The organism is Burkholderia sp. 9775_39, assembly GCF_015712225.1.
In the GTDB taxonomy this organism is placed as follows: Bacteria; Pseudomonadota; Gammaproteobacteria; order Burkholderiales; family Burkholderiaceae; genus Burkholderia; species Burkholderia cenocepacia.
On record NZ_JACCQC010000012.1, the window covers coordinates 1 to 55,890 of the forward strand.

General features: G+C 67.3%; 54 protein-coding genes (1 of these 54 only partly in view). 30 read left to right on the forward strand and 24 right to left on the reverse strand.

Going from position 1 to position 55,890, the window contains the following annotated elements; translation table 11 throughout:
* Nucleotides 1–220: 220 nt before the first annotated feature.
* Nucleotides 221–997: an enoyl-CoA hydratase gene (locus H0X90_RS17495; protein ID WP_006491102.1), complete on the reverse strand. Its 777-nt coding sequence runs from the start codon at nt 995–997 to the stop codon at nt 221–223.
* A gap of 129 nt (nt 998–1,126) precedes the next feature.
* Here H0X90_RS17495 and paaN point away from each other — a divergent pair, with 129 nt between their 5' ends.
* The 5 genes from paaN (at nt 1,127) to paaK (ending at nt 6,751) form a co-directional block, all read left to right on the forward strand.
* On the forward strand, nt 1,127–2,833 hold the full coding sequence (paaN, locus tag H0X90_RS17500) for a phenylacetic acid degradation protein PaaN (protein WP_077188959.1): 1,707 nt from the start codon (nt 1,127–1,129) through the stop codon (nt 2,831–2,833).
* A gap of 87 nt (nt 2,834–2,920) precedes the next feature.
* Entirely contained in the window at nt 2,921–4,123 is a 1,203-nt protein-coding gene (gene pcaF / locus H0X90_RS17505) for a 3-oxoadipyl-CoA thiolase (RefSeq protein ID WP_077188958.1), read from the forward strand.
* 45 nt (nt 4,124–4,168) lie between these two features.
* Complete coding sequence (gene paaG / locus H0X90_RS17510; RefSeq protein WP_077188957.1) at nt 4,169–4,960, forward strand: 2-(1,2-epoxy-1,2-dihydrophenyl)acetyl-CoA isomerase PaaG; 792 nt, start codon at nt 4,169–4,171, stop codon at nt 4,958–4,960.
* Between the two features lies 1 nt (nt 4,961).
* A complete protein-coding gene (paaI, locus tag H0X90_RS17515; RefSeq protein WP_034201056.1) occupies nt 4,962–5,414 on the forward strand; it encodes a hydroxyphenylacetyl-CoA thioesterase PaaI in 453 nt (150 codons plus the stop codon).
* Between the two features lie 38 nt (nt 5,415–5,452).
* Complete coding sequence (paaK, locus tag H0X90_RS17520) at nt 5,453–6,751, forward strand: phenylacetate--CoA ligase PaaK (protein WP_006491104.1); 1,299 nt, start codon at nt 5,453–5,455, stop codon at nt 6,749–6,751.
* 254 nt (nt 6,752–7,005) lie between these two features.
* On the opposite strand, the gene H0X90_RS17525 is transcribed toward paaK, so the two are convergent.
* Complete coding sequence (locus tag H0X90_RS17525) at nt 7,006–8,130, reverse strand: murein transglycosylase A (protein ID WP_049126219.1); 1,125 nt, start codon at nt 8,128–8,130, stop codon at nt 7,006–7,008.
* Nucleotides 8,131–8,158: 28 nt separating this feature from the next.
* On the opposite strand from H0X90_RS17525, the gene H0X90_RS35765 reads away from it, so the two are divergent.
* Nucleotides 8,159–8,302, forward strand: a complete 144-nt coding sequence (locus tag H0X90_RS35765) for a hypothetical protein (RefSeq protein ID WP_006482075.1) — start codon at nt 8,159–8,161, stop codon at nt 8,300–8,302.
* Nucleotides 8,303–8,323: 21 nt separating this feature from the next.
* On the opposite strand, the gene apaG is transcribed toward H0X90_RS35765, so the two are convergent.
* Entirely contained in the window at nt 8,324–8,698 is a 375-nt protein-coding gene (gene apaG / locus H0X90_RS17530; RefSeq protein ID WP_006477037.1) for a Co2+/Mg2+ efflux protein ApaG, read from the reverse strand.
* A gap of 178 nt (nt 8,699–8,876) precedes the next feature.
* Here apaG and rpe point away from each other — a divergent pair, with 178 nt between their 5' ends.
* The 8 genes from rpe to H0X90_RS17570 all read left to right on the forward strand — a co-directional run bounded on the left by rpe (nt 8,877) and on the right by H0X90_RS17570 (nt 16,212).
* Complete coding sequence (gene rpe, locus H0X90_RS17535; protein ID WP_006482066.1) at nt 8,877–9,563, forward strand: ribulose-phosphate 3-epimerase; 687 nt, start codon at nt 8,877–8,879, stop codon at nt 9,561–9,563.
* A gap of 4 nt (nt 9,564–9,567) precedes the next feature.
* Nucleotides 9,568–10,332, forward strand: coding sequence for a phosphoglycolate phosphatase (locus tag H0X90_RS17540; RefSeq protein WP_006482056.1), 765 nt, complete (start codon nt 9,568–9,570; stop codon nt 10,330–10,332).
* Nucleotides 10,333–10,689: 357 nt separating this feature from the next.
* On the forward strand, nt 10,690–12,183 hold the full coding sequence (gene trpE / locus H0X90_RS17545; protein ID WP_006482077.1) for an anthranilate synthase component I: 1,494 nt from the start codon (nt 10,690–10,692) through the stop codon (nt 12,181–12,183).
* Nucleotides 12,184–12,196: 13 nt separating this feature from the next.
* Entirely contained in the window at nt 12,197–12,796 is a 600-nt protein-coding gene (locus H0X90_RS17550) for an aminodeoxychorismate/anthranilate synthase component II (RefSeq protein ID WP_006482053.1), read from the forward strand.
* Nucleotides 12,797–12,809: 13 nt separating this feature from the next.
* Entirely contained in the window at nt 12,810–13,841 is a 1,032-nt protein-coding gene (gene trpD, locus H0X90_RS17555; protein WP_006482067.1) for an anthranilate phosphoribosyltransferase, read from the forward strand.
* Nucleotides 13,842–13,869: 28 nt separating this feature from the next.
* Entirely contained in the window at nt 13,870–14,655 is a 786-nt protein-coding gene (trpC, locus tag H0X90_RS17560; RefSeq protein WP_196438157.1) for an indole-3-glycerol phosphate synthase TrpC, read from the forward strand.
* Nucleotides 14,655–15,281, forward strand: coding sequence for a CYTH domain-containing protein (locus tag H0X90_RS17565; RefSeq protein WP_006482076.1), 627 nt, complete (start codon nt 14,655–14,657; stop codon nt 15,279–15,281). The genes trpC and H0X90_RS17565 overlap by 1 nt, the downstream gene beginning before the upstream one ends.
* 13 nt (nt 15,282–15,294) lie before the next feature.
* The gene (locus tag H0X90_RS17570) at nt 15,295–16,212 is read left to right on the forward strand and encodes a uracil-DNA glycosylase (RefSeq protein WP_006494393.1); all 918 of its coding nucleotides are present in this window, start codon (nt 15,295–15,297) and stop codon (nt 16,210–16,212) included.
* Between the two features lie 124 nt (nt 16,213–16,336).
* Here H0X90_RS17570 and H0X90_RS17575 read toward each other — a convergent pair whose 3' ends face one another.
* The 4 genes from H0X90_RS17575 to H0X90_RS17590 all read right to left on the reverse strand — a co-directional run bounded on the left by H0X90_RS17575 (nt 16,337) and on the right by H0X90_RS17590 (nt 20,983).
* Complete coding sequence (locus tag H0X90_RS17575) at nt 16,337–16,933, reverse strand: FMN-dependent NADH-azoreductase (RefSeq protein ID WP_006482079.1); 597 nt, start codon at nt 16,931–16,933, stop codon at nt 16,337–16,339.
* A 147-nt stretch (nt 16,934–17,080) separates the two neighbouring features.
* Nucleotides 17,081–18,880 carry a M61 family metallopeptidase gene (locus H0X90_RS17580; protein ID WP_060214734.1) on the reverse strand — a complete coding sequence of 600 codons (1,800 nt, stop codon included), beginning with the start codon at nt 18,878–18,880 and terminating at the stop codon, nt 17,081–17,083.
* Nucleotides 18,881–18,985: 105 nt separating this feature from the next.
* Entirely contained in the window at nt 18,986–19,714 is a 729-nt protein-coding gene (locus H0X90_RS17585) for a DsbC family protein (RefSeq protein ID WP_006482072.1), read from the reverse strand.
* A 90-nt stretch (nt 19,715–19,804) separates the two neighbouring features.
* Nucleotides 19,805–20,983, reverse strand: coding sequence for a UbiH/UbiF family hydroxylase (locus H0X90_RS17590; protein WP_069353438.1), 1,179 nt, complete (start codon nt 20,981–20,983; stop codon nt 19,805–19,807).
* 246 nt (nt 20,984–21,229) lie between these two features.
* On the opposite strand from H0X90_RS17590, the gene ychF reads away from it, so the two are divergent.
* Nucleotides 21,230–22,324 carry a redox-regulated ATPase YchF gene (gene ychF / locus H0X90_RS17595; protein ID WP_006482062.1) on the forward strand — a complete coding sequence of 365 codons (1,095 nt, stop codon included), beginning with the start codon at nt 21,230–21,232 and terminating at the stop codon, nt 22,322–22,324.
* Nucleotides 22,325–22,397: 73 nt separating this feature from the next.
* Here ychF and H0X90_RS17600 read toward each other — a convergent pair whose 3' ends face one another.
* The 4 genes from H0X90_RS17600 to H0X90_RS17615 all read right to left on the reverse strand — a co-directional run bounded on the left by H0X90_RS17600 (nt 22,398) and on the right by H0X90_RS17615 (nt 27,328).
* A complete protein-coding gene (locus tag H0X90_RS17600; protein WP_077188955.1) occupies nt 22,398–23,609 on the reverse strand; it encodes an MBL fold metallo-hydrolase in 1,212 nt (403 codons plus the stop codon).
* A 253-nt stretch (nt 23,610–23,862) separates the two neighbouring features.
* A complete protein-coding gene (gabP, locus tag H0X90_RS17605; protein ID WP_006482059.1) occupies nt 23,863–25,254 on the reverse strand; it encodes a GABA permease in 1,392 nt (463 codons plus the stop codon).
* A gap of 376 nt (nt 25,255–25,630) precedes the next feature.
* A complete protein-coding gene (locus H0X90_RS17610; protein WP_006482050.1) occupies nt 25,631–25,978 on the reverse strand; it encodes an MmcQ/YjbR family DNA-binding protein in 348 nt (115 codons plus the stop codon).
* 81 nt (nt 25,979–26,059) lie between these two features.
* Complete coding sequence (locus H0X90_RS17615) at nt 26,060–27,328, reverse strand: MFS transporter (RefSeq protein ID WP_077188954.1); 1,269 nt, start codon at nt 27,326–27,328, stop codon at nt 26,060–26,062.
* A 193-nt stretch (nt 27,329–27,521) separates the two neighbouring features.
* Here H0X90_RS17615 and gcvA point away from each other — a divergent pair, with 193 nt between their 5' ends.
* From gcvA to ettA, 3 genes are all read left to right on the forward strand, one after another.
* Complete coding sequence (gene gcvA, locus H0X90_RS17620; protein WP_006482065.1) at nt 27,522–28,439, forward strand: transcriptional regulator GcvA; 918 nt, start codon at nt 27,522–27,524, stop codon at nt 28,437–28,439.
* An 89-nt stretch (nt 28,440–28,528) separates the two neighbouring features.
* On the forward strand, nt 28,529–28,837 hold the full coding sequence (locus tag H0X90_RS17625; protein ID WP_006482070.1) for a DUF3761 domain-containing protein: 309 nt from the start codon (nt 28,529–28,531) through the stop codon (nt 28,835–28,837).
* 168 nt (nt 28,838–29,005) lie between these two features.
* Nucleotides 29,006–30,673 carry an energy-dependent translational throttle protein EttA gene (gene ettA / locus H0X90_RS17630; RefSeq protein WP_006494122.1) on the forward strand — a complete coding sequence of 556 codons (1,668 nt, stop codon included), beginning with the start codon at nt 29,006–29,008 and terminating at the stop codon, nt 30,671–30,673.
* A 140-nt stretch (nt 30,674–30,813) separates the two neighbouring features.
* Here the strand turns inward: ettA and H0X90_RS17635 are convergent, their stop codons facing one another.
* The 4 genes from H0X90_RS17635 to H0X90_RS17650 all read right to left on the reverse strand — a co-directional run bounded on the left by H0X90_RS17635 (nt 30,814) and on the right by H0X90_RS17650 (nt 34,158).
* The gene (locus H0X90_RS17635) at nt 30,814–31,437 is read right to left on the reverse strand and encodes an HAD family hydrolase (RefSeq protein ID WP_006494401.1); all 624 of its coding nucleotides are present in this window, start codon (nt 31,435–31,437) and stop codon (nt 30,814–30,816) included.
* Nucleotides 31,434–31,985, reverse strand: a complete 552-nt coding sequence (locus tag H0X90_RS17640) for a cysteine hydrolase family protein (RefSeq protein ID WP_006482082.1) — start codon at nt 31,983–31,985, stop codon at nt 31,434–31,436. Before H0X90_RS17640 ends, H0X90_RS17635 begins: the two co-directional genes overlap by 4 nt.
* An 85-nt stretch (nt 31,986–32,070) precedes the next feature.
* The gene (locus H0X90_RS17645) at nt 32,071–33,885 is read right to left on the reverse strand and encodes an aminopeptidase P family protein (RefSeq protein ID WP_034201063.1); all 1,815 of its coding nucleotides are present in this window, start codon (nt 33,883–33,885) and stop codon (nt 32,071–32,073) included.
* An 18-nt stretch (nt 33,886–33,903) separates the two neighbouring features.
* Nucleotides 33,904–34,158, reverse strand: coding sequence for a hypothetical protein (locus H0X90_RS17650; RefSeq protein WP_006477062.1), 255 nt, complete (start codon nt 34,156–34,158; stop codon nt 33,904–33,906).
* Between the two features lie 171 nt (nt 34,159–34,329).
* On the opposite strand from H0X90_RS17650, the gene H0X90_RS17655 reads away from it, so the two are divergent.
* From H0X90_RS17655 to H0X90_RS17685, 7 genes are all read left to right on the forward strand, one after another.
* On the forward strand, nt 34,330–35,094 hold the full coding sequence (locus tag H0X90_RS17655) for a response regulator transcription factor (protein ID WP_006494404.1): 765 nt from the start codon (nt 34,330–34,332) through the stop codon (nt 35,092–35,094).
* A gap of 26 nt (nt 35,095–35,120) precedes the next feature.
* Complete coding sequence (gene hemA, locus H0X90_RS17660) at nt 35,121–36,419, forward strand: glutamyl-tRNA reductase (RefSeq protein ID WP_006482047.1); 1,299 nt, start codon at nt 35,121–35,123, stop codon at nt 36,417–36,419.
* Nucleotides 36,420–36,511: 92 nt separating this feature from the next.
* Entirely contained in the window at nt 36,512–37,594 is a 1,083-nt protein-coding gene (gene prfA, locus H0X90_RS17665) for a peptide chain release factor 1 (protein ID WP_006494405.1), read from the forward strand.
* 7 nt (nt 37,595–37,601) lie between these two features.
* A complete protein-coding gene (gene prmC, locus H0X90_RS17670) occupies nt 37,602–38,444 on the forward strand; it encodes a peptide chain release factor N(5)-glutamine methyltransferase (protein WP_077188953.1) in 843 nt (280 codons plus the stop codon).
* A 67-nt stretch (nt 38,445–38,511) separates the two neighbouring features.
* Entirely contained in the window at nt 38,512–38,823 is a 312-nt protein-coding gene (gene grxD, locus H0X90_RS17675; RefSeq protein WP_006477066.1) for a Grx4 family monothiol glutaredoxin, read from the forward strand.
* Nucleotides 38,824–38,847: 24 nt separating this feature from the next.
* Nucleotides 38,848–39,444, forward strand: a complete 597-nt coding sequence (locus tag H0X90_RS17680; protein ID WP_006482052.1) for a UbiX family flavin prenyltransferase — start codon at nt 38,848–38,850, stop codon at nt 39,442–39,444.
* A 202-nt stretch (nt 39,445–39,646) separates the two neighbouring features.
* Nucleotides 39,647–40,438: a class III extradiol ring-cleavage dioxygenase gene (locus H0X90_RS17685; RefSeq protein ID WP_006494408.1), complete on the forward strand. Its 792-nt coding sequence runs from the start codon at nt 39,647–39,649 to the stop codon at nt 40,436–40,438.
* Nucleotides 40,439–40,549: 111 nt separating this feature from the next.
* Here H0X90_RS17685 and H0X90_RS17690 read toward each other — a convergent pair whose 3' ends face one another.
* Nucleotides 40,550–42,148 carry an APC family permease gene (locus H0X90_RS17690; RefSeq protein ID WP_006482046.1) on the reverse strand — a complete coding sequence of 533 codons (1,599 nt, stop codon included), beginning with the start codon at nt 42,146–42,148 and terminating at the stop codon, nt 40,550–40,552.
* 420 nt (nt 42,149–42,568) lie between these two features.
* Between H0X90_RS17690 and H0X90_RS17695 the strand changes: the two genes are divergently transcribed.
* Nucleotides 42,569–42,772 carry a cold-shock protein gene (locus H0X90_RS17695; RefSeq protein WP_006477070.1) on the forward strand — a complete coding sequence of 68 codons (204 nt, stop codon included), beginning with the start codon at nt 42,569–42,571 and terminating at the stop codon, nt 42,770–42,772.
* Between the two features lie 101 nt (nt 42,773–42,873).
* Here the strand turns inward: H0X90_RS17695 and H0X90_RS17700 are convergent, their stop codons facing one another.
* The 3 genes from H0X90_RS17700 to H0X90_RS17710 all read right to left on the reverse strand — a co-directional run bounded on the left by H0X90_RS17700 (nt 42,874) and on the right by H0X90_RS17710 (nt 46,357).
* Nucleotides 42,874–44,124, reverse strand: a complete 1,251-nt coding sequence (locus H0X90_RS17700) for an Hsp70 family protein (protein ID WP_060214744.1) — start codon at nt 44,122–44,124, stop codon at nt 42,874–42,876.
* Nucleotides 44,125–44,312: 188 nt separating this feature from the next.
* A complete protein-coding gene (locus tag H0X90_RS17705; RefSeq protein WP_006482064.1) occupies nt 44,313–44,918 on the reverse strand; it encodes a nitroreductase family protein in 606 nt (201 codons plus the stop codon).
* 155 nt (nt 44,919–45,073) lie between these two features.
* Nucleotides 45,074–46,357 (reverse strand): MFS transporter, encoded by a 1,284-nt coding sequence (locus H0X90_RS17710; RefSeq protein ID WP_012492315.1) that lies wholly within the window; start codon nt 46,355–46,357, stop codon nt 45,074–45,076.
* A 219-nt stretch (nt 46,358–46,576) separates the two neighbouring features.
* Here H0X90_RS17710 and H0X90_RS17715 point away from each other — a divergent pair, with 219 nt between their 5' ends.
* Nucleotides 46,577–47,197 (forward strand): TetR/AcrR family transcriptional regulator, encoded by a 621-nt coding sequence (locus tag H0X90_RS17715; protein ID WP_077188952.1) that lies wholly within the window; start codon nt 46,577–46,579, stop codon nt 47,195–47,197.
* A 76-nt stretch (nt 47,198–47,273) separates the two neighbouring features.
* Complete coding sequence (locus tag H0X90_RS17720; protein WP_006477075.1) at nt 47,274–47,846, forward strand: DUF1415 domain-containing protein; 573 nt, start codon at nt 47,274–47,276, stop codon at nt 47,844–47,846.
* Nucleotides 47,847–47,906: 60 nt separating this feature from the next.
* Here H0X90_RS17720 and H0X90_RS17725 read toward each other — a convergent pair whose 3' ends face one another.
* The 4 genes from H0X90_RS17725 to H0X90_RS17740 form a co-directional block, all read right to left on the reverse strand.
* The gene (locus H0X90_RS17725; protein WP_077188962.1) at nt 47,907–48,797 is read right to left on the reverse strand and encodes an SAM-dependent methyltransferase; all 891 of its coding nucleotides are present in this window, start codon (nt 48,795–48,797) and stop codon (nt 47,907–47,909) included.
* Nucleotides 48,798–48,886: 89 nt separating this feature from the next.
* On the reverse strand, nt 48,887–50,020 hold the full coding sequence (locus H0X90_RS17730) for a class I SAM-dependent methyltransferase (RefSeq protein ID WP_077188951.1): 1,134 nt from the start codon (nt 50,018–50,020) through the stop codon (nt 48,887–48,889).
* Between the two features lie 137 nt (nt 50,021–50,157).
* Complete coding sequence (locus H0X90_RS17735) at nt 50,158–50,490, reverse strand: YegP family protein (RefSeq protein ID WP_006481923.1); 333 nt, start codon at nt 50,488–50,490, stop codon at nt 50,158–50,160.
* A 154-nt stretch (nt 50,491–50,644) separates the two neighbouring features.
* Complete coding sequence (locus tag H0X90_RS17740; RefSeq protein ID WP_077188950.1) at nt 50,645–51,139, reverse strand: LEA type 2 family protein; 495 nt, start codon at nt 51,137–51,139, stop codon at nt 50,645–50,647.
* Between the two features lie 642 nt (nt 51,140–51,781).
* Here H0X90_RS17740 and H0X90_RS17745 point away from each other — a divergent pair.
* The gene (locus tag H0X90_RS17745; protein ID WP_006481916.1) at nt 51,782–53,950 is read left to right on the forward strand and encodes a M1 family metallopeptidase; all 2,169 of its coding nucleotides are present in this window, start codon (nt 51,782–51,784) and stop codon (nt 53,948–53,950) included.
* Between the two features lie 122 nt (nt 53,951–54,072).
* On the opposite strand, the gene H0X90_RS17750 is transcribed toward H0X90_RS17745, so the two are convergent.
* The gene (locus H0X90_RS17750; RefSeq protein ID WP_077188949.1) at nt 54,073–54,993 is read right to left on the reverse strand and encodes a LysR family transcriptional regulator; all 921 of its coding nucleotides are present in this window, start codon (nt 54,991–54,993) and stop codon (nt 54,073–54,075) included.
* 161 nt (nt 54,994–55,154) lie between these two features.
* On the opposite strand from H0X90_RS17750, the gene H0X90_RS17755 reads away from it, so the two are divergent.
* Nucleotides 55,155–55,890: the 5' portion of a zinc-binding alcohol dehydrogenase family protein gene (locus tag H0X90_RS17755; RefSeq protein WP_034201070.1), read on the forward strand. Its footprint extends 242 nt past the window's final position; the window shows 736 of its 978 coding nt (coding positions 1–736); the start codon lies at nt 55,155–55,157; the stop codon falls past the right edge of the window.

Below are 55,890 nucleotides of genomic sequence, written 5' to 3' on the forward strand. Positions count from 1 at the left end.
CCAACGGCACTGCTTCCCTTCCTCCCGCGCCGCGTTTCCGTTAGCGCGAAAGAGGCGTGATTCTAAGCACCTGCCCCCATCCATGCAAGCGCTTTGTGAAGAAAGTTTGAAAAAGCCTCCGTGCGCTACCGCGCACGGAGGCTTTTGATGAACGGGGCAAGGCGATCACGCCGATAACCGGTGCAGGCCAGCCACCGGACACCCGACCGACGCCAGTCGATCAGCGGTGCTTGAAGACCGGCTTCCGCTTCTCGACGAATGCCGCCATCCCTTCCTTCTGATCTTCGGTTGCGAACAGCGAATGGAACAGCCGGCGCTCGAAGTGAACGCCTTCAGCCAGCGTCGTCTCGTACGCGCGGTTCACCGACTCCTTGACCATCATGACTGCCGGCAACGAAAACTCGGCGATCGTGGTGGCGGCGGCAATCGCCTCGTCGAGCAGCTTGTCGGCGGGCAGCACGCGTGACACGAGCCCGGCACGCTCCGCTTCGACAGCGTCCATGAAGCGCGCGGTCAGGCACATGTCCATCGCCTTCGCCTTCGATACCGCGCGCGGCAAACGCTGCGTGCCGCCCGCCCCCGGCATGACGCCCAGCTTGATTTCCGGCTGACCGAACTTGGCCGTGTCCGCCGCGAAAATGATGTCGCACATCATTGCCAGCTCGCAGCCACCGCCCAGCGCAAAGCCCGAAACCGCGGCAATGATCGGCTTGCGGATCTCGCGGACCGTCTCCCAGTTGCGCGTGATGTAGTCGCCCCGATAGACATCCATATAGGAGTAGGTCGCCATCATGCCGATGTCCGCACCGGCCGCGAACGCCTTTTCGCTCCCGGTCACGACGATCGCGCCGATGTCGTCGTCCGCATCGAACGCCTTCAGCGCGGCGCCCAGCTCATCCATCAGCGCATCGTTCAGCGCATTCAGCGCCTTCGGACGGTTCAGCGTCACCAGACCGACACGCCCCCGGGTCTCCACCAGGATGTTCTCGTAAGCCATCTATTTCTCCTCGATCAATGAAATGAGAAACGCCTCGCACATGCGAATAGTTTGATGCTACCATTCTCCGACCAACCGGTCGGTTAATTAATCGATCCAATCCCTCTCAACGTTCATCAGGCCGCCGCCATGACCCATGCCCTGTTCACGAAGCACGAAGACACGCTGAAACACGCACTCGCCGCCATCGAGAGCCGCGGGTACTGGAGCCCGTTCGCCGAAACGCCGAGCCCCAAAGTGTACGGGGAAAGCGCAAGCGCGGACGGTGAGGCCGCGTTCAAGTCGCACCTCGACACGACCTTCGTACTCGACCAGCCGGCGACCGGTGAAACGGTCGGCGCCGAGCGCTCGCCGTACGGCATCGCGCTGGGCGTCCGGTACCCGAAATCGACGCCCGACGCACTGATCGCTGCTGCCGCCGCCGCGCAACGCACGTGGCGCGAAGCTGGCCCGAGCGCGTGGGTCGGCGTCAGCCTCGAAATCCTGGCGCGCCTGAACCGCGCAAGCTTCGAAATTGCCTACAGCGTGATGCACACCACCGGGCAAGCCTTCATGATGGCGTTCCAGGCCGGCGGCCCACACGCGCAGGACCGCGCCCTCGAAGCGGTCGCCTATGCGTGGGACGAGCTGCGCCGCATCCCGGCCGATGCGCACTGGGAAAAGCCGCAAGGCAAGAACCCGCCGCTCGCGATGCACAAGCGCTATACGATCGTGCCGCGCGGCACGGGCCTCGTGCTCGGCTGCTGCACGTTCCCGACCTGGAACGGCTACCCCGGCCTGTTCGCCGACCTGGCAACCGGTAATACCGTGATCGTCAAACCGCACCCGGGCGCGATCCTGCCGCTCGCCATCACGGTGCGGATCGCCCGCGACGTGCTGCGCGAAGCCGGGTTCGATCCGAACGTCGTCACGCTGCTGGCGACCGAGCCCAACGACGGCGCGCTGGTCCAGGAGCTCGCGCTGCGCCCCGAGATCAAGCTGATCGACTTCACCGGCAGCACGCAGAACGGCACGTGGCTCGAACGCCATGCCCATCAGGCACAGGTCTACACCGAAAAAGCCGGCGTCAACCAGATCGTGATCGATTCGACCGACGATCTGAAGGCCGCCGCCAAGAACATCGCGTTCTCGCTGGCGCTGTACTCCGGCCAGATGTGCACCGCACCGCAGAACATCTACGTGCCGCGCGACGGCATCCGGACGGCCGATGGCCACGCGAGCTTCGACGAAGTCGCGCAAGCCATCGCGGTTGCCGTGCAGAAACTCACCGGCGACCCGGCACGCTCGGTCGAACTGATCGGCGCGATCCAGAACGACGGCGTGACCGCGCGCATCGACGACGCACGCAAGCTCGGCCGCGTGCTCGCCGACAGCCAGACCCTCCAGCACCCCGCGTTCCCCGATGCGCGCGTGCGCACACCGCTCGTGCTGCAACTCGACGTGGCCGACCGCGAGAAATTCACGCAGGAGTGGTTCGGCCCGATCTCGTTCGTGATCTCGACCGACTCGACTGCCCAGTCGCTCGACCTGGCCGGTGAAATCGCCGCCGAGCATGGCGCACTGACCCTCTCCGTCTACAGCACCGACGACGCGATCGTCGATGCCGCGCACGACGCGGCGGTGCGTGGCGGCGTCGCGCTGTCGATCAACCTCACGGGCGGCGTATTCGTCAACCAGTCAGCCGCGTTCTCCGACTTCCACGGCACGGGCGCGAACCCGGCGGCCAACGCCGCGCTGGCCGATCCGGCATTCGTCGCCAACCGGTTCCGCGTGGTGCAAAGCCGCGTCCATGTTGCCCCGAAGGCGGTACCTGCGGAAGCCGGCCAGACGGCATAACCCGATTGGCCGACGTGCAAACGCCGCCATGTTCTCTACCATGAACGAATCCGCCACCCGGCGGGTTCGTCACTCATCGATACGCCCATGACAGACGCCTACATCTGCGATGCGATTCGCACCCCCATCGGCCGCTACGGCGGCGCCCTGAAAGATGTCCGTGCCGACGACCTCGGCGCGGTGCCGCTCAAGGCGCTGATCGAGCGCAACCGCGACGTTGACTGGGCGGCGATCGACGACGTGGTCTACGGTTGTGCGAACCAGGCCGGCGAGGACAACCGCAACGTGGCACGCATGTCGGCGCTGCTGGCGGGCCTGCCCACTGCCGTGCCCGGCACGACGCTGAACCGGCTGTGCGGCTCCGGGATGGACGCGGTCGGCACGGCCGCGCGCGCGATCAAGGCAGGTGAAGCACGTCTGATGATTGCTGGCGGCGTCGAGAGCATGACGCGCGCACCGTTCGTGATGGGCAAGGCCGCGAGCGCGTTCGCGCGCCAGGCCGACATCTTCGACACGACGATCGGCTGGCGCTTCGTCAATCCGCTGATGAAGCAGCTGTATGGCGTCGATTCGATGCCGGAGACGGCCGAGAACGTCGCGCTCGACTACGACATCAGCCGCGCGGATCAGGACCTGTTCGCACTGCGCAGCCAGCAGAAAGCCGCGCGGGCGCAGCAGGACGGCACGCTCACCGAAGAAATCGTCGCGGTCACGATTCCGCAGAAGAAAGGCGATGCCATCGTCGTGTCGCGTGACGAGCATCCGCGCGAAACGTCGCTCGAGGCGCTTGCGAAGCTGAAGGGCGTCGTGCGCCCGGACGGCTCGGTGACGGCCGGCAACGCGTCGGGCGTGAACGACGGCGCCTGCGCGCTGCTGCTCGCCAATGCGCAGGCGGCCGACCAGTATGGCCTGCGCCGCCGCGCGCGCGTCGTCGGCATGGCGACCGCCGGCGTCGAGCCGCGCGTGATGGGCATCGGTCCCGCGCCGGCCACGCAGAAACTCCTGCACCAGCTCGGGATGCGCATCGACCAGTTCGACGTGATCGAACTGAACGAGGCGTTCGCGTCGCAAGGTCTCGCCGTGCTGCGCATGCTCGGCGTCGCCGACGACGATCCGCGCGTGAACCCGAACGGCGGTGCGATCGCGCTCGGCCACCCGCTCGGCGCATCGGGCGCCCGGCTCGTCACCACGGCGCTCCATCAACTCGAGCGCACCGGCGGCCGGTTCGCGCTCTGTACGATGTGCATCGGCGTCGGCCAGGGCATCGCGATCGCGATCGAACGCGTGTAACCCACGCACCGTCCGCCTATAACGAAGTCATGAAGGAGACACTGCATGTCCTATCAGGCGATCCAGCTGGATATCGATCAGGCCGCGGGCGTGGCCACGATCACGCTCAACCGGCCCGACAAGCTGAACAGCTTCACGCGGGCGATGCATCGCGAACTGCAGTCGGCGCTCAATGAAGTCGAGGCGGCCGACGCGCGTGCGCTGATTCTGACGGGTGCGGGCCGCGGCTTTTGCGCGGGCCAGGATCTGGCCGACCTCGACTTCACGCCGGGCGCGTCCACCGATCTCGGCACGCTGATCGACGAGCATTTCAATCCGCTGATCCGCCGCCTGCAGCGTCTGCCGATTCCGGTGATCGCGGCCGTCAACGGCACGGCCGCCGGCGCCGGCGCGAATCTCGCACTTGCGTGCGATCTGGTGTTTGCCGCCCGTTCGAGCAGTTTCATCCAGGCCTTCGTCAAGATCGGGCTCGTGCCCGATTCGGGCGGCACGTGGTTCCTGCCGCAACGCGTCGGCATGGCACGCGCGCTGGGGCTCGCGCTGACCGGCGACAAGCTCGGCGCCGAACAGGCCGAACAGTGGGGCCTGATCTGGCGTGCGGTCGACGACGAAGCGCTCGTCGCGACAACCCGCCAGCTCGCCACCCAGCTCGCGCAGCAGCCGACGCTCGCCATCGCATCGATCAAGCAGTCGATGCGGGACAGCGTCACGAACACGCTCGATCAGCAGCTCGACCTGGAACGCGACCTGCAGCGCAAGCTCGGCCAGTCGCACGACTATGCGGAAGGCGTGCAGGCCTTCATCGGGAAGCGCACACCGCGCTTCGAGGGACGTTGACATGACGAACGCCACCGCCACGCTCGCCCCCGATGCGCTCGCCCGCGCAACCGCGCAGGCCATGTACGACGCCGACGCCTGCAGCCGCGCGTTCGGCATGGAGATCGCCGAAGTACGCGCGGGCTACGCCCGCCTGCAGATGCGCGTGCGACCCGAATTCCTGAATGGGCACCAGACCTGCCACGGCGGGATCATCTTCACGCTCGCCGATTCGACGTTCGCGTTCGCGTGCAACTCGTACAACCTGAATGCGGTCGCGGCCGGCTGCTCGATCGAATTCCTGCGCCCCGTGCACGGCGGCGACGTGCTGACGGCCGAGGCGATCGAGCAGGCGCGCGCCGGCCGCCACGGCATCTACGACATCCGCGTCACGAACCAGACAGGCGACACGGTCGCGATGTTTCGCGGCAAATCCGCCCAGATCAAGGGCACGGTCATCCCGGAAGACCGCTGACGTCGACGGCTCGCCCATAACAAACACTGGAGACATGCATGACTACCCCGCTACCGCTCGAGCCGATCGAGACCGCCTCACGCGACGAGCTGACCGCGCTGCAGCTCGAGCGCCTCAAGTGGTCGCTCCGGCATGCGTATGATCACTCGCCCGTCTATCGCCGCAAGTTCGACGAAGCCGGCGTGCATCCGGACGACCTGAAGACGCTCGCCGACCTGTCGCGCTTCCCGTTCACGACCAAGGGCGACCTGCGCGACAGCTATCCGTTCGGGATGTTCGCGGTGCCGCAGGACCGGATCTCGCGCATCCACGCGTCGTCGGGCACGACCGGCAAGCCGACGGTCGTCGGCTATACGGCTGCCGACATCGATACGTGGGCGAATCTCGTCGCCCGCTCGATCCGCGCCGCCGGCGCACGCCGCGGCGACAAGGTGCACGTCAGCTACGGCTACGGGCTGTTCACGGGCGGGCTCGGCGCGCACTACGGCGCAGAACGCGCGGGCCTCACCGTGATCCCGTTCGGCGGCGGCCAGACCGAAAAGCAGGTACAGCTGATCCAGGATTTCCGGCCCGACATCATCATGGTCACGCCGAGCTACATGCTGTCGATCGCCGACGAGATCGAGCGCCAGGGCCTCGATCCCGTGCAAAGCTCGCTGCGCATCGGCATCTTCGGCGCGGAGCCGTGGACCAACGACATGCGCGTCGCCATCGAACAGCGGATGGGCATCGACGCAGTCGACATCTACGGACTGTCCGAAGTGATGGGCCCCGGCGTGGCGTCCGAATGCGTCGAGACCAAGGACGGCCCGACCATCTGGGAAGATCACTTCTATCCGGAAATCATCGATCCGGAAACCGGCGAAGTGCTCCCGGACGGCGAACTCGGCGAGCTCGTGTTCACGTCGCTGACGAAGGAAGCGCTGCCGATCATCCGCTATCGCACGCGCGACCTCACGCGCCTGCTGCCGGGCACCGCCCGGACGATGCGCCGGATGGAGAAGATCACCGGCCGGTCGGACGACATGATGATCGTGCGCGGCGTCAACGTGTTCCCGACGCAAATCGAGGAACAGTTGCTCAAGCAGCGCGCGCTCGCGCCGCACTATCAGATCGTGCTGACGAAGGAAGGCCCGCTCGACGTGCTGACGCTCAACGTCGAACCCTGCCCGGAAACCGCGCCCGACACCGCGGCGATCCAGGTGGCAAAACAGGCGCTCGCGTACGACATCAAGTCGCTGATCGGCGTGACGGCCGTGATCAACGTGCTGCCCGTGAACGGCATCGAGCGGTCGGTCGGCAAGGCGCGCCGGGTCGTCGACAAGCGCAAGGGCTGAGGTCGCTCGCCACCTGTACGTCGCCCAACGGCGAATCCGTGCCGGCAAATGAAACAGCCCGATCGGCCAACACCGATCGGGCTGTTTCAATTCCAAAGCGTCGTTCGACGCGACATCGCTGCATCACGCGAACCTAAATCACAGGGCCACACCCGCGATCAGACCGTCGGCATGCGCCACGCACCCGAGACACGCCACGAACCCCGCGGCTCATGCACAGACCGCCTCCTCCGTGCAGCCCGCGTCATCCCGAATCACGAATTCGGGAACAGCAGCCACATCCGGCCGACCTGCTTCATCCGGCCAGCCTGATCACCCGCATCGTCGCCGAGCCCCCAGAAATAGTCGGCCCGCACGCCCCCCTTGATCGCCGAGCCCGTATCCTGCGCGAACACGAGCCGGTTCATCGGCGTATTCGTCAGCGGACGCGTGGTCTGCAGAAACACCGGCGTGCCGAGCGGGATCGACGACGGATCGACCGCGATCGAGCGCTCCGGCGTCAGCGGCACGCCGAGCGCGCCGATCGGACCGTCCGCGCCGCCATGCGGCGCATCTTCCTTGGTCGGCATGTCGCGGAAGAACACGAAGCGCGGATTCGTGTCGAGCAGCGCGTCGACGCGCGTCGGGTTCGCCTTCGCCCACGCCTTGATGCCCTGCATCGTTGCCTGCGCGGGCGTCAGCTCGCCGCGATCGAGCAGCCACTTGCCGATCGAACGGTACGGCTGGTTGTTGGTGCCGCCGAAGCCGACCCGCATCACCGAACCGTCGTCGAGCAGCACGCGACCCGAGCCCTGCACCTGCAGGAAGAACGCCTCGATCGGATCGTCGACCCACACGAGTTCGTTGCCGTTCAGGATGCCGGCGCGCTCGAGCTGCGCGCGTGCCGGCAGCGGGGCGCCCGCGCGATAGCCGGCCGGCCAGCGATAGAGCGCGTACTGATACGGGCCGCGGCGCACGCGCGAACCGTGCAGCAGCGGCTCGTAATAGCCGGTCACGAGCCCGTCGAGCGTACCGTCGGTATTCGCGAGCTGGAACGGCGTGAAATACGTTTCGAAGAAAGTGCGGGCGCTGCTGACGTCGAGTTCGTCGAGCCGGTCGGCGGCCGCGCAAGCGCGCGCCCAGGCCGGCTGGCGCGCGAGCCGCGCGCAGTTCTGCCGCAGCGCGGCCGTCGCGCCGATCAACGAATCGTCCTGCCAGCCCGGCACCTGCTGCCACGCGACCGGCGTGAGCCGCTTCGCGGCGACCTGCCCCGGCACGATCGCCGCGCCGGTCGGCGGCTTCAGCGCGGAGGTCCGCGTCGGCGCACCACCGCACGCCGCGAGCAGCGCCGCCGCCGCGGCGGCGGCCATCCACCCGGCCAGCCGGGGCCCAAACCACATACAATGTCCGTTCTTGATGGAAACCGCCATGTCAGATTTTCTCGACCAATATCCGATGCTCATCTTCGCGCTCGAAGCCTTCGTAGCGCTTGCCCTGCTGATCTTCATCGTCGTGTGGACGTCGTCGGGCAGAAAGAAGCAGGCCCGCCACAACGACCGCCAGCCGCGCTGACGCCCGTCGCACACTGCACGCTCAATGCAGCGTGCGCGGCATGTGCAGGGCGAACTCGTCGACCGGCGCCTCGAAACGCTCGCCGTCTTCCGCCACGCAGAAGTACGCACCGCGCATCGTGCCGACCGGCGTCGCGATCACGGCCCAGCTCGTGTATTCGAAATGCTCGCCCGGCTGCAGCAGCGGCTGGTGCCCGACGACGCCGAGCCCCTTCACTTCCTGCACGTGGCTCTCGCTGTCCGTGATGATCCAGTGACGGGCGATCAGTTGCGCCGCGACCTGTCCGGTATTGCGGATCGTCAGCGTGTACGCGAATGCGTATTGACGGTGATCGGGGTCGGATTGTTCCGGCAAGTAGCTGGTTTTCACCGAAACGGTGAACTGATACTGACTCATGGTGTGTCCGCTCTAGGTAACCGCGCGCGCCGACTCGAGCGGCCGGGCCGCGGGCGCGCCGCATTGGTTCGGCATTCTATGCGCAATCGGGCCGCAACCGCACGGCCTGCCGCCGCGCGCCGGGTCGCCGGACGGTAGAATGACGGTTTTGCGCCGCAACGTCCCCCGCTCCCCTGTCATGACTCAATTCCGCATCGCTCCCAGCATCCTGTCGGCCGACTTTGCACGGCTCGGCGAAGAAGTCCGCAACGTGGTCGCCGCCGGCGCCGACTGGATTCACTTCGACGTGATGGACAACCATTATGTGCCGAACCTGACGATCGGCCCGCTCGTCTGCGAGGCGATCCGCCCGCACGTGCAGGTGCCGATCGACGTGCACCTGATGGTGCGCCCGGTCGACCGGATCGTGCCCGATTTCGCGAAGGCCGGCGCGAATCTGATCAGCTTCCACCCGGAAGGCTCCGATCACATCGACCGCACGCTGTCGCTGATCCGCGACCACGGCTGCAAGGCCGGTCTCGTGTTCAATCCGGCCACGCCGCTGAACTACCTCGACCACGTGATGGACCGCCTCGACTTCGTGCTGCTGATGTCGGTGAACCCCGGCTTCGGCGGCCAGTCGTTCATTCCGGAAACGCTGAACAAGCTGCGCGAGGCGCGTGCGCGCATCGACGCGTACACCGAGCGCACGGGCCGCGAGATCCTGCTCGAGGTCGACGGCGGCGTGAAGGCCGACAACATCGCGGAAATCGCGGCGGCCGGCGCGGACACGTTCGTCGCGGGTTCGGCGATCTTCGGCAAGCCCGACTACCGCAAGGTGATCGACGAGATGCGCGCGGCGCTCGCGACCGTCGAACGGAGCTGACGCCGTGGCCGACTCGTCGTTCGCCGGCCGCGCGCCGGCCGAGGCCGCCACGGACGCGGCCCCGATCCGCTTTGCCGCGCCGCGCATCGACGCCGCGCTGATCGACCTCGACGGCACGATGGTCGATACCGCCGACGATTTCACGGCCGGCCTGAACGGGATGCTCGCGCAGCTCGGCGCGCCGGCCACGTCGCGCGACGAAGTGATCGGCTACGTCGGCAAGGGCTCCGAACACCTGATCCAGAGCGTGCTGAAGCCGCGCTTCCCGGCCGACGAAGCGCATGCGCGCTTCGACGACGCACTGGCGATCTATCAGAGCGAATACGCGAAGATCAACGGCCGCCACACGCGCCTCTATCCTGACGTGGCAGCCGGCCTCGATGCACTGCGCGCGGCCGGCATCCGGCTCGCGTGCGTGACGAACAAGCCGCACCGCTTCGCGGTCGAGCTGCTCGAACAATACGGGCTGGCCGGCTGCTTCGGCATCGTGCTGGGCGGCGACAGCGTCGCGCGCAAGAAGCCCGACCCGCTGCCGATGCTGACGGCCTGCGACGCGCTCGGCGTCGCGCCGGACGCCGCGGTCGCGATCGGCGACTCGGAAAACGATGCGCTGGCGGGCCGCGCGGCCGGGATGGCGACGCTGACGGTGCCGTACGGCTACAACCACGGCAAAGCTATACAAACGATAAATTCGGATGGTATAGTCGATTCGTTGCTGGTCGCGGCTCGCGCAATTTCCGCGCACAACGCCGGCCGGCCAACCATCTGATTATTTCTTCCATCCGCATGTTTCTGAATAAAAAACGGAGTCTGAGCAGCATCGACCGGGGAGCCTGGCCCTGGCGTCGCTGGTCGCGCTAACCTCTTCGATGAGGTACGCTGAAGCACGTCTTCAGCGCCGTTTTTTATCTCGCTGCGCATCCGCGCGCCGACCGTCGCACCACCTCGAGTTCCACCGCGTCCGAACGCTCGCGTTCAGGACCGGCCGCAGGCTCGCGACGTTCACGCCCGGAGTGCCGGCCGGCAACAGGCACTTCTCGATCGACCGCCCTTTCGCCGACGGCCACCCGCGCAGCGTCAAGTGATCCCTGGCGCACGCGCCGCTCGTCCCGAACAGGACCGGAACATGACCGAACTCGAATTCCAATCGCTCGCGAACGAAGGCTACAACCGCATCCCGCTGATCGCGGAAGCCCTCGCCGATCTCGAAACGCCGCTGTCCCTCTACCTGAAGCTGGCCCAGCCCGAACGCGCGGGCGCCAACTCGTTCCTGCTCGAATCGGTGGTCGGCGGCGAACGCTTCGGCCGCTATTCGTTCATCGGCCTGCCCGCCCGCACGCTCGTGCGCACCCGCAACGGTGTGTCGGAAGTCGTGCGCGACGGCCAGGTCGTCGAGACGCACGACGGCGACCCGTTCCAGTTCATCGAATCGTTCCAGGCGCGCTTCAAGGTCGCGCAGCGCCCGGGCCTGCCGCGCTTCTGCGGCGGCCTCGCCGGCTACTTCGGCTACGACGCGGTGCGCTACATCGAGAAGAAGCTCGCGAACACCGCGCCGCGCGACGATCTCGGCCTGCCCGACATCCAGTTGCTGCTGACCGAGGAAGTCGCGGTGATCGACAACCTCGCCGGCAAGCTCTACCTGATCATCTACGCGGACCCGGGCCAGCCCGAAGCGTATGCGAAGGCGAAACAGCGCCTGCGCGAACTGAAGCAGCGCCTGCGCACGACCGTGCAGCCGCCCGTCACGTCGGCGAGCGTGCGCACCGAGACGTTCCGTGAATTCAAGAAGGACGACTATCTGGCCGCCGTGCGCCAGGCCAAGGAATACATCGCCGCCGGCGAGCTGATGCAGATCCAGGTCGGCCAGCGGCTGACGAAGCCGTACCGCGACAATCCGCTGTCGCTGTACCGCGCGCTGCGTTCGCTGAATCCGTCGCCGTACATGTATTACTACAACTTCGGCGATTTCCACGTGGTCGGCGCATCGCCGGAAATCCTGGTGCGCCAGGAAAAGCGCGGCGAAGACCAGATCGTCACGATCCGCCCGCTCGCCGGCACGCGCCCGCGCGGCAACACGCCCGAGCGCGACGCGGAACTCGCGACCGAGCTGCTCAACGACCCGAAGGAGATCGCCGAGCACGTGATGCTGATCGACCTCGCGCGCAACGACGTCGGCCGCATCGCGGAAATCGGCTCGGTGCAGGTGACCGACCAGATGGTCATCGAGAAGTACTCGCACGTGCAGCACATCGTCAGCTCGGTCGAAGGCAAGCTGAAGCCCGGCATGACGAACTACGACGTGCTGCGCGCGACCTTCCCGGCCGGCACGCTGTCCGGCGCGCCGAAGGTGCGCGCGATGGAACTGATCGACGAGCTCGAGCCGGTCAAGCGCGGGCTGTACGGCGGTGCGGTCGGCTATCTGTCGTTCTCGGGCGAGATGGATCTCGCGATCGCGATCCGCACGGGCCTGATCCACAACGGCAACCTGTACGTGCAAGCGGCGGCCGGCGTCGTCGCGGATTCGGTGCCCGAATCCGAATGGCAAGAGACCGAGAACAAGGCGCGCGCGGTGCTGCGTGCGGCCGAACAGGTCCAGGACGGCCTCGATAGCGACTTCTGACCGGAGACTGACCATGCTGCTCATGATCGACAACTACGACTCGTTTACCTACAACCTGGTCCAGTACTTCGGCGAACTCGGCGAGGACGTGCGTACCTACCGCAACGACGAAATCACGCTCGACGACATCGCGCGCCTGAACCCCGACGCGATCTGCCTGTCGCCCGGCCCGAGCAATCCGCAGCACGCGGGCATCACGCTCGACGTGCTGCGCGAATTCGCGGGCAAGAAGCCGATCCTCGGCGTCTGCCTCGGCCACCAGGCGATCGGCGAGGCATTCGGCGGCCGCGTGGTGCGCGCGAAGACCATCATGCACGGCAAGGTAAGCCGGATCGAAACCGACTGCCGCGGCGTGTTCGCCGACCTGCCGAAGCATTTCGACGTGACGCGCTACCACTCGCTCGCGATCGAGCGCGAATCGCTGCCCGACTGCCTCGAGGTGTCCGCGTGGACCGACGACGGCGAAATCATGGGCGTACGCCACAAGACGCTGCCGGTCGAAGGCGTGCAGTTCCACCCGGAATCGATCCTGTCCGAGCACGGCCATGCGCTGCTCGAGAATTTCTTGAAGCAGACGCGCGGAGCGGCCCGCGCGGCCGCGCCCACCGCCTGACGGGAGCCTCACGATGACGATTACCCCGCAGGAAGCGCTGCAACGCACGATCGAGCACCGCGAGATCTTCCACGACGAAATGCTGCACCTGATGCGGCTGATCATGCGCGGCGACCTGTCGCCCGTGATGGCGGCCGCGATCATCACCGGGCTGCGCGTGAAGAAGGAGACGATCGGCGAGATCGCCGCCGCCGCGACCGTGATGCGCGAATTCGCGAACCACGTCGAGGTGCAGGACAACTCGAACTTCGTCGACATCGTCGGCACCGGCGGCGACGGCTCGCACACGTTCAACATCTCGACCGCGTCGATGTTCGTCACGGCCGCCGCGGGCGCGAAGGTCGCGAAGCACGGCAACCGCGGCGTATCGAGCAAGTCCGGCAGCGCCGACGTGCTCGAGGCGCTCGGCGTGAACATCGACCTGCAGTCGGACCAGGTCGCCGCGTCGATCGCCGAAACCGGCATGGGCTTCATGTTCGCGCCGAACCATCACCCGGCGATGAAGAACATCGCGGCCGTGCGCCGCGAGCTCGGCGTGCGCACGATCTTCAACATCCTCGGCCCGCTGACCAATCCGGCCGGCGCGCCGAACCAGCTGATGGGCGTGTTCCACGCCGACCTCGTCGGCATCCAGGTGCGCGTGATGCAGCGCCTCGGCGCGCAGCACGTGCTCGTCGTGTACGGCAAGGACGGGATGGACGAGGTATCGCTCGGCGCCGCGACGCTCGTCGGCGAATTGCGCGACGGCAAGGTGCACGAATACGAGATCCATCCGGAGGACTTCGGCCTGCAGATGGTGTCGAACCGCACGCTGAAGGTGGAAAATGCCGACGAATCCCGCACGATGCTGCTCGGCGCGCTGGACAACCAGCCGGGCGTCGCGCGCGAGATCGTCACGCTGAACGCGGGCACCGCGCTCTATGCGGCGAACGTCGCCGAATCGATCGCGGACGGCATCCAGCTCGCCCGCGAAGCGATCGCGAGCGGCAAGGCCCGCGCGAAAGTCGACGAACTCGTGCGCTTCACGCAGCAGTTCAAGCGCTGACCCTCTTACGAATCCAGCAGGAACCCACATGAGCGACATTCTCGACCGAATCATCGCCGTCAAGCGCGAAGAAGTCGCGGCGGCCATGCGCAGCACGCCGCTCGAGGCACTGAAACTCGACGCATCGGCGCGCGACCTGCGCGACTTCGTCGGCGCGCTGCGGGCGAAGCATGCGGCCGGCAACACCGCCGTGATCGCCGAAATCAAGAAGGCGAGCCCGTCGAAAGGCGTGCTGCGCGAGCATTTCGTGCCGGCCGACATCGCGCGTTCGTATGCGGCGCACGGCGCCGCGTGCCTGTCGGTGCTGACCGACGAGCAGTTCTTCCAGGGCGGCGTGCGCTATCTCGAGGAAGCGCGCGCGGCCTGCTCGCTGCCGGTGCTGCGCAAGGACTTCATCGTCGACGCATACCAGATCGTCGAAGCCCGCGCGATGGGCGCCGACGCGATCCTGCTGATCACCGCCGCGCTCGACACGCCGCTGATGCAGGATCTCGAAGCGTATGCGCATTCGCTCGGGCTCGCGGTGCTGGTCGAAGTACACGACCGCCACGAGATGGAACAGGCGCTGACGCTGAAGACGCCGCTGCTCGGCATCAACAACCGCAACCTGCGCACGTTCGAGACGTCGATCCAGACCACGCTCGACATGCTCGACATGATTCCGGCGGACCGCATCGTCGTGACCGAATCCGGCATCCTGTCGCGCACCGACGTCGACACGATGCGCGCGGCGAACGTGAACACGTTCCTCGTCGGCGAAGCGTTCATGCGCGCCGACCAGCCGGGCGAGGAACTCGCACGGATGTTCTTCTGATGGCGATCGAAAAGGAAATCAAGCTCGCGCTGCCGGCCGGCCAGGCCGACGCCGCGCGCCGCTTCTTCGAGACGCTGACCGGCGAACCCGGCCACGCGATCACGCTCGCGAACGTCTATTACGACACGCCCGATCTCGCGCTGGCGCGCTCGAAGAGCGCCGTGCGCGTGCGGCGCACGCCGGACGGCTGGCTGCAGACGTTCAAGACCGTCGGCAGTGCGGAAGGCGGCCTGCACCGCCGCCACGAATGGGAACTGCCGGTCGCCGGCGACGCGCTCGAAATCGACGCGCTCGTCGCGGCTTGCGACGTGCCGGAAGCCGCCGCCGCGCTGAATGACGCGGCCGGCGCCCTGTACGCGCTGTTCCGCACGGATTTTTCGCGTACGCTGTGGCGCATCGCAATCGGCGGCGCAACGGTCGAAGCCGCGGTGGACCTCGGCGAGATCGTCGTCCAGGCGGAGCGCGACACGCGCCGCGAACCGATCAGCGAAATCGAACTCGAACTGATCGACGGCCCGGAAACGGCGCTCGCGACGCTCGCCGCCGAACTGCAGCAGGCGCTGCCGGGCCTCGTTCCCGAAAATATCAGCAAGGCGCAGCGCGGCTACCGGCTGCGCGCGCAATAAACACGCATCACGCATGGCAACCCGCAAGACTTCCCGCGCGCCGCAACAGGCGTCGCTGTTCGACGATCCCGTGCCGGAAACGGCACCGGCCGATCTTCCGTCCCTGGCTTCCGAGCCGCCCGCGGCCGCGCGCAAAGCCGCGAAGAAAACCGCCGCACCGGCGTCCGCGCCGACCCCGGCCGCCGCGGCACCGCAGTCCGTTGCCGCCGACGTACCGCATCTCGCCGCGCAATTCGACGCGCTGCCGGCCGTCTGGCGCGACGTGCTGAAGCCGTTCATCGACAGCGACGCGTACGCGCCGCTGTGCCGCTTCGTCGACGACGAGCGCGCGGCCGGCAAGACGGTCTACCCGACCGACGTGTTTCGCGCGCTGCGCCTGACGCATCCCGACGACGTGAAGGTCGTGATCCTCGGCCAGGACCCGTACCACGGCGACGATCGCGGCACGCCGCAGGCGCACGGCCTCGCGTTCTCGGTGCCGCCGGCCGTGCGCACGCCGCCGTCGCTGCGCAACATCTTCAAGGAAATCGCCGCGAACTTCGGTCACGACACGCCGCGCCACGGCTGCCTCGATACGTGGGCGCGGCAGGGCGTGCTGCTGCTCAACACCGTGCTGACGGTCGAGCGCGGCGCGGCCGCGAGCCACGCGAAGCGCGGCTGGGAACAATGCACGGACACGCTGATCCGCGAACTCGCCAACCGCCATCGCGGGCTCGTGTTCATGCTGTGGGGCGCACATGCGCAGGCCAAGCGCGCGCTGTTCGATCCGAGCGAACACTGCGTGCTGGAGGCGCCGCACCCGTCGCCGCTGTCCGCGCACCGCGGCTTCCTCGGCTGCCGCCATTTCGCGCTCGCGAACGACTATCTGGTCGGCGCGGGCCGCGCACCGATCGACTGGCGCCTGCCGGACGTGGCCGAAACGTTCGCGTAACGGCCTCGGCAGCCGGTTCGCCAGCTACCCCACCGCATGCAAAAACGCCGCGTCCCTTTCGGGGCGCGGCGTTTTTTTATCGGGCGACGCAGCGGGTGCGTCGCACCCGCGTCGAGCTTGCGCGTTACGCGGCGGCGATCGCTTCGCGTGCGCTGGCCAGTGCGGCGCTTTGCGCATCCGGACCGAGGTTCAGGCCTTCCGCATGGATGAAATTCACGTCGGTCAGGCCGATGAAGCCGAGGAACGAACGCAGGTACGGCGTGTGGCTGTCGTTCGGCGTACCGAGGTACTTGCCGCCGCGGGCCGTCACGACGTGAACCTTCTTGCCCTTGATCAGGCCTTCCGGACCGTTCTCGGTGTAACGGAACGTGACGCCTGCGCGGGCGATCCAGTCGAAATACGTCTTCAGTTGCGACGAGACGCCGAAGTTGTACATCGGCGCGCCGATCACGATGATGTCGGCAGCCTGCAGTTCGGCGATCAGTGCATCGCTCTTCGCGACGATCGCATTCTGCTCCGCGGTGCGCTTGTCGGCCGGCGTGAAGAACGCGCCGAGCACCGATTCGTCGAGGTGCGGCAGCGCATCGGCCAGCAGGTCACGAACCACGACGTTCGCGCCGGGATTCGATTGTTGCAGCTTTGCCGTCAGTTCGTTGGCCAGCAGCGTGGATTGCGCACCTTGCGAACGCGCGGCGGAATTGATTTGCAGAATGGTCGTCATGTCAGGCTCCAGTGGGGTTGCGCTTCAGTAGCGCGAGTGACGCCATTGTGCGTGGCCATATGACCGCGAAAAAGCGGGTTCAGGGCGACGGATTGTTGCAACAACGGAACAATCCTTGATCGCGCCCCGATACCCGCGTGCGTCCGCTTACCCCTTCAGCCAGGCTTCGCGGGCCTTCGTGGCCGCAGCCGGCTTCGCGGCCGCCGTCAGCCGGTAGCGGGTGACTTCCGGACCGTCGAGCTTCAGCTTCGCGGTACGCAGCTCGTCGCGGCGGAACGCGTGAACCTCGACCTTGTCGCCCGGCCGGTAGCGGGCCAGCAGCGCATCGAGGTTCGTACCCGTCACGCGCAGGCCGTCGACCGCGATCAGCGTGTCGCCGGCCGACAACCCCGCGCGATGCGCGGCGCCGCCTTCGTAGACCGCCGCCAACGTGCAGTCTGCGCCGCCGCGCGGGCGCGCGCCGATCGTCGGTTTCGCGGCCGCGCCGGTCGCGACGTCGGGGGTCAGCGTCACGCCGAACGGCGCGAGCAGTTCGGCGAGCGGCAGGTCGCGCGTGCCGTGCACGGCGTCGGCGAACAGGCGGCCGAGCGCGACGCCCGTCGCCTCTTCGATCAGCGTCTCGACTTCGTTTTCCTCGACGCCCGCCTGCTTGCCGCGATAGAAGTCGCGGCCGTAGCGTTGCCACAGCAGGCGCATCACGTCGTCGAGCGACTTGCGGTTGCGCGTCTGCGCGCGGATCGCGAGATCGAACGCCAGCGCGACGAGCGAGCCCTTCGTGTAATAGCTGACGATCGCGTTGGTCGCGTTCTCGTCCTGACGGTAGTACTTGATCCACGCGTCGAACGAGCTTTCCGCGACGCTCTGCTTGAGCCGGCCCGTGCCGCGCAGCACGCCGCCCACGGTGCGGCCGAGCGCCGCGAAATAGTCGTCCTGCGACATCAGCCCGCTGCGGACCAGCATCAGGTCGTCGTAATACGACGTGAAGCCCTCGAACAGCCACAGCAGCGACGTGTAGTTCTCGCGGGTGAGGTCGTACGGCACGAACGCCGCCGGCTTGATGCGCTTCACGTTCCACGTGTGGAAATACTCGTGGCTGCAGAGGCCGAGATACGTGCGATAGCCTTCCGTCGTTTCCGGTCGCCCCTTCACCGGCAGGTCGGTACGGTTGCAGATCAACGCGGTCGACGCGCGATGCTCGAGGCCGCCGTAGCCGTCGCTGACCGCGAGCGTCATGAACACGTAGCGCTCCATCGGCGCCTTCTTCGACTTCGGCTCGAACAACGCGATCTGCGCCTCGCACACCCGCTTCAGGTCGTTGCGCAGCCGCTCCAGGTCGAGCTGCGTCACGCGCCCCGCGATCACGATGTCGTGCGGCACACCGTGCGCGTCGAACGTCGCGAGCGCGAATTCGCCGATCGTCACCGGATGGTCGGACAGCTCGTCGTAGTTGGCCGCGCGATATGCGCCGAAACCGTAGCGCCGGGTGCCGCCCGCTTCGGGCAGTGCGGTGCCGACGCGCCAGGTGCGGAACGCCGCGCCGGCCGGTTTCGCGATATCGACTTCGCACGGCGCGTCCTCGCGACCGGCGACGCTCAGGAACACGGCCGTCGCGTTGAAGAAGCCGCCCGATTCGTCGAGATACGCGGAGCGCACCGACAGGTCCCATGCATACACGTCGTAACGCAGCGTCAACGCGCCGGTCACGGGCGCGGCCTGCCACGTGTGCTTGTCGGTCTTCGCGATGCGCACCTTGCGTCCCGCGTCGTTGAACGCACGCAGCGTCACGATGTTGCGCGCGAACTCGCGCACGAGATAGCTGCCCGGAATCCATACCGGCAGCGAGAAACGCTGGCCTTCGGGATCGGGATCGGCAACCGTCACCGTCACTTCGAACAGGTGCGCGGCAAGATCTTTCGGGACAATCGAATAGCGGATCGGCTGGGTCATCGTGGCAATCGGTCGGTCGAATACGGCGGCGAAAACGAAGAGAGGCGCCGGCAGATCATGCGGGCGCCCCTCGCTGGCCGGGCCATGCGCCCGGCGTGCAGTCGGTTACTTGCTCGAGGCGAGCGCCTGGTTGAGCTGGTCGGCCGATACCGCGCCCGGCAGGCGGCGGCCGTCCGGCAGGAAGATCGTCGGCGTACCTGTGACGTTCATCCCGCGGCCGAGCGCGAGGTTCTTGTCCAGCGCGCTGGTATCGCAGGTACCGGCGCCGGACGGCGCGCGGTGGTCGAGCATCCAGCTTTCCCACGTCTTCGCGCGGTCGGTCGCACACCAGATCGCCTTCGACTTCGCGGTCGAATCCGGCGACAGCACCGGATACAGGAACGTGTAGACGGTCACGTTGTCGACCGACTGCAGCGTCGTCTCGAGCTTCTTGCAGTACGGACAGTTCGGATCGGAGAACACCGCGATCTTGCGGGCGCCGTTGCCCTTGACGACCTTGATCGCATTCGCGAACGGCAGGCTCGCGAAGTCGATCTTGTTGATTTCGGACAGGCGGGCGTCGGTCAGGTTCTTGTGCGTCTTCGCGTCGACGAGATCGCCGAGCAGCACGTAGTCGCCCGCCGCGTCGCTATAGATGATCTGCGAGCCGAGGTTCACTTCGTAAAGGCCTGCAACCGGCGATTTCGACACGCTCTTGATCGGCGCGTCGTTGCCCAGCCGGGCCTGCAGCGTAGCCTTCAGCTTGTCGGTGGTCTGGTCGGCCTGCGCGGTGCAGCCAAGCGTCGCCATCGTGACGGCCAGCGCCAGCGATGCGATGCGGATCGTTTTTTTCATTGAAATCTTCCTTCAGCTCAATCGGAGTGCACGGCACAGTGTACGCCGTAACGGAACCGTCTCCGACCGGCGCGATGGCGGAAGGTTCGCTCAGCCGAGCGCGGCCGACACGAGCCAGCGCTTCACGAGCGACTGCGCGCCGACGAACGCCATGCCCGCATTGCGCACCGCCTTCGCGAGCGAGCCCGGCACCGCGAACAGCCGCTGCAGGCCGTCGGTCGCGACCATCAGCGCGCGGATGTCCTCCCGACGCGAACGCTCGTAGCGGCGCAGCAGCACCGTATCGCCGAGGTTGCGGAAGCTTTCCTTGCCCGCGATCGCATCGGCGAGCGCGGCGACGTCGCGCAATCCCAGGTTCATCCCCTGCCCCGCGAGCGGGTGGATCAGGTGCGCGGCATCGCCGACCAGCGCGACGCGCGGCGCGATCAGCTTGTCGACCGTCTGCAGCGCCAGCGGGAAGCCGGCGGCCGGCGTCACGCATTCGAGCGCGCCGACCTGGCCGTGCGACACGCGCTCCACCTCGGCCGCGAGCTGCGCCGGATCGAGTGCGAGCAGTGCGTCCGCGTGCGCGGTGTGCGCGGACCACACGAGCGACACGTGGCCGTCCGGCAGCGGCAGCAGCGCGACGATCTCGCCTTCGTGAAACCACTGGTACGCGGTCTCGCGGTGCGGCAAAGATGCCTTGAAATTCGCGACGACGCCCGTTTGCCGGTAGTCGCGCCGCTCTACCCTGGCCCCCATTTGGGAGCGCACCCACGAATGCGCGCCGTCGGCGCCGACGACGAGATCGGCTTCGAGCACCTGTCCCGACGACAGTGTGAGCACGGCCGCGTCGTCGCGCACGTCGAAGCCCTGCGCACGCGCGTCGAACCACGTCAGGTTCGGCTGGAACCGCAGCGCGGCGTCGAGCGACGCCTCGACCAGCGACGATTCGGCAATCCATGCGAGCTGCGGCACGGACGCCTGATACGCGGAGAAATGCAGTTCGGCATGCGCATCGCCATACACGCGCATGTCGTAGACGGGCGCGAGCCGGCTGTGGTCGAGCGCCTGCCAGACCCGCAGCCGCTCGAGCAACGCCTGCGAGCTGGACGACAGCGCGTAGACGCGCGTGTCGAACGCGAGATCCGCGGGGCGCGGCGTGGCCGGCTGGGCGAGCAACGCGGTCTTGTAGCCGGACTGGGTCAGCGCGAGCGCGGCCGTCTTGCCGACGAGCCCGCCGCCGACCACGGCGACGTCGAAGGAGTGGTGGGCAGTCATGGCGGGCATTATAGCCGCGGGGCCAAACCCTTACGCGGCCGGACTTTGCGGGAAATCAGCAGAATCGCAGCCCGGTGCGCCGGCGCGGCGGCCCGCCGCATCGGCCGTTCGGCGCCAGCCCGGAATCCGGGCCGCCGGCACGGTACAATAGCGTCTTTGACCGTCGGCCCGCCGCGCTCCACGCGCCGGCCGCCCTTTTTTCCCGCGCCGCCGTGCCTTGTCCGGCCGCGCCGCCTCACCCGTCCGAAGGATTCCATGAGTCTCAAATGCGGCATCGTCGGCTTGCCCAACGTCGGCAAGTCCACCCTGTTCAATGCGCTGACCAAGGCCGGCATCGCCGCCGAGAACTACCCGTTCTGCACGATCGAGCCGAACGTCGGCATCGTCGAAGTGCCGGATACGCGCCTGAAAGCGCTCTCCGAGATCGTCAAGCCGGAGCGTGTCGTGCCGGCCGTCGTCGAGTTCGTCGACATCGCGGGCCTCGTCGCAGGCGCGAGCAAGGGTGAAGGCCTCGGCAACCAGTTCCTCGCGAACATCCGCGAAACCGACGCGATCACGCACGTCGTGCGCTGCTTCGAGGACGAGAACGTCATTCACGTCGCCGGCAAGGTCAGCCCGATCGACGACATCGAAGTGATCAACACCGAACTCGCGCTCGCCGACCTCGGCACCATCGAGAAGGCGCTCACGCGCTATTCGAAGGCGGCGAAGTCGGGCAACGACAAGGAAGCGGCGAAGCTCGTCGCGGTGCTCGAAAAGGTGCGCGCGCAGCTCGACCAGGGCAAGGCCGTGCGCGGCCTCGCGCTGTCGGACGACGAACAGGCGCTGATCAAGCCGTTCTGCCTGATCACCGCGAAGCCGGCGATGTACGTCGCCAACGTGAAGGACGACGGCTTCGAGAACAACCCGCACCTCGAGGCGGTGCGCAAGTACGCGGAAAGCGAAAACGCGCCGGTGGTCGCCGTATGCGCGGCGATCGAGGCGGAAATCGCCGATCTCGACGACGCGGACAAGGAAGCCTTCCTTGCCGACATGGGCATGGAAGAGCCGGGCCTCGACCGCGTGATCCGCGCAGGCTTCAAGCTGCTCGGCCTGCAGACCTACTTCACCGCGGGCGTGAAGGAAGTGCGCGCGTGGACGATCCACATCGGCGATACCGCGCCGCAAGCGGCGGGCGTGATCCACACCGACTTCGAGCGCGGCTTCATCCGCGCGCAGACGATCGCGTTCGACGACTTCGTCACGTACAAGGGTGAGCAAGGCGCGAAGGAAGCCGGCAAGATGCGTGCGGAAGGGAAGGAATATGTCGTGCACGACGGCGACGTGATGAACTTCCTGTTCAACGTCTGAGCGTTGCTGTCGCATCGAGCGTAAAAAAGCCCGCTGAATGCGGGCTTTTTCTTTTCGATGGCGGAAAACCGACTCATTCCCGACCGACGACCTTCAGCGTCCCGGACATATGCAGGAACTGTCCGTCCTTCATCGCGATGTTCGTATCCACCGCGCCGCGTTCGAAATCCTCGACGTGCACGACGTTCGAGCCGGTGGACGGCTCATGCCAGTACACCATGTACACCTGCGGACGGACCTCGCGCGCCGTGTACTGCACCGTATCCGTCACGCCCTTGAATTGGCCGGCCGTGCCCACGAACGACATCGTCCTGTCGTCCTTGAAGTCCAGGTCGAACGCGGTAGCGCCGAACTGCACGCGCACCGTCTTGCCGGCCGCGGGGAACGGCGCCGGCGCGGGCCACTGCATCTCGCCCTTGGCAACCTTCGCGCTCAGCTCGAGCGACGGCTTCTCGCCGAGATCCGGGTAGCGCGCCTCCATCGCCGCGATCAGCGTCGTCGAATCCTTCGCGCGCGCCGCTTCCTGGTCGAACGCCTTCACGTAATTCCGCGTGAACACGACGCCCGTGGTGAACGGCTGGCTGCCGTCGCGGTTCGGCAGGAAGTGGCCGGGCACGACGCGCGCCGGCTTCAGCGCATCGATCCGGTCGAGCGTCGCCAGCCAGTTCGCGTGCGACAGCGGCGTCTGCGTGTCGGCCATCCAGACATGAATGTTCGCGGCGACCGGGATGCCACCGACCACGGTCCGCGCGGAAGGAATCCACACGAACGTGCGATCGGGCGTCGGGCCGTCGAGCCCGACGATGCGCAGCGGCTCGCCGTCGACGCGCAGCGTATTGCCGTCGAGCGGCTGCGGCACGATCACCGAAGCCGGCGCGTTGTCCTTCAGGATCGGGCCCCAGTAGGCGAGCTTGCCGTCCTTGCTGGCCTCGATCGCGGCGACGGTCTGCGGCGTCGCGACGATCTTCGCATCCGGGAACGCCGCGTGAATGGTTTCCAGCCCGAAGTAATAGTCGGGGTCGCTGTGGCTCACGTAGACGGCCTTGAGCGTCTTGCCGCTCGCCTTGATCCGGCTCACCAGCGCCTGAGCGTCGTTGCGCTGGAACTGGGCGTCGATCAGGATCGCCTCGGTCTTGCCCGAAACGATTTCGGACGAAACCGGGAAGATCGCATGCGCGCCCGGATTGTAGACATCGACGGTCAGCGGGGCAGCGATGCTTGCGGATGCGGCGCCGAGCAGCGCAGTCGCCGCGAGTGCGGAAGAAAACAGATGACGGATCGACATGGTCGGACTCTTGATTGGTGGTGAGCCCGTAGAATAAATGAAACCGTCTCGGTAACAAATATCCCGCTTGTCGATGATTTATCTCCCAGCAGGAATGAATCGACCGCGACGCGGCCGTCTGAGCGGACGCCGGCCGGGCCGTTACCCGGTAATCCTTGATGAACAAAAAAAGCCCGGCCGGCACACGCCGGTCGGGCCACGATACTTCCGGGCCGTATCACTCAGGTGCTATCGGATCCGGCCGCTCGCGCGCTCACGTCGCCGACACCCGCCGCCCGGCGTTCGCCTGCGCATCGCGCCCACGCTTGTTCAGCCACGACGCGAACAGCACGATCAACGCGAGCACGGCCGTCGCGCCGACTTCCATCCGGTGCTCCTCGCTGACGAACATCACGGTCAGCGTGCCGCAGATGAACAGGATCACGGCCCACGTGAGCCACGGGAACAGCCACATCCGCAGCGTCAGGTCGGCGCCGCCCGCTTCGAGCGTCTTGCGCATCCGCAGTTGCGAGATCGCGATCACGAGATACACGAGCAACGCGATCGCGCCCGACGTCGCGAGCAGGAAGCCGAACACCTGCTCCGGCATCAGGTAGTTCGCGATCACGGTCAGGAAACCGAACGCGGTCGACGCGAGCACGGCCGCGCGCGGCGTGCCGGTCGAATCGGTGCGATGCAGGAAGGCCGGCGCGTCCTTGCGCCGGGACAGCGAGAACAGCATCCGCGACGCGGTGTACAGCGCCGAATTCAGGCAGCTCGCGACCGACACGAGCACGATCACGTCGATGATCGCCTTCGCGTTCGGGATGCCGATCAGCTCCATCGCGCGCTGATACGAGCCATGCTTGGGCAGCAGCGGGTCGTTCCACGGCACGATGGCCGCGACGACGAGGATCGAGCCGAGATAGAACAGCGTGATACGCCAGATGACCGAGTTCGTCGCGCGCACGATCTGGCGTTGCGGGTTGTCCGATTCGGCGGCCGCGATCGTCACGATCTCGGTGCCGAGGAACGAGAACATCGTCGTGAGCATCGCCGCGAGCACCGCGCTCGCGCCGTGCGGCATGAAGCCGTCGTGCACGAACAGGTTCGACACGCCCGACACGGACGGCGCAGGAATGATGCCGACGATCGCCGCGCCGCCGATGCAGAGGAACACGACGATCGCGACGACCTTGATCAGCGCGAACCAGAATTCGAATTCGCCGTAGTTCTTGACGGAAAAGAGGTTGGTGATGGTGAGCAGCAGCGTGATGCCGAGCGCGAAGATCCACGTCGCGATGCCCGGGAACCACGCATTGAGAATGGTCGCGGCGGCGGTCGCCTCGATCGGGATCACCAGCACCCAGAACCACCAGTACAGCCAGCCGATCGTGAAGCCGGCCCAGTGGCCGATCGCGCGATCGGCATAGGTCGAGAACGACCCGCTGTCCGGATGCGCGACGGCCATTTCGCCGAGCATGCGCATCACCAGCACGACCAGCACGCCCGCGATCGCATACGCGAGTATCGATGCCGGCCCGGCTTCCGCGATCGCGTGGCCGGAGCCGACGAACAAGCCCGCGCCGATGACGCCGGCAATCGACATCATCGTCACGTGACGCTGCTTCAGGCCGGTGCCGAGGCCTGTGTTGCTTCCACTCATCTGTCTCTCTCCAAAAAACGGTTCCGATACGACCGGGTGTCGCGTGAAGGCGGCGCGGGGAGTTGTCGTTCTTGAATCCGGCTGCGACCGCGCGTGCGTCGCACGCGGGCATGGGCCGGATGGGGCCGTTCCGGCCGGGTCGTCCGCGCAGTCTGCGAAGCTGCGGGTGCGATGCGGCGCACCGGGCGCCGGCGCATCGCGTACGCCCGTTCCGTCGGCTGTCGTCAGCCGCCTTCGAAGCGAAGGAGTGTAAGCATCAAACGGTTCTTCACTAAGAACCAATTGAAGCATTTCGATGGAACCACTCGTTGCATCGATGCGAACCGATGCAACGCTTGCTCCGGTTCGGCCGCGCCTCGCGCGCCGGGCGCGCCGTTCAATTCGCGTCGCGGGCGGCGGCTTCGTTCCGCCACTGCGCCGGCACGATTGCGTGCCATTCTCGCAGAAGCAGGTTTTTCACGGCGTCCGGATGCGCAGCCGACAGGCGCACCAGCACGATCGGCCAGCCGACATAGTGATCGGTCACGTAATACACGTCGGGCGCCGATTCGATCAGCCACGCGCGCTCGTCGGGGCCGACGCCCTTCACGACGAGCGTGTCGCCGTCCTCGCGCAGCCGCGCGAGCAGCTTGCCCTTCACCTTGAGAGCGGGCGTGCCGTACGACGTACCTTCCTCGACGCCGCGCCACGCCAGTGCGATCTGCCGGACTTCGTCGAATGTCACGATGCCTCCCCGACCATGCGTCGATGGTTGACGATCCGGCCACCCTACCGGAAATCGCGCGACGCACCCAGCCTCGCGGCGCTATCCGCCGGCCGCGCGGGCGGCGGCCGGCGCACGCCCGGTGGTCGCGACGATCGCGAACGCGATCGCATTCGCGGCGGCGCTCGCGAGGATCGGCACGAGATAGCCGCCGCCCGCATCGTAGATGAAGCCGGCGGCGGCCGGCCCGACCAGCGTGCCGAACGCGACGCTCGTGTACAGGATGCCGATGATCGCGCTCACGTTGCGCCCGCCGAAATAGTCCATCACGACCGCCGGCAGCACGGCGACCCAGCCGCCGTAGAACACGCCGAACACGAGCGCGAACGCAGCGAGCGTCGCGACGGTGCCGGCGCCCGCCCACGCGACCAGCGCGACGGCCATGCCCGCGAACATCGCGAGCAGCGACGCGCGGCGGCCGAAGCGGTCGGCGAGGCCGCCGAGGAAGAAGCGGCCGGCCGTGCTGCCGACGCCGATCGCGCCGAGCAGCAGCACGGCCGTCGATGGCGCGACGCCATGATCGAGCGCGTACGGCACGAGGTGAACGAACGGGACGAACACGCCGAACGAGCAGACGAGGCAGGCCGCGTAGAGGCTCGCGAACGGCCGCGACGTGACGGCTTCGCGCACCGTCGCGCCGGCTGGCGCGTTCGCGGCGGCCGGGGAAGCACCGGCATGCCGGCCGCCGCCGTCACGGGCGACCTCGCCGTCCGGCAGCAATCCGCGCCCGCGCGGGTCGTTCTCGATCAGCAGCGACATGCCGGCCCCCAGCACGAGCGCGATCGCGGCCAGCGTGAAATACGCGCCGCGCCAGCCAACCTGCGCGATCAGCGCGGAAGCGAGCGGCGGCATCACCAGCGTGCCGACGCCGATCCCCGCGACCGCGAGCCCCGACGCGAACCCGCGCCGACGCACGAACCAGCGCTGCACCGCGCCGACGGCCGGCACGTACGCGCAGCCGACGCCGAACCCGACCCCGAGCCCGTACGCGACGTAGACCTGCAGCAGCGTGCGCGCCGCGCCGGCGGCCGCGAGCCCCGCGCCGGTCAGCAACATCCCGACCACGGCGAGGCGCCGCGAGCCGAAACGATCGGCCAGCGGCCCGCTGACGATGCCGAAGCCGAAGTACAGGAAGCCGGCGAGCGAGAACACGAGCGAGATCTGGCCACGCGACGCGGCGAAATCCCGCTGCAGCGACTCGACGAACGCGCTGAACGTGTACGCGCTGCCGAATCCGACGAACGTGACGGCGAACGCAGCCGCCACCACGTACCAGCCATAGAAAAGGCGCGATGCGCCCGGGCGGTTCATGACGATGCTCCTTTCGGGTTCCACCGGCTGCCGGGCGGCGTCCGGATTGCCTCGTGGATATAGTTGAACTATGTTGATCGCATCGGCCGCCGGCGGGCAGCCGTGAAACGGGCGATCCGATGCGTCAACGGTACTCGCGCGTACGCGTCGTCTCAAACGATATTTCGTCGACCTTTCGCTTTAGAAAAACTGAATGAACCGTTCGCGCCTGCCGCCGCTCAATGCGTTGCGCGCCTTCGAAGCCGCCGCCCGCCACCTGTCGGTGAAGTCGGCGGCCGAGGAGCTGTCGGTCACGCCCGGTGCGGTGAGCCAGATGATCCGCACGCTCGAGACGCATCTCGGCGTGCAGCTGTTCGAGCGCGTGAACCGCGGCATCCTGCTGACGGCCGCCGGCCGCGACTACCTGCCGCCCGTGCGCAACGCGTTCCGGCAGATCGCCGACGCGTCGCAGCGCGTGTCGGGCGCCGCCGACAGCGGCGTGCTGACCGTGAGCGTGACGCCGTTCTTCGCATCCGCGTGGCTCGTCCCGCGGCTCGCGCAGTTCCGGCAGGCTTGCCCGGACGTCGACCTGCAGGTCGTCACGAGCCACGCGCTCGCGGATTTCGCGCGCGACGGCGTCGACGTCGCGATCCGTCACGGCCTCGGGCGCTACATCGGGCTCTGCAGCGAACGGCTGCTGACGGTGGAAATCGTCGCGCTCGCGTCGCCCGACCTCGTCGCGCGGCTCGGCATGCCGGCGACGCCGGCCGAGCTCGTCGGCTGGCCGCAACTGCACGACGCCGAACGCAAGGGCTGGCACATCTGGTTCGGCGCGCAGCGAATCGACGATTTCGGCCCGCCGCGCGGCCCCGCGTTCGACGACTCTGGCCTGCTGCTGCAGGCGATCGTCGCCGGCCAGGGCGCCGGGCTGCTGCCGGCGGCGATGGTGCGCGGCGAACTGGCGAGCGGCCGGCTCGTGCAGCTTGCCGACGTCGCATGGCTCGACGATTTCGCGTACTACCTCGTCTATCCGCCGCATCACGCGGAACGGCCGAAGGTTGCCGCGTTCCGCCGCTGGATTCTCGATGCCGCGCAGGCCGACGGCGCGGCGTCGATGGCCGGCGCGGCGTAGCGTCGCGCGGCGCCCCGGCGCCGATCCGCTAACATGCGGCGCGGGCCGTCGGCCCGACATCGATAACAACGAACAGAACGAGAGAGACCATGCGTGCCCTGCTTCGCCGCGCGACCCACGTCGCGACCCTGTCCGCCGCGCTTTTCGTCGCGTGCACCGCGTTGCCGCCTGCCGCGCACGCCTATCGCGCGTCGCCCGGCTACGGCGACGAAGCCGATCTCGACCGTCACGACACCTATCGCAACCGCGACGGCGAAACCGTGCATGCGCCCGCGCATTCGAAATCGGGCCGCGTGCCGGACGGCGCGAGCGCGCGCTGCCGAGACGGCACGTACAGCTTCAGCCGCCACCGGCGCGGCACCTGCTCCGGGCATGGCGGCGTCGCCGCGTGGCTGTGAGCGCGGGTCGGCCGAATGGCCTGCGCGGTGCCAGCGGCAGCCGGCGGCGAAGTACAATACGCGCTCGCACCGCCGCGCCCCGCGCGGCACGCTCCGTACCGAATCACCCGACGCCGCCAGCCCGCGCGCTGCGCGGCCGTCTCAACCACTTCTGACTTTCACACCGAAATGGCCCAATACGTTTTCACGATGAACCGGGTCGGCAAGATCGTGCCGCCCAAGCGCCAGATCCTGAAGGACATCTCGCTGTCGTTCTTTCCCGGCGCGAAGATCGGCGTGCTCGGCCTGAACGGCTCGGGCAAGTCGACGCTGATCCGCATCATGGCGGGCGTCGACAAGGACATCGAGGGCGAAGCCACGCCGATGCCGAACCTGAACATCGGCTACCTGCCGCAGGAGCCGCAGCTCGACCCGACGAAGACCGTGCGCGAAGCCGTCGAGGAAGGCCTCGGCGACCTGTTCCAGGCGAACAAGAAGCTGGAAGAAATCTACGCGGCCTACGCCGAACCGGACGCCGACTTCGACGCGCTCGCGGCCGAACAGGCGAAATACGAAGCGATCCTCGCGTCGAGCGACGGCGGCAGCCCCGAGCAGCAGCTCGAAGTGGCCGCCGACGCGCTGCGCCTGCCGCCGTGGGACGCAAAGATCGAGCACCTGTCGGGCGGTGAGAAGCGCCGCGTCGCGCTGTGCAAGCTGCTGCTCGAGAAGCCCGACATGCTGCTGCTCGACGAACCGACCAACCACCTCGACGCCGAATCGGTCGACTGGCTCGAGCAGTTCCTGGTGCGGTTCCCGGGCACCGTGGTCGCCGTCACGCACGATCGCTACTTCCTCGACAACGCGGCCGAGTGGATTCTCGAACTCGACCGCGGCCACGGCATTCCGTGGAAGGGCAACTACAGCAGCTGGCTCGACCAGAAGGAAGAGCGCCTGAAGCAGGAAGAAGCGTCGGAATCGGCACGCCAGAAGGCGATCAAGAAGGAACTGGAGTGGGTGCGCCAGAACCCGAAGGGGCGCCAGGCGAAGTCGAAGGCGCGTATCGCGCGCTTCGAGGAGCTGAGCAGCCAGGAATACCAGAAGCGCAACGAAACGCAGGAAATCTTCATTCCGGCCGGCGAACGCCTCGGTAACGAAGTGATCGAGTTCAAGAATGTCAGCAAGTCGTTCGGCGATCGCCTGCTGATCGACAACCTGAGCTTCAAGATCCCGGCCGGCGCGATCGTCGGCATCATCGGCCCGAACGGCGCCGGCAAGTCGACGCTGTTCAAGATGCTGACCGGCAAGGAACAGCCGGATTCGGGCGAAGTCGTGATGGGCCCGACGGTGAAGCTCGCGTACGTCGACCAGAGCCGCGACGCGCTCGACGGTTCGAAGACGGTGTTCGAGGAAATCTCGGGCGGCGCCGACGTGCTGACGGTCGGCAAGTACGAAACGCCGTCGCGTGCATACATCGGCCGCTTCAACTTCAAGGGCGGCGACCAGCAGAAGATCGTCGGCAACCTGTCCGGCGGCGAACGCGGCCGCCTGCACCTCGCGAAGACGCTGATCTCGGGCGGCAACGTGCTGCTGCTGGACGAACCGTCGAACGACCTCGACGTCGAAACGCTGCGCGCGCTGGAAGACGCGCTGCTCGAATTCGCGGGCTCGGTGATGGTGATCTCGCACGATCGCTGGTTCCTCGACCGGATCGCGACGCACATCCTCGCGTTCGAAGGCGATTCGCAGGTCACGTTCTTCGACGGCAACTACCAGGAGTACGAAGCCGACAAGCGCGCGCGCCTCGGCGAGGAAGCCGCGAAGCCGAAGCGACTGCGCTACAAGCCGATCAGCCGCTGACCGGCGCGGCCCGGGCATCCGGCCTCGCGCTCACGCGGGGCTGGACGCCGAAGGTGATCGAAGGAGGCCGCATCCGGAACGGCACAACGAAAAAGCGGGCCCATGGCCCGCTTTTTTTCGCCTGGCGCTCGTCCCGCCGCTTACACCAGCGCGCCCAGCTCGCGCAGCCGCGCCTCGGTCGCCGCCGCGCTCGTGTGATGAATGCCGTGCCAGCCGAGCGCCGTGGCGGCCGCCGCGTTCTTCGCGTTGTCATCGATGAACACGAGTTCGTGCGACGCGATGCCGGGCAGGTGCGGCTCGATCCGCGCGTGCATCTCGCGGTAGATCGCCGGGTCGGGTTTCACGAGCTTCACGCGGCCCGACACGACGATGTCCTTGAACCGGCGCAGCACCGGGAAGTTGTCCCATGCATACGGAAACGTCTGCGCGGACCAGTTCGTCAGCCCGAACAGCGGCATTCCCTGCGCGTCCAGCCGGTCGACGAGGGCCGCGCCTTCTTCGAGCACGCCGCCGATCATCTCGTGCCAGCGCGCATAGAACGCGCGGATCAGCGCTTCGTGCTCGGGAAACTTCGCGACGAGTTCGGCCGTGCCTTCCTCGATCGTCTGCCCGCCGTCCTGACGGACCACCCAGTCCATCGCGCACACGTGCGTGAGGAACCAGCGGCGCTCGGCGTCGTCGGGAATCAGTTCACGGTAAAGGTACTCGGGGCTCCAGTCGATCAGCACGCCGCCGAAATCGAACACCACTGCCTTGATCGTCATGCGAACTCCGTAGCGAGCACGTCCGCGAGCGGACGCGGCGTCACCGCGTTGCCCGACAGCGAATTGTTGTTCCAGATGAAGTGATGGTGCGCGACGATCTGCGCCGCCGACAGGTGGACGCGCTCGTTCGTCGTGTGCAGGTCGGACACGACGGTCGTCCGGTAGCCGAGCAACGCAGCGCGGCGTGCTGCCGAATCGACGCAGAACTCGGTCGCATAGCCGCAGATCAGCACCGAGCGGATGCCGTGGCGATCGAGCTGCGCCGCGAGCGGCGTGTCGTGAAACGCGTCGCTCGCCTGCTTGCGCACGCGCCAGTCGTCGCGACCGACGACCAGCCCCGCATGCAGTTCCCAGCCCGGCGTGCCGGGCACGACGTCGTCGTCCGCGTCGCCGTCGTGCTGCACGAAGCACACCGGCGCGTTCGCCGCGCGCGCCGCCGCCGTCAACCGGTTGATGCCCGACACCACGTCGTCGAGCCGGTACGCGGGCCGCGCCCGCTCCACCAGCCCGCGCTGCATGTCGACCACGATCACTGCAGTGTCCGCCATTGCCTGCCCTCGCTGTTATTGTCCGGCCGTCGTTCGATCGCTGTCCGATCGATCCAGCCGCTATCCGGCCCTGCCGCGCGTTGCGTCAGATCGGCTGCGTGCGCGCGTCGAGCCACGCCTTCGCGTCGCCACTCACATGCCGGCCGACGCGCTCGCGCACCGTCGCGTGATACGTGTTCAGCCACGCGCGCTCTTCGTCGTGCAGCATCTCGATCAGCACGCAGCGCGTGTCGATCGGGCACAGCGTCAGTGTCTCGAACGCGAGGAAATCGCCGAATTCCGTCTGCCCGGCCGCGCGGTTCACGACCAGGTTCTCGATCCGGATGCCCCACTGGCCCGGACGGTACACACCCGGCTCGATCGACGTGATCATCCCCTCTTCCATCGCCGTGTACGGCTCGGCCGGCGCGTAGTGCGAGATCACCTGCGGGCCTTCGTGCACGTTCAGGAAGTAACCGACGCCATGCCCAGTGCCGTGGCCGTAGTCGAGCCCGGCCGCCCACATCGGCGCACGCGCGATCGCGTCGAGCATCGGCGAGCGGATGCCGCGCGGGAAGCGGGCGCGCGACAACGCCATCATCGACTTCAGCACGATCGTGAAATCGCGCCGCTGCAGGTCGCTGACGGTGCCGACCGGCACGACGCGCGTGATGTCGGTCGTGCCCGTCACGTACTGGCCGCCCGAATCGATCAGCAGCAGGCCGTCGCCGGCGATCGTCGCGTGCGACTCGCGCGTCGCGTGGTAGTGCGGCATCGCGCCGTTCGCGTTGAAGCCGGCGATCGTCGCGAAGCTCGCCGACACATAGCCGGGGCGCCGCGCGCGCGCGGCCGTGAGCTTCTCCTCGATCGTCAGCTCGGTGATCGTTTCGCGATTGACGGCCTGTTCAAACCACGCGAAGAATTCGGCGAGCGCGGCGCCGTCATGCTCCATCGTCACGCGCACGTGCTCGATCTCGGCGGTCGTCTTGCGCGACTTCGCGAACGTCGACGGATTCACGGCCTCGACGAGCTTCACGCCGGCCGGCACGGCCTCGAGCGTGCCGAACGTCACGCGGCGCGGGTCGATCAGCAGCGTCGCGCCGTCCGGCAGCGCCGCGAGCGACGCACGCGCGGCGTCGTAGGCGCGGACGTCGACGCCATCCTGCGCGAGCGACGCGGCCAGCGCCGGCGGTACCTTGCCGTCGGCGACGAACAGCGTCGCGCGATCGGTGCCGATCATTGCGTGCGCAACGAATACCGGATTGAAATTGACGTCGGCGCCGCGCAGGTTGAACAGCCACGCGAGATCGTCGAGCGTCGACACGAAATGCCACTGCGCGCCTTGCGCGTGCATCGCGCGGCGGACGTCGGCCAGCTTGCTCGCGCGCGTCGTGTCGGCCTGCGGCGCCACGTGCTCGAACACCGCATCGCCGGGCAGCCCCGGCCGCTCGGGCCAGATCGCATCGAGCAGGTCGACGTCGGTACGCAGCGCGATGCCGCGCGCACTCAACGCGGCCGTCAGCCCGCGCGCGGCCGCGACGCCGAGCACGGCGCCGTCGACCCCGACCGTCGCGCCCGCCGCCACGTTCTGCGCGAGCCAGTCGACGTGCGGCGCGCTCTGCTGCCCGCCCGTCATCTTCATCAGTTGCACGCCCGTGCCCGCCAGTTCGGCGTCGGCCTGCACCCAGTAGCGGCTGTCGACCCACAACCCCGCGAAGTCCGCGGTGACGACCAGCGTGCCGACCGAGCCCGTGAAGCCGGACAGCCAGCGGCGCGCCTGCCAGCGTTCGGGCAGGTATTCGGACAGGTGGGGATCGGCGGACGGCACGAGATAGGCGGCCAGGTTCTCGCGGACCATGGCGTCGCGCAATAGCGCGAGACGGGCCGGCACCGGCGAGACTTCGGGGAGACGGGCATTCATGATTTCACCTGAGAGCATTCAGCGACGGGCCGACAGCGCGACCGTCACGGCTACGGCGAGGAACGCGACGCCGGTGCAGACCGGCCATTCGAGCGTCTCGCCATCGTAAAACAGTCCCGAGAGATTGCCGACCATGCGGGCGGCGGCCGCGCCCACGATGCCGACGAGCACCGCGATCCACCACGCCGGCCGGCCCGTGCGCCGCATCGGATGCAGCCAGCGGCCGAACAACCCGACGGCCGCTCCCAGGACAAGGATTCCAAACCAGTTCATTCGACGCCTTCTATAAATTCAGATTCGTCCCATAGGCGTGAACGTTGCCAGCGGCTAGCATCGATTCATCCATCGAACCCGAGACCAGCCGGGCGCCGCGAACATTCGAGTGTAGGGGCCGACTCGACGTTATGGCAAGCGCACACCGGCTGCCGTATTGAAGAAATTCTCATGCGAATCGCGCTGATCGATCCGGAGTCGCGTCACACCGCACTCCTGAACCGCCTGCTCTTTGCCGGCGGTCACGTGTGCCATGCTTTTCCATCCAGCGCCGCTTTCTTCGAGTGGCTCGCCGCCGACAACACCTGCGACATGCTGGTCACCGGCCACTGGGCCGGCGATCAGCCGGCGCAGGAAGTCATTCCGCGCGCGCAGGCGGTCCTGCCGGGATTGCCGGCCATCGCCGTGATGCAGTCGGCACGCGAAAGCGAAATCGTCTCGTGCCTGCACGCGGGCGCCGACGATTGCCTCGTGCGCCCCGTGAGCGGGCCCGAGCTGCTCGCGCGCGTCAACGCGCTGAGCCGGCGCGCCGGCGTTCGCCGGCCGCCCACCCGCTCGCGCGAAATGTACGGCGAATACGCGTTCGACGCCACACACTGCCTCGTGCGTTTCGGCGACGCAATCGTTTCACTTACGCCGAAGGAGTTCCGTTTCGCGCAGTTGCTGTTCACGAACCTGTCGCGGCCCGTGTCGCGCGCCCATATCCTCGAAACGGTATGGGCGCGCCGCCGCGACATGAAGTCGCGCACGCTCGATACCCACGCGTCGCGGCTGCGCAGCAAATTGCAGCTGCTTCCGGAGCGCGGCTACCGACTGCTGCCGCTCTACGGCTTCGGCTACCAGCTTGACCGCGTACCGATCGAGCCCCCAAATTCGCGCCCCCGCCACGCTGATGCCCGGTATGCGGCGAGTGAGGAAATCGCTGAAACGCTATAATATGGGGCTAAACGATAGCCCTCGATATGCAACTCCTCACGATCGGAATCAACCACCACACTGCGCCTGTCGCCCTGCGCGAACGCGTGGCGTTTCCGCTCGAGCAAATCAAACCGGCTCTCGTCACGTTCAAGAACGTGTTTCTCGGCCCGCAGGCGCCCAATACGCCCGAAGCGGCGATCCTCTCGACCTGCAACCGCACTGAACTGTATTGCGCGACCGACGATCGCGCGGCCCGCGAAGGCGCGCTCCGCTGGCTGTCGGAGTATCACCGGATTCCGGTCGACGAACTCGCGCCGCACGTCTACGCGCTGCCGCAGTCGGAAGCGGTCCGGCACGCGTTCCGCGTCGCCTCCGGCCTCGATTCGATGGTGCTCGGCGAAACCCAGATCCTGGGCCAGATGAAGGATGCCGTTCGCACCGCGACGGAAGCCGGCGCGCTCGGCACCTATCTGAACCAGCTGTTCCAGCGCACGTTCGCGGTGGCGAAGGAAGTGCGCGGCACGACCGAAATCGGCACGCAGTCGGTGTCGATGGCCGCGGCCGCGGTGCGCCTCGCGCAGCGCATCTTCGAAAAGGTGTCGGATCAGCGCGTGCTGTTCATCGGCGCGGGCGAAATGATCGAGCTGTGCGCGACGCACTTCGCCGCGCAAGGCCCGCGCGAACTCGTCGTCGCGAACCGCACGGCCGAACGCGGCCAGCGGCTCGCCGAACGCTTCAACGGCCGCGCGATGCCGCTGGCCGACCTGCCCACCCGCATGCACGAATTCGACATCATCGTGTCGTGCACCGCGTCGACGCTGCCGATCATCGGCCTCGGCGCGGTCGAGCGTGCGGTGAAGGCGCGTCGCCACCGGCCGATCTTCATGGTCGACCTCGCGGTGCCGCGCGACATCGAGCCCGAAGTCGGCAAGCTGAAGGACGTGTTCCTGTACACCGTCGACGATCTCGGCGCGATCGTGCGCGAAGGCAACGCGTCGCGTCAGGCCGCGGTCGCGCAGGCCGAAGCGATCATCGAAACCCGCGTGCAGAATTTCATGCAATGGCTCGACACGCGCAGCGTCGTGCCGGTGATCCGTCACATGCATACGCAGGCCGACGCGCTGCGCCGCGCCGAAGTCGAGAAGGCACAGAAGCTGCTCGCACGCGGTGACGATCCGGCCGCCGTGCTCGAAGCCCTGTCGCAGGCGCTGACCAACAAGCTGATCCACGGCCCGACGAGCGCGCTCAACCGCGTCAACGGCGCCGATCGCGATTCGCTGATCGACCTGATGCGCGGCTTCTACCAGCACGCGCCGCGCTCGAACGACCAGTCCGGCCACTAGCGCCGGCCGGTCGCCCTGCCGCCGGCCGCGCATTGCCCTGCCGCCGGCCTATCCTTTCCGAATACCCTTGCCCGGGAGCGCCGCTCCACACCATGAAGACGAGCATGCAACGCAAGCTCGACCAGCTGTCCACACGGCTGGCCGAACTGAACGACCTGCTGAGCCGCGAAAACGTCACGGCCGACCTCGACCAGTACCGCAAGCTGACGCGCGAACATGCGGAACTCGGCCCGGTCGTCGAGCAATACGCGTTATGGCGCCAGTCGCGCAGCGACGAGGCGGCCGCGCAGGAACTGCTCGCCGATCCGTCAATGCGCGATTTCGCGGAAGACGAAATCCGCAGCGCACGCGAGGGCATGGCGCGCCTCGAGACCGAGCTGCAGAAGATGCTGCTGCCGAAGGATCCGAACGACGACCGCAACATCTTCCTCGAAATCCGCGCGGGCACGGGCGGCGACGAATCGGCGCTGTTCGCGGGCGACCTGCTGCGCATGTACCTGCGCTTCGCGGAACGCCAGCGCTGGCAGGTCGAAATGATGTCGGAGAGCGCGTCGGATCTCGGCGGCTACAAGGAAGTGATCGTGCGGATCGCGGGCCAGGGTGCGTATTCGCGGCTGAAGTTCGAATCGGGCGGCCATCGCGTGCAGCGCGTGCCGGCCACCGAGACGCAGGGGCGCATCCATACGTCCGCGTGCACGGTCGCGGTGATGCCGGAAGCCGACGAGATCGGCGAGGTCGAGATCAATCCGGCCGACCTGCGCATCGACACGTTCCGCGCGTCCGGCGCGGGCGGCCAGCACATCAACAAGACCGATTCGGCGGTGCGCGTCACGCACATCCCGACCGGGATCGTCGTCGAATGCCAGGACGATCGCTCGCAGCACAAGAACAAGGATCGCGCGCTGAAGGTGCTCGCCGCGCGCATCAAGGACAAGCAGTATCACGAGCAGCATGCGAAGGAAGCCGCGACGCGCAAGAGCCTGATCGGCTCCGGCGACCGTTCGGAACGCATCCGCACGTACAACTTCCCGCAGGGCCGGATGACCGACCACCGGATCAACCTGACGCTGTACCGGCTCGAGGCGATCATGGACGGCGATCTCGACGAACTGATCGGCGCGCTCGTCACCGAGCACCAGGCCGAGCTGCTCGCGTCGCTCGGCGAAGCCGACTGAGGCCGCGATGCCCGACACCACCGCCGACGCCCTGCTGCGCACCTCGCCGCTCGACCCGGTCGATGCACGCGTGCTGCTCGCGCACGCGCTCGGCTGGACCCGCACGCAACTGATCACGCGCGGCGACGCGCCGCTCGACGCGGCCGCGGTCGAACGCTACCGCGCGCTCGAAGCGCGCCGCGTCGCCGGCGAACCCGTCGCGCAACTGGTCGGGATGCGCGAGTTCTTCGGCCGCCCGTTCGACGTGACGCCCGACGTGCTGATCCCGCGCCCCGAAACCGAGCTGCTCGTGGAAGCCGCGCTCGATGCGATCGACGGGCTGCCGCACGCGGCCGTGCTCGACCTCGGCACCGGCAGCGGCGCAATCGCCGTGTCGATCGCTGCCGAGCGCCCCGATGCGCGCGTGTGGGCGCTCGACCGTTCGCCGGCCGCGCTCGCGGTCGCGCAACGCAACGCCGACAAGCTGCTCGACGCGCAGCGCCCCGGCGGCCCGCTGCACTGGCTGCAGAGCGACTGGTACGCGGCGCTCGATCCCGCGCTCGCGTTCGATGCGATCGTCAGCAACCCGCCGTACATCGCGCAGCACGATCCGCATCTCGCCCAGGGCGACCTGCGTTTCGAGCCGCGCGGCGCGCTCACCGACGACGCCGACGGCCTCAGCGCGATCCGCACGATCGTCGCGGGCGCCGGCGCCCATCTGAAGCCGAGCGGCACGCTCTGGATCGAGCACGGCTACGACCAGGCCGAAGCCGTGCGCGCGATCCTGGTGTCGCACGGCTTCGTCGCGGTCGAATCGCTGACCGATCTCGCCGCCATCGAACGCACGACCGGCGGCCGCCTGCCGGGCTGATGCCCGGCCCGCCCGGTTGAAATCCGCTATCATTTCGATCTAACGCCCCGCAAACGCAAGGTCAGTCATGGACACCCAACAACGTATCAAGCAAATCGTCGACGAAAACCAGGTCGTGCTCTTCATGAAGGGCAACGCGCAATTCCCGATGTGCGGCTTCTCGGGCCGCGCCGTGCAGGTGCTGAAGGCCTGCGGCGTCGACCAGTTCAAGACCGTCAACGTGCTCGAGGACGACGAAATCCGCCAGGGCATCAAGGCCTTCTCGAACTGGCCGACCATCCCGCAGCTCTACGTGAAGGGCGAATTCATCGGCGGCTCGGACATCATGATGGAGATGTACCAGTCGGGCGAACTGCAGCAACTGTTCGCCGCCGCGTAACACGCGGCACCCGTCCCCCTTTCGATGGCATCTTCCAGCGCGCCGCCACGCCGGTTGATCGTCGCGATCACCGGCGCCACCGGCGCGATCTACGGTGTGCGGCTGCTCGACCTGCTGCGCGCCGCCGGCGGCGTCGAAACACACCTGCTGATTTCGAACGCCGGCTGGCTCAACATCCAGCATGAACTGAAGCTGCCGAAGGCCGACGTCGAAAGCCGTGCGGACGTCGTGCATTCGGTGCGCGACGTCGGCGCGACGATTGCGTCGGGCTCGTTCGCGACCGATGGCATGGTGATCGCACCCTGCTCGATGAAGACGCTCGCGAGCGTCGCGCACGGGCTGTCCGACAACCTGATCACGCGCGCGGCCGACGTCACGCTGAAGGAGCGCCGCCGTCTCGTGCTGATGGTGCGCGAAACGCCGTTCAACCTCGCGCATCTGCGCAACATGACCGCCGTCACCGAAATGGGCGGCATCGTCTTTCCGCCGCTGCCGGCGTTCTATGCGATGCCGAAGACGATCGAGGAACTCGTCGATCAGACCGTCACGCGCGTGCTCGACCTGTTCGCGCTCAGCGCGCCGCTCACGACACCGTGGGCCGGCATCCGGCACGCGCAGTAAGTCACGCCTCTTCTGCGCGCATCTCCACCGATCCTCACCACAACTCCGTCGATTCCACGCCTTCCGATGCCAGTCGGCAGTCGGAAGCCCGCTATCGCCACGATTATCAACAAGCAGGCGTCAATCAAATTCCAGCGCGCCGATTTATCAATGCGCGGTGCGCGCCTATAGTCACAGGCAAACTCTTTCGCAGGTCACCACCATGAACCGCTTGCCTTCGCTGTACCTGTCCCACGGCGCGCCGACGCTGCCGATCGACCCGGCGTTGCCGTCCGGCGCGTTCACGCACCTCGGTGCCGAATTGCCGCGCCCACGCGCGGTACTGATGCTGTCCGCGCACTGGGGCACGCAGCGGCCGGTCGCGAGCGTCGCCGCGCATCCGGACACGATTCACGACTTCTACGGTTTCCCGCAGGCGCTGTACGACATCCGCTATCCGGCGCCGGGCGCGCCCGACGTGGCCGAACGCGCGGCCGCGCTGCTCAACGCAGCCGGCATCGCGACCGCGACGACCGAACACGGCCTCGATCACGGCGCGTGGGTGCCGATGCTGCTGATGTTTCCGGAAGCCGACGTGCCGGTCGCGCAACTGTCGATCCAGCCGCGCGCGGACGCCGCGCATCACTTCGCGCTCGGCCGCGCGCTGCGGCCGCTGCGCGACGAAGGCGTGATGGTGATCGGCTCGGGGCAGATCACGCACAACCTGCGCGCCGCCGATTTCGGCGCCGCGCCCGAGGATGCGGACCCGCGCGTCGCGGAATTCACCGACTGGTTCGAGGCGAAACTGGCCGCACGCGACGTCGACGCGCTGCTCGACTACCGCCGGCAGGCGCCGCACGCGGCGCTGATGCATCCGACCGACGAACATCTGCTGCCGGTCTTCACGGCGCTCGGCGCGGCGGACGACGACTACCGGCTCGGCATCCAGTCGCTCGGCACTTACCAGCGCGTGCTCGCGATGACGAACTACGTGTTCGCGAGCGCCGGCGCCTGAACCTGAACGGGGGCGCCACCGCCGGGCCAGTAAAAAGCCCGCCCGAGCATCGCTCGGGCGGGCTTTTTTCGCTGCATCCTGCCGCCGCCGAATCCGGCGGCAGGTCAGGCGTCAGGCACCGACCCCTTCGAGGATCTCGTCGTGCGACTCGCGCTCGTCGAGATACTGGGTCCGGTAACCGGTATTCACGCCCCAGAAGTAGAACACCAGCGAGATCGCCGCGACGACCAGCATGTCCCAGCCGTACGGCAGCAAGCCATAACCGCCGAATTCCTTGCTGCCGATCAGCGACAGCACGGCCATCGTCGGCAGGTACGCGACCAGCCACCATGCGGCCTTCAGGTCGGCGCCCCAGCCGGTCCAGCCCGACTTCGCCTGGAAGAAGAAGTACACCGGCAGCGCAACGATCATCAGCAGGATGATTTCACCCGTCAGCGGCCACTTCGCCCAGTACAGGATCAGCGACGCGCACACGAACGCGAACGGGGCGATCAGCTTCATCAGCGGAATCGACAGCGGGCGCTCGATGTCGGTCGCCGAGCGGCGCAGCGCCATCAGGCTGATCGGGCCGGTCAGGTACGAGATCACCGTCGCCACCGAGATCACTGCCGCGAGCGAGCTCCAGCCGCGGAAGAAGAACAGGAAGATGAACGACACGAGCAGGTTGAACCACATCGCCTGGCGCGGCACGCCGTAGATCGGGTGCACGTTGCCGAACATCTTCGGCATCGTGTTGTTGCGCTCCATCGCGTAGATCATGCGGGTGGTCGTCGCCATGTAGGTCGTACCGGTCCCGCTCGGGCTGATGAACGCGTCGACGTACAGCAGGATCGCGAGCCAGTTCAGGTTCAGCGCGATCGCGAGTTCCGCGAACGGCGACGAGAAGTTGAAGTGCGCCCAACCCTTCGCGACGTCGGCCGGGTTCACCGAGCCGATATAGGCCATTTGCAGCAGCACGTAGATCACGAGTGCGAGCAGGATCGACGTGATCACCGCGAACGGCACGCTGCGCGCCGGATTGCGCGCTTCACCGGCCAGGTTCACCGGGCTCTGGAAGCCGTTGAACGCGAACACGATGCCGCTCGTCGCGACCGCGGTCAGCACGGCCGACCAGCCATACGGCGCGAAGCTCGTATTCGACGCGGTGCCGAGGTTCTCCGCGTGGAAGCTCGTCAGCATCAGGCCGAGGATCGTGAGGCCCGGAATCAGGAACTTGAAGATCGTGATCGCGGTGTTCGCCCGCGCGAAAGCCTTCACGCCCCAGTAGTTCAGCAGGAAGTAGACGACGACCAGCACGGCCGACAGCAGCAGACCGAGAGTCTGCAATTCGCCGTTCACGAACAACGCATGCGCCCACGGATACGGCCACGTGCTCATGTACTGGATCGACGCTTCCGCCTCGATCGGGATCACGGATACGATCGCGATCCAGTTGGCCCACGCGCTGATGAAGCCCACCAGCGAACCGTGCGAGTAGCGCGCGTAACGCACCATGCCGCCCGACTCGGGGAACATCGCGCCCAGTTCCGCATACGTCAGCGCAATCGCCAGAATCACGACCGCGCCGATGATCCATGCGCAGATCGCCGCCGGACCGGCGATCTTCGCGGCTTTCCAGGCACCGAACAGCCAGCCCGAGCCGATAATCGAACCCAGCCCCGTCAGCATCAATGCAAACGGGCCGATGTTCCGTTGAATAGAACTCTTCACATCCTCTCCTGTGTCTCAAAAAGCATGGTCGGCCTGCGGTCCGGGATCGGCTCGGACAGCACCGCGCACGCATTCTTGGGGGGACGGTCAACCCGATCGGGGCAACCCGTCCACGCGGCGCGTAGTTTAACGGTTGCACCTCGAACGTGGCGCCAAAATCGATCGGCCCCTACAAAAAATTCGCATCGCTTGCAAGCTTTGTAAACCCGATCTCCGCAATAACCCTGAGAGCATGGGAATACGGTTGACCATCAGACCGATTAGCCGTATAAAGGACTTCGCAGGATTTCAAGTGGCGAGTGAATTGGTTCTTTCGTAGTTCGCCCATCAACGGTACTCCGGTTGGTCCTATTACCCCTTCCTTGATTTTCCGCACCCCATGGGCTTCGGCCCCGTTTTATCTTTTTAGGAACAAGTAACATGGCAACCGGTACCGTCAAGTGGTTCAATGACGCAAAGGGCTTCGGCTTCATCACCCCGGAAGGCGGCGGCGACGATCTGTTCGCGCACTTCTCGGAAATCCGCGTCGAAGGCTTCAAGACGCTGCAAGAAAACCAGAAGGTTGAATTCGAAGTGAAGACGGGCCCGAAGGGTCTGCAAGCTGCGAACATCCGTCCGGTCTAAGCTTGGCGCGATAATTCGTGTAAAAAAGCCCCGCTTCGGCGGGGCTTTTTGTTTTTGCGCGCCGCTCGTCCGGCATGGCGGCTTATAGCCGCCCGCGCCGCTCAGCCGAACAGGCGCTGCGCGTGAATGCCGAGCCCCGTCGCGACACTCGCCAAGCGATCGCCGAACACCGGCTGCGCATCCGGAAACGCGCCGGCGAGCGCACCCGACAGGAACGCGAGCCCCGTCGAACCGCCGGTGAAATACAGCGCACCGACGTCACGCGGCGCGACGCCCGCGAGCCGCACCGTTTCGCGTGCGGCATCGACGATGCGCGCGGTATCGTCCTGGCTCGCGTCGACGAGGCGATCCGCGTCGAATGCGATCAGCAGATCCTCTTCCACGTCGTTCAGGTCGATCATCGTCTCCCCGCCCGCCGCGACACCGATCTTCGCCTCTTCCGCGCGCGCCATCAGCGCATGCCCGAGCCGTTGCTCGACCACGCTCGTGAGCCGGTCGTACTGCCGCACATCCTGGTACAGGTGCTTCATCAGCTTCAGCTCGCCGACGCGCTTGGGCGTGTAGACGGTATTGATCAGGTGCCAGGTCGCGAGATCGAAGTAGATCTTGTTCGGCAGCTCGCGCCCTTCCGGGTCGAGCGAACGGTAGCCGAACGCGGGCAGGATCGCCGCCAGCTCGACCCGCCGGTCGTAGTCGGTGCCCGCGACGTGCACGCCGTGGTGCGCCAGCACGTCGTCCTTGCGTTCGAGCCGCGCCATCCGCTGCGGGCCGACGCGCACCAGCGAGAAGTCGGACGTGCCGCCGCCGATGTCGGCGACGAGCACGAGACGCTCGGCCTGCTGGCGCGACTCGTAGTCGAACGCGGCGGCGATCGGTTCGTACTGGAAGTGAACGTCCGCGAAGCCGACCGAGTGCGCGGCCGCCTCGAGCTGATCCTGCGCGAGCCGGTCGGCGCGCGGATCGTCGTCGACGAAGAACACCGGCCGGCCGAGCACCGCGCGACCGATCGGCGCGCCCGCGCGCGCTTCGGCCTTGCGCTTCAGGTGCGTCAGGAAGCGCGCGATGATGTCGGTGTAGGCGATCGCGCTGCCGTCACCGAGATCGGTCGTCGTTTCCGCGAGCGGCGAGCCGAGGATGCTCTTCATCGAGCGCATCAGCCGGCCGTCGAAACCGTCGATATAGGAGGCCAGTGCCGCCCGGCCGTATTCGACCGTCTCTTCGTCGTTGTTGAAGAAGATCGCGGTGGGCAGCGTCAGGTGGTCGCCCTCGACGGGCGCGAGGCGCATGCCATCGCCGTCGGGCAGCGCCACGGCGGAATTGGACGTGCCGAAATCGATCGCGCAGTAAGTCATGGGAAATTGCCGCAGCAGGGCCGGCGCGAAAACGGAAAGGACGGGCTTTTTAACATGAAGCCCGCGGGATCACAACCGGGGCCGGCCAGCGGCGCCGCGCAACGGGCGCCGGTGGCGACGGCGCGCGCCGTGGCGCGCCGCGAACATGCGCGGACAGGATGCGCGACGCAGCCTGCCCGGCCGCGGGATCAGGCTGCCGCGTCGAAGCTCTTCTTCCACGCACCCGCGTAGACGACTTCGCCGATCGCATGGCGCGTACGCGGCGCCTTCTCGCGATCGCGCAGCACGGGATCGAGCTTGTCGACGTTGCCGTAGTGGCCGAGCGAGATGATCGACACGATCGCGACGTCCGCCGGAATCGCGAACGCGTCGCGGAATGCCTTCGGGTCGAAACCGCTCATCTGGTGCGCGGCGAGGCCCAGCGCGTGCGCCTGCAGCACCAGCGACATCGCGGCGGCGCCGGCGTCGTACAGCGCGGTCGGCGCCGGCTCGCCCTTCGGCGTGAGCGTGTGCGCGGTGACCGCGATCAGCACCGGCGCCGGTGCATTCCAGCCCTGGTTGAACGGCACCAGCGTCGCGAATGCGCGCTTGAACGCGTCTTCGTCCTGGGTACGATCGAATACGATGAAACGCCACGGTTGCGCGTTGTACGCGGACGGGGCCCAGCGTGCCGCTTCGAGCACCGCGTGGAGATCGCCGGCGCTGACGGGCTCATCCGAATACGCGCGCGGGCTCCAGCGGCCCGCGATCAGATCGTGAATCGAAACAGTGGTGGGAGCAGGTTTGACGGACATGCGGTTCCTCGCTGACATCGATGAAGGGGCGCGAACGCCCGGCGAACCGCAAGCATACCCGCTTGAGCGACAGCGCGCCCGATCCCGCCGCGCTATGCAAATCTGCGTGCGTGCAATGGCCGGCCGCGGCGGTGCGGCCGGCCGGTCCGCCGCGATCAGGCCGCCTGCGCGGCCGCGCGCGACGGGCCGCGGTTGATCCGCAGCACGATCAGCGCGCCGACGATGCACAACCCGCCCGAGATCATCGACGCGATCGTGTAGGTGCCGAGGCTCGCGCGCAGCAGCCCGGCGCCGAGCGCCGCGAATGCCGCGCCGAGCTGGTGGCCGGCGACGATCCAGCCGAACACGACCGGCGCCGCGGCCTTGCCGAACACGTCGGTCGCGAGCCGCACGGTGGGCGGCACGGTCGCGATCCAGTCGAGCCCGTAGAACATCGCGAACAACGGCAGCCCGAAGAAATCGATCCCGAACGCATGCGGCAGGTAGATCAGCGACAGCCCGCGCAGTCCGTAGTACCAGAACAGCAGCACGCGATTGTCGTAACGGTCCGACAACCATCCCGACAACGTCGTGCCGAACAGGTCGAACACGCCCATCGCCGCGAGCAGCGACGCGCCCTGCACCTCGGTCATCCCGTAATCGCTGCACATCGCGATCAGGTGCGTGCCGACATAGCCGTTGGTGCTCGCACCGCAGATGAAGAAGCTGAAGAACAGCAGCCAGAAATCGCGCGAGCGGCTCGCCATCAGCAGCGTGCGGAACGCGACCGCGAGCGGATTCTCCTTCGTCGCGTCCGGCGCGGGCGGCGCATCGGCCGGCTCGCCGTACGGGCGCAGCCGCACGTCGGCCGGCCGCTCGGGCAGCAGGAACGCGACGAGCGGAATCACGATCGCGGCCGCCACCGCGACGACCAGCACGACCGGCCGCCAGCCGTGGCGCTGCGCGATTGCCGCGAGCATCGGCAGGAACACGAGTTGGCCGGTGGCCGTGCTCGCGGTCAGGATCCCCATCACGAGGCCGCGCCGCGCATGGAACCAGCGCGTGACGAAGGTCGCGGACAGCGTCAGCGCGACGACGCCCGTCGAACAGCCGACCATCAGCCCCCAGATCACGACCATCTGCCAGCTCTGCGTCATCATCGACGACAGCGCGACGCCCGCGCTCATCGTCACGAGCGCGGTGAGGATCGTCGGGCGCAGCCCGAAGCGTTGCATCGCGGCGGCCGCGAACGGGCCCGTCAGGCCGTACAGTGCGATGTTCACCGAAATCGCCAGCGAAATCGCCGCGCGGCTCCAGCCGAGCTCGCGTTCGAGCGGCACCATCAGCACGCTCGGCGTCGCGCGCGTGCCGGCAGCCGCCAGCAGGATCAGGAATACCACCGCCGCCGCGAGCCATCCGTAATGGAAGCGCCCGCCGATTCGTGTCACTGCCCAGTTCATCTTCATGTTCTCCAGTTGACGGTTCCGGTGTCGTCGCACCCGCTCCGTCCCAACCAGGCCACCTCCGCCGCGCATTTCAACATCGGCTGACCCGGGCCGACGCTTGGCATTCGTCTGTTGATCCGGCCGCGATTGTTACCGACCGGTCACAAGTGTGTTGCGATCGTAGTGACCAGTCGGTAACATGTCAAGCAATTCACCACGAAGTCGAGGGTCATCATGTCGGGCATCGAGGTCGCCAAACCGCCGGCACGGCGCACGCGCCGGCCGATCGACGGCGCCACCGCGCAGGAGCACCTGCTGCGCGCCGCCGAGGAGCTGTTTTACAAGGAAGGCGTGCGAACGGTCGGCGTCGAGGCGGTGGTGGAGCGCGCGGGCGTCAACAAGATGAGCCTGTACCGCCAGTTCTCGTCGAAGGACGAGCTGATCCTCGCGTATCTGGAACGGATGGACGCGTGCTTCTTCGAGCGGCTCGACACGAGCGTCGCGAAGCATCCGGGGCAGCCGAAGGCGCAGTTGATCCAGTACTTCGTCGATCTCGCCGAACGCGCGACGCAAAAGGACTATCGCGGCTGCCCGTTCGTCAACGTGGCCGCCGAATTCCCGGATGCGTCGCATCCGGCGCGCGAACGCGTCGCGCAGAACAAGGAACAGTTGATGAAACGGCTCGTCGCGCTGTGCGAAGGTGCCGGCGCGCGGCAGCCGAAGGCGCTCGCCGATGCGCTCGCGCTGGTGGTCGAAGGCATTTATGCGGCGAGCCAGACCTACCGGCACGGCGAAACGCCGATCGGCACCGCGCCCGCGCTCGTCACGCAGCTGATCGAAGCCGCCTGCGCGTGACGGGCCGCGCGCGCCCGTCGCCGGCGTGCCCGCTACAATGCGGCCCTCGCCGCTCCTCCGCCCGACTGGTATCACGATGACCGACACCCGCCCCGACTCGCACGACGACATTCTCGCCGCCACGCGGCACTGGCTCGCGCGCGCGGTGATCGGGCTCAACCTGTGCCCGTTCGCGAAAAGCGTCTATGTGAAGGAACAGGTGCGCTACGCGATCAGCGAAGCGACGACACTCGAAGACGCGCTCGCCGAACTCGAAACCGAGCTGCGCTTGCTCGACGCGGCGGACCCGCAGCAGATCGATACGACGCTCGTGATCTACCCGCATGCGTTCGCCGATTTCGTCGACTACAACGATGCGCTGTTCTTCGCCGAGCGGCTCGTTCAGCAATTGCGGCTCGACGGCGTGCTGCAGATCGCGAGCTTCCATCCGCAATACCAGTTCGACGGCACCGAACCCGACGACATCGAGAACTACACGAACCGCGCGCCGTATCCGATCCTGCACCTGCTGCGCGAGGACAGCATCGCGCGCGCGGTCGACGCGTTTCCGGACGCGTCCGCGATCTACGAAAAGAATCAGGAAACGCTGCGCCGCCTCGGCCACGAAGGCTGGCGCGAATGGATGCGCCGGCCGGGCGACGACGTGTGACGCGGCGTGTCACGTGCGGCGTGCAACGTGCGGCGCGAGCGCCATGCCCGCGCGGCCGCGTCAGCCTTCGGCCGGCTCGACGGCGGCGTCGCTCGCCGGCGCGGCTTGCGCGACGAAGAAGCGCTCGTTGAGTTCGGCGAGCCCGAACATCCCGAGGATCTCGTTCAGCCGCTCGCCGGGGCGCCGGCGCGGCAGGTTCTTGTACTGCGCGATGATCAGCTCGTTCTTCATCGAATGCTCCCAGCCGACCAGTTCGGTCACGCTGACCTGGTAGCCGTGCGCTTCGAGCTGCAGGCAGCGCAGCACGTTGGTGATCTGGCTGCCGAATTCGCGCGTATGCAGCGGATGGCGCCACACCTCGGTCAGCGCATTCGCGAGCGACTTGCCCTTGTTCTTGCGCAGCACGCCCGCGACTTCCGCCTGGCAGCACGGCACCAGCACGATGTGCTGCGCGCGCTTCGCGAGCGCGAAGCGGATCGCGTCGTCGGTCGCCGTGTCGCACGCGTGCAGCGCGGTGACGACGTCGACCGTGTCGGGCAGTTGCGGCGACGTGATCGAATCGGCGACCGACAGGTTCAGGAACGACATGCCGCCGAACCCGAGCCGGGCGGCGAGCTCGGTCGAGCGCGTGACGAGTTCCTCGCGCGTCTCGATGCCGTACACGTGCGACGCAAACGACGGCGTGCCGTGCCCCGGCTGCTGCTTGAAGAACAGGTCGTACAGGATGAAGCCGAGATACGACTTGCCGGCGCCGTGATCGACGAGCGTCACGTGGCCTTTGTCGGCCTGCACGCCGGCGAGCAGCGGCTCGATGAACTGGAACAGGTGATAGACCTGCTTCAGCTTGCGGCGGCTGTCCTGGTTCAGCTTCCCGTCGCGGGTGAGGATGTGCAGTTCCTTCAGCAGCTCGACGGACTGCTCCGGGCGGATTTCGTGGGTCTTGTTCGACATCGTGAAGCGCCGCCGGGCCACGGTCGGTCGACCACGGCCCGGCGGCGGAAATTCGTGAGGAATGGCGACAGTTTACCGAAAATACGCGGTCAGGCCCGGGCGCCGAGCCGCCACAGCGACGTGACCTCGGCACGACGCGCCGCATGCAGCGGATCGTCGGCGTTCGTCGACTTCGGGTGCGCGGGACGGATGTCGTCGCGGCCGAGCACGACGAGGCCGGCTTCGTCGATCCATTGCAGCAGGGTTTCACGCGGCCGCAGGCCGAGATGCTCGGCGAAATCGGACAGGATCAGCCAGCCCTCGCCGCCCGGCTCCAGATGTGCGGCCAGCCCCGCGAGGAAACCGCGCAGCATGCGGCTGTCCGGATCGTAGACCGCGTATTCGATCGGCGCGCTCGGCCGGGCCGGCACCCATGGCGGGTTGCAGACCACGAGCGGCGCACGGCCGGGGGGAAACAGGTCGGCCTCGACGATATCGACGTGGCCCGCATGACCGAGCCGCGCGACGTTCTCGCGCGCGCAAGCGAGCGCACGCGGATCCTGATCGGTCGCGACGATATGCTCGACGCCGCGCGAGGCAAGTACCGCGGCCAGCACGCCGGTACCCGTGCCGATGTCGAACGCGAGCGACGTCGCCGGCAGCGGCGCGCGTGCGACGAGTTCGACGTATTCGCCGCGCACCGGCGAGAACACGCCGTAATGCGGGTGGATCGGCGCGCCGCCGAGCGCCGGGATCGGCACGCCCTTCTTGCGCCACTCATGCGCACCGACGAGCCCGAGCAGTTCGCGCAGCGACACCACCGACGGCGCGCCGCCGGGGCCGTACGCTTCCTCGCAGGCCGCGCGCACGTCGGGCGCGCGGCGCAGCGGGATCGTGTAATCGGCGTCGAGCGGGATCAGCAGCATGCCAAGCGTGCGGGCGCGCTGCGATTGCGCGAGACGATGCAGGTTGAACGCATCGACGCCGGCCGCGGCTTTCGCCTTCTTCGGCTTGCGTTCGACACGGCGCGCCATCGCCTGCACGAGCTGGCGTGCGTTCTGGAAGTCGCCCTGCCAGACGAGCGCGGTGCCCTCGCACGCGAGGCGGTAGGCCGCGTCGGCGGTCAGGCGGTCGTCGGCGGGCACCGCGCGCTTCGGCGGTTGCACGCCGGCTTCGGAGCGCCAGCGCACGGCATGATCGACGCCGTCGGCGTCGGTCCAGTGGAAAACGGGGGAATCGGTCACGCGAACTCGGTTACGGTTGGCTCAGCGGCAGCGAGAATTCGCCGCGCGGACCACACCATACCGCGCTTTGCCCGACCCGGCAAAACAGGCGCCGCGACAATCGCCCGGAAGCGTTCATCGCGGCGCAATCTCGTCAATCAGGCGAGATCGACGGTTTCCGCAATGGGTGCATCGCGCTTGACGGCCGCGATGCCGTTCTCGCGAGCCTGCACGCTGCTGTACGTCTCGCTCGTGCCGATGACCTGGTGGTTGGCCGCCTTCAGATTGAACATGGGCTCACCGTTGTGGGCGAGCTTCCGTTCGTAACGCTCGTCGAGCGGCGCGTTGTCCCGCACGGACGCGATCCCGTTTCTCGCCCCGCTTTTCTCCTCGTACCGCTCGCTCGCGAGGATGATCTCGCCGTTCGCCGACTTCAGGTGGAAGTAGTACTGGCCGTTCGTGGCCTTCTTGAGTTCGAATTTTGCCGCCATGGCGTTCCCCTAAAAAGAATGTCCGACCCTCGGACATCGGCAAGTGTAAGGGGCATGCCGACAAAAATCGACATTTCGCGGAGATAAGCGTTAAAGACTGTCAAATGGTGAATTTTCAGACACCTTTGACCGACGTTGAATCCGGCCGAACGATCTAGCCGCCCCATCCCGGCATGGTCGGCAGGCGCAGCGTGCCCGCGTCGTTGAAGCGCACCGTGCCCACCACGCTGCCGGCGAGCCGGCCACGCAACGCATACGGCAGCTCGCCGTTCGCGGCCGCGCCGGGCAGGTTCCACGCCTGCCGTGCGGCAGCGAAAGCCGACACCGACACGGGCACGTCGAGCACGGCCTCGGCGAACCGCGGCACGGTGCCCGCCCGGTCGCTGACCCCGCTCGCGAACGGCGCGCCGTTCAGGTCGAGCGCGACCGAGATGCCGTCGTAGTCGATCGGCGCGTCGTTCGGATTCTGCACGCGCAACTTCAGGCTGAAGCGCATCTCGAGACCCTGCCCGACCAGCGGGTCGAGTCCGGCGACCGACACGCGCACGGGCTCGCGCGTGAGCGCCGCGCAACCGCCCAGCACGAACACGGTCGCGAACAGCAGCAGCACGGCGCGCAGCGGCGCGATACGGAACAGGGCGCATGGCATGGGGAGGCCTCCTCGTGGCGATCGGTGAACGGGTCGTCGACGCATTGTACCGACCATGCAACCTCTCGCCGGACTTCGTAGTTTTCGTGGCGCCGGCAGATCGTTAATAGATTAAAACTACGAAATTTCCGGCTAAACGGAAAGCGCATTAATGACTTTCAGCATTCAATGAAGCGCTCGGAATTCAATAGATGCTCTTTCTAAATTTTTCGTTTCCTTTACCCAAAACCATCAAGTATATTTACGCATCCTTGGAGCAAGCCGACAAACCTTGAAGCCGCATGACGGCGAATTTACGGGACGGCGACACGCTGTCCTTCCGTCCTGCGGCCTGGCCCGGCCAGCCCCGTAGGTCGTCGGTTCAAAGGGATTGCGCGCCTGCGCCGGGCGTGCTGCCCCGTGTCGTGCGCGCGAAATCAATTCAGTACAACACGCGCCCGGCCATTTTGAACCGGCAAGTTAACCGACATCCGGAAATCCAGAGGGGGCAGTAAACCATGATTACCTTCACGTAGTCGGCCGCCGTCTTTTCGAATAATCCGTCATTGGCATTTTTTCGCTGTTGATTAAACGGCGAGGGGATTGCTTTTGCCGGCGTTTTCGCAGCACTGAACGATTCTTTCAACAATCGAGGTTTCAGTCATGTCGATCCATATTCGCAAGATGCGTTATCTGCCGCTCGTCGCCGCACTCGCGCTCGCCGGGTGCGGCGGCGACGACGGCGGTGCGGGCTCCGCTTCCGCGCTCAGCTCCGCCGGCGCGCCGCATACGGGCTCGTCGCCCACCGTCGCCGCGCCGCCGAGCGCATCGAACGTCGACAAGAGCGTCTCGCCCGTCGAATTGCCGGACACCGTGGTGCCCGTGAACTACCGGCTGTGGTTCCGCCCGAACGAAGCGCTGAACGCGTTCGACGGCCGCGCCGACGTCGAGATCAAGGTGCTCAAGCCGGTCAACAACATCGTGATCGCCGGCCACCGGATCAAGTTCACCAACGGCCGCATCACGCTGCAGCCGGGCAACATCCAGCTGATCGCGACGCCGCAGGACAAGGGCGACTTCTATCAGCTGCGCCCCGTGAGCGGCTCGATCTCGCCGGGCAACTATTCGCTGCACATGGAGTGGTCGGGCATCATCAACTTCAAGTCGTATGACGATCCGGTCAACCACACGGGCGGCAGCTGCGGCGACGATCCGTATCCGGGCTGCTCGGCCGCGGAAGGCGTGTTCCGCGTCGACCTGAAGGGCACCGACGGCAAGACGAGCGGCGCGATCCTGACGCAGGGCGAAACCAACCTGTCGCGCCAGTGGTTCCCCGGCTGGGACGAGCCGGCGTTCCGCCCGACCTATGAAGTGACGGCCGAAGTGCCGCAAAGCTGGCGCGTCGTGTCGAACGCGGCCGAGAAGCCGTCGACCAACGTCGGCGGCGGCTACAAGCTCGTGCAGTTCGAGAAGACCCCGCCGATGCCGTCGTACCTGCTGTTCTTCGGCGGCGGCATGTTCGACACCTACGAGGACGACTTCACGAGCCCGCTGCCGGGCGGCAAGGGCGGCCTGCACCTGCGCGTGTTCACGCCGCCGGGCATGAGCGAGTGGGCGAAGCCGGCGATGGACCGCACCAAGCAGGCGCTCGACTACTACTACCGCTACACGGGCATCCCGCTGCCGCTCACGAAGTTCGACACGGTGGCCGCGAACGATGCGTTCAAGGAGCAGAAGGACCTGAACTTCGGCGGGATGGAGAACTGGGGCTCGATCCTCGAGTTCGCCGACGACATCCTGCCGCAGCCGGGTCAGCCGATGTCGCACTACGGCAACGAAGTGCTGACGCACGAAGTGGCGCACCAGTGGTTCGGCGATCTCGTGACCACCGACTGGTGGGACAACGTGTGGCTCAACGAATCGTTCGCGACGTTCTTCGAGACGAAGACGACGATCCAGTTCTTCCCCGACGAGTTCAGCTGGCTCGACCAGGTGAAGAACAAGTATCGCGTGATCAATCGTGACATCGGCCCGAACGCATTCCCGGTCGCGCCGAACTTCAACGACTGGGCGTCGAACGACTTCGTGCTGAGCGCCAGCGCGTTCACGTACGACAAGGGCGGCCACGTGCTGAAGACGCTCGAGAACTATCTCGGCGAGCAGACGCTGCGTAAGGGCCTGCAGCAGTACCTGGTCGACTACTCGTTCGGCAACGGGACGCCGAAGCGTCTGTGGGATGCGCTGTCGAAGGAAAGCGGCCAGGCGGTCGGCCCGATCGGCGACAGCTACGTGCGCCAGACCGGCGTGCCGCTGATCTCGCTCGACACGCAATGCGACCTGACGAAGAACCAGACGGTCGTCACGCTGAAACAGCAGCCGTTCCCGAACAAGAACGCGTATCCGGGCCTGCAGTGGACGGTGCCGCTCACGCTCGCGTACGGCCAGGGTCTCGCGAAACGCACGACGCTCGCGCTGAAGGACACGCAGACGCAGACGCGGATCGACGGCTGCACGGGCGTGGTCGCCGACCCGAGCGGTCTCGACTACTACGTCGTGAACTACAGCGACGCGGCCTGGAGCGGGCTGCTCACGCAGATCAACAGCTCCACCGATCCGGTGCTGCTGGCGAACCTGAAGAGCGAAGCGGCGCTGCTCGTCGCGAACAACCTCGCGCCGGCTTCGCGCTCGACGTCGATCGGTTCGGTCGCTTCGCCGGCCGCGATGAAGCTGCGCCAGACGCCGAGCTTCGGCGGCATCGAACCGGTGACGAAGCAACGCCCGGCCCTGCAATACCAGGGCATCTTCAAGCCGCGCAAGGTAGTCACGCAGTAACGGTGCGCGTCCGGCCGGTGCCGCGCGACCCGCGGCGCCGGCCGGCGTACCGGTTTCTCCGACCTGTTGACGGGCCTCGCATGCGAGGCCCTTTTTTCATGGGGCGCGACGTTCGCCCGTCGTCACGCCCACGCGGCGTCCCACGCCGGCTGCGCGAACCACGTGGCGAGGAACGCGACGAGCCGCGACGTGCGCGCACTGCCGCGCGCCTGCTGACGCAGCACGTGGATCGTCGCCGGCTCGGGCGCCGCCGCGTACTGCGGCAACAGCGCGCGCAACCGTCCGTCGCGCAGCGCGTCCGCCGCGAGCCAGGTCGGCAGGTGCGCGAGACCGAGCCCGTCGATGGCCGCCTCGAGCAACGCTTCCGAATGATTGCTGCGAAACCGCGGCTGCGCCGGCACGTGACGGCGCTCGCCGAAGCGCCACGCGCCGGGCGGCGGCGCGCCATGCCATGCGAGACAGTCATGGCCGGCGAGCGCGTCGGGCGATGCGGGCTCGCCGCGCCGGGCGAGGTAGGCCGCGCTCGCGCACAGCACGCGCCGCTGCGGCGCCAGCACCGTCGCGACGAAACGCGTGTCCTCGAGCGGGCCGATGCGCACCGCGAGATCGACGTCGGAACCCAGCCGCGCGCCCTGCAGGTCGACCATGCTGTCGGTCAGCACGAGGTCGACCTGCAGCGCCGGATAGCGCTGCATGAACGCGGCCAGCGCGGCCATCAGGTGCCGCCGGCCGAAGGGCGCCGGGCAGTCGACGCGCAGCAGCCCGCCCGGTTCGTCGTGCTGGCTGTGCAGGTCTTCCTGCAATCCGCGCAGCTCGGCCAGCATCCGGGTCGCGCGCCCGTACAGCAGTTGCCCGGCCTCGGTCGGCCGCAGCGCGTGCGTGGTGCGATGCAGGAGACGGATGCCGAGCTGCGTCTCGAGCCGGTCGATGCGCCGCGTGACCGACGACGCGGCGACGCCGAGCCGGCGCGCGGCCGCCGAGAAGCTCTGCTGGTCGACCACGTCGACGAACAGCGCGAGGTGCGGGGAAAGGAAGTCGTTCATTCGTGAGCCTGTGGATTGGCTATGCGGAATACGCAAAACAATCATCCGCCTTTGCACGTTTCCGCGTCAAACCGGGCCCACTAGACTGCATTGACCGGTTTCATCCACCGCACGCGCCGGCCCGCCGGGCCGGGCAGCCGCCATCGTTCACGGAGATCATCATGCGCAGCATCCGCTTCGACAGCCCCGCCGCCGACATCGAGTCGCTCGACGCGCGGGTCCGGGACATCGCCCCGCCCGTACCGGCCGACGGCCAGATGCTGATCGAGGTGCGCGCGGCCGGCGTGAACCCGAGCGACGTGAAGGCCGCGCTCGGCCGCATGCCGCATGCGGTGTGGCCGCGCACGCCGGGGCGCGACTGGGCCGGCATCGTGCGCAGCGGCCCCGACAACTGGATCGGCGCGCCGGTGTGGGGCTCGGGTGGCGATCTCGGCGTCGGGCGCGACGGTTCGCATGCGGAATGGCTCGTACTGGACGCCGCGCACGTGCGCCGCAAGCCGGGCGTGCTGACGCTCGACGAGGCGGCCGGCGTGGGCGTGCCGTTCGTCACCGCGTACGAAGGCCTGCGCCGGGCCGGCATGCCGACGGCCGACGACGTCGTGCTCGTGTTCGGCGCGAACGGCAAGGTCGGTCAGGCCGCGATCCAGCTCGCCACCGCACGCGGCGCGACCGTGATCGGCGTCGAGCGCGGGCCCGGCGCCTATCGCGGCCATGCGTCGGGCGACGTCCCCATGATCGACGCATCGAGCCGGACGGTGGCCGACGCGGTACGCGAGTTGACCGGCGGCCACGGCGCGGACATCGTCTACAACACGGTCGGCAGCCCGTATTTCGAAGCGGCGAACGCGTCGATGGCGATCGGCGCGCGACAGATCTTCATCTCGACGATCGAGCGCA

Excerpts from the sequence above, each read along its gene's own strand:
- H0X90_RS35765 (WP_006482075.1), top strand. The coding sequence starts at position 8,159 with ATGTCAGATTTTCTCGACCAATATCCGATGCTCATCTTCGCGCTCGAA.
- H0X90_RS17640 (WP_006482082.1), bottom strand. The coding sequence starts at position 31,985 with ATGGCGGACACTGCAGTGATCGTGGTCGACATGCAGCGCGGGCTGGTG.
- prmC (WP_077188953.1), top strand. The coding sequence starts at position 37,602 with ATGCCCGACACCACCGCCGACGCCCTGCTGCGCACCTCGCCGCTCGAC.
- H0X90_RS17750 (WP_077188949.1), bottom strand. The coding sequence starts at position 54,993 with ATGAACGACTTCCTTTCCCCGCACCTCGCGCTGTTCGTCGACGTGGTC.
- H0X90_RS17585 (WP_006482072.1), bottom strand. The coding sequence starts at position 19,714 with ATGAAAAAAACGATCCGCATCGCATCGCTGGCGCTGGCCGTCACGATG.
- H0X90_RS17580 (WP_060214734.1), bottom strand. The coding sequence starts at position 18,880 with ATGACCCAGCCGATCCGCTATTCGATTGTCCCGAAAGATCTTGCCGCG.
- grxD (WP_006477066.1), top strand. The coding sequence starts at position 38,512 with ATGGACACCCAACAACGTATCAAGCAAATCGTCGACGAAAACCAGGTC.
- H0X90_RS17600 (WP_077188955.1), bottom strand. The coding sequence starts at position 23,609 with ATGTCGATCCGTCATCTGTTTTCTTCCGCACTCGCGGCGACTGCGCTG.
- pcaF (WP_077188958.1), top strand. The coding sequence starts at position 2,921 with ATGACAGACGCCTACATCTGCGATGCGATTCGCACCCCCATCGGCCGC.
- hemA (WP_006482047.1), top strand. The coding sequence starts at position 35,121 with ATGCAACTCCTCACGATCGGAATCAACCACCACACTGCGCCTGTCGCC.
- H0X90_RS17740 (WP_077188950.1), bottom strand. The coding sequence starts at position 51,139 with ATGCCATGCGCCCTGTTCCGTATCGCGCCGCTGCGCGCCGTGCTGCTG.
- H0X90_RS17710 (WP_012492315.1), bottom strand. The coding sequence starts at position 46,357 with ATGAACTGGGCAGTGACACGAATCGGCGGGCGCTTCCATTACGGATGG.
- trpD (WP_006482067.1), top strand. The coding sequence starts at position 12,810 with ATGACGATTACCCCGCAGGAAGCGCTGCAACGCACGATCGAGCACCGC.
- paaK (WP_006491104.1), top strand. The coding sequence starts at position 5,453 with ATGACTACCCCGCTACCGCTCGAGCCGATCGAGACCGCCTCACGCGAC.
- H0X90_RS17615 (WP_077188954.1), bottom strand. The coding sequence starts at position 27,328 with ATGAACCGCCCGGGCGCATCGCGCCTTTTCTATGGCTGGTACGTGGTG.
- trpE (WP_006482077.1), top strand. The coding sequence starts at position 10,690 with ATGACCGAACTCGAATTCCAATCGCTCGCGAACGAAGGCTACAACCGC.
- H0X90_RS17650 (WP_006477062.1), bottom strand. The coding sequence starts at position 34,158 with ATGAACTGGTTTGGAATCCTTGTCCTGGGAGCGGCCGTCGGGTTGTTC.
- H0X90_RS17745 (WP_006481916.1), top strand. The coding sequence starts at position 51,782 with ATGTCGATCCATATTCGCAAGATGCGTTATCTGCCGCTCGTCGCCGCA.
- apaG (WP_006477037.1), bottom strand. The coding sequence starts at position 8,698 with ATGAGTCAGTATCAGTTCACCGTTTCGGTGAAAACCAGCTACTTGCCG.
- H0X90_RS17625 (WP_006482070.1), top strand. The coding sequence starts at position 28,529 with ATGCGTGCCCTGCTTCGCCGCGCGACCCACGTCGCGACCCTGTCCGCC.
- H0X90_RS17705 (WP_006482064.1), bottom strand. The coding sequence starts at position 44,918 with ATGTCCGTCAAACCTGCTCCCACCACTGTTTCGATTCACGATCTGATC.
- H0X90_RS17645 (WP_034201063.1), bottom strand. The coding sequence starts at position 33,885 with ATGAATGCCCGTCTCCCCGAAGTCTCGCCGGTGCCGGCCCGTCTCGCG.
- H0X90_RS17570 (WP_006494393.1), top strand. The coding sequence starts at position 15,295 with ATGGCAACCCGCAAGACTTCCCGCGCGCCGCAACAGGCGTCGCTGTTC.
- H0X90_RS17695 (WP_006477070.1), top strand. The coding sequence starts at position 42,569 with ATGGCAACCGGTACCGTCAAGTGGTTCAATGACGCAAAGGGCTTCGGC.
- H0X90_RS17735 (WP_006481923.1), bottom strand. The coding sequence starts at position 50,490 with ATGGCGGCAAAATTCGAACTCAAGAAGGCCACGAACGGCCAGTACTAC.
- prfA (WP_006494405.1), top strand. The coding sequence starts at position 36,512 with ATGAAGACGAGCATGCAACGCAAGCTCGACCAGCTGTCCACACGGCTG.
- paaG (WP_077188957.1), top strand. The coding sequence starts at position 4,169 with ATGTCCTATCAGGCGATCCAGCTGGATATCGATCAGGCCGCGGGCGTG.
- H0X90_RS17725 (WP_077188962.1), bottom strand. The coding sequence starts at position 48,797 with ATGTCGAACAAGACCCACGAAATCCGCCCGGAGCAGTCCGTCGAGCTG.
- gabP (WP_006482059.1), bottom strand. The coding sequence starts at position 25,254 with ATGAGTGGAAGCAACACAGGCCTCGGCACCGGCCTGAAGCAGCGTCAC.
- H0X90_RS17550 (WP_006482053.1), top strand. The coding sequence starts at position 12,197 with ATGCTGCTCATGATCGACAACTACGACTCGTTTACCTACAACCTGGTC.
- H0X90_RS17525 (WP_049126219.1), bottom strand. The coding sequence starts at position 8,130 with ATGTGGTTTGGGCCCCGGCTGGCCGGGTGGATGGCCGCCGCCGCGGCG.
- gcvA (WP_006482065.1), top strand. The coding sequence starts at position 27,522 with ATGAACCGTTCGCGCCTGCCGCCGCTCAATGCGTTGCGCGCCTTCGAA.
- paaN (WP_077188959.1), top strand. The coding sequence starts at position 1,127 with ATGACCCATGCCCTGTTCACGAAGCACGAAGACACGCTGAAACACGCA.
- ychF (WP_006482062.1), top strand. The coding sequence starts at position 21,230 with ATGAGTCTCAAATGCGGCATCGTCGGCTTGCCCAACGTCGGCAAGTCC.
- H0X90_RS17655 (WP_006494404.1), top strand. The coding sequence starts at position 34,330 with ATGCGAATCGCGCTGATCGATCCGGAGTCGCGTCACACCGCACTCCTG.
- H0X90_RS17715 (WP_077188952.1), top strand. The coding sequence starts at position 46,577 with ATGTCGGGCATCGAGGTCGCCAAACCGCCGGCACGGCGCACGCGCCGG.
- trpC (WP_196438157.1), top strand. The coding sequence starts at position 13,870 with ATGAGCGACATTCTCGACCGAATCATCGCCGTCAAGCGCGAAGAAGTC.
- H0X90_RS17590 (WP_069353438.1), bottom strand. The coding sequence starts at position 20,983 with ATGCCCGCCATGACTGCCCACCACTCCTTCGACGTCGCCGTGGTCGGC.
- H0X90_RS17495 (WP_006491102.1), bottom strand. The coding sequence starts at position 997 with ATGGCTTACGAGAACATCCTGGTGGAGACCCGGGGGCGTGTCGGTCTG.
- H0X90_RS17565 (WP_006482076.1), top strand. The coding sequence starts at position 14,655 with ATGGCGATCGAAAAGGAAATCAAGCTCGCGCTGCCGGCCGGCCAGGCC.
- paaI (WP_034201056.1), top strand. The coding sequence starts at position 4,962 with ATGACGAACGCCACCGCCACGCTCGCCCCCGATGCGCTCGCCCGCGCA.
- H0X90_RS17685 (WP_006494408.1), top strand. The coding sequence starts at position 39,647 with ATGAACCGCTTGCCTTCGCTGTACCTGTCCCACGGCGCGCCGACGCTG.
- H0X90_RS17575 (WP_006482079.1), bottom strand. The coding sequence starts at position 16,933 with ATGACGACCATTCTGCAAATCAATTCCGCCGCGCGTTCGCAAGGTGCG.
- rpe (WP_006482066.1), top strand. The coding sequence starts at position 8,877 with ATGACTCAATTCCGCATCGCTCCCAGCATCCTGTCGGCCGACTTTGCA.
- H0X90_RS17720 (WP_006477075.1), top strand. The coding sequence starts at position 47,274 with ATGACCGACACCCGCCCCGACTCGCACGACGACATTCTCGCCGCCACG.
- H0X90_RS17700 (WP_060214744.1), bottom strand. The coding sequence starts at position 44,124 with ATGACTTACTGCGCGATCGATTTCGGCACGTCCAATTCCGCCGTGGCG.
- ettA (WP_006494122.1), top strand. The coding sequence starts at position 29,006 with ATGGCCCAATACGTTTTCACGATGAACCGGGTCGGCAAGATCGTGCCG.
- H0X90_RS17680 (WP_006482052.1), top strand. The coding sequence starts at position 38,848 with ATGGCATCTTCCAGCGCGCCGCCACGCCGGTTGATCGTCGCGATCACC.
- H0X90_RS17635 (WP_006494401.1), bottom strand. The coding sequence starts at position 31,437 with ATGACGATCAAGGCAGTGGTGTTCGATTTCGGCGGCGTGCTGATCGAC.